The sequence below is a fragment of the Caulobacter sp. S45 genome (assembly GCF_009765965.1).
In the GTDB taxonomy this organism is placed as follows: Bacteria; Pseudomonadota; Alphaproteobacteria; order Caulobacterales; family Caulobacteraceae; genus CAHJWH01.
In genome coordinates this window covers 2,281,356-2,339,026 of sequence record NZ_LMUL01000014.1, presented here as the reverse complement: position 1 = coordinate 2,339,026, position 57,671 = coordinate 2,281,356, and the positions used below count along the sequence as shown (strand labels likewise).

Here is a 57,671-nt window from a genome sequence, read left to right as displayed (position 1 = left end):
GGGTGCCGTGGCTGATTCGTCCATCGAAGGGATAGCAGACCAGGAAACACCGCTTGCCCCGCCGGAAGGTCTCCACCAGCATTTCGTCCGTCGACGGAATATATGAACGCACCGACTGGATTTGCAGCCACTCCTGCACATCGTCGGGCAGGACGTTCCACCGCTCACGCTCGGCGATCATGCGGCGCACGCGGGCGGCCAGATAGGTGGAGAGCGCGAACTTGGACCCGCCCCAGCTCGGCGTCTTGGCCTCGGTTCCCGGTGGAGCGGGCGTGACCAGGGCGTCCAGACCAGTGATGCCCTCGAACCGCCAGACCTGGCCGGCGAACAGGAAGGTGTCGCCGGTCGCGAGCTGCTCGAGATAGCTCTCCTCCATCTCGCCGATCTTGCGCCCGCCGACCTTCTGCTTCGCGCGCACGGAGGCAAGGCGGACGTTGAGCATCGGGATGTCGATGATGGCGCCGACGTTCATGCGGTGGCGCTGGGCGGTCTCGCCGTTGCGTACGGTGTAGAGCCCTTCTGGGTTGCGCACGATGCGGTGGAAGCGGTCGTAGGTTCGCAGCGCATAGCCGCCGGTGGCGACGAAATCGACCACCTGCTCGAACCCCTCCCAGGTCAGCTCGGCGAAGGGCGACGAGCTACGCACCTCGTCGTAGAGGGCGACCAGGTCGAACGGCTCCGCACAGGCCAGGCCCATGATGTGCTGGGCCAGGATGTCGCGCGCGCCGATGCGCTCGGGATCGCCGTCCAGGTCGTTCGCGGCCACCGCCTCGCGCGCCGCCTGACACTCCAGGATCTCGAAGCGGTGGGCCGGGACCAGCAGGGCGCGCGACGCCTCGTCCAGCCGGTGGTTGGCGCGGCCGATGCGCTGAATCAGGCGCGCCGAACCCTTGGGCGCAGCCAGCTGGATCACCAGGTCGACCCCGCCCCAGTCGATGCCGAGATCCAGCGTCGAGGTGCAGACCACCGCGCGCAACTCGTCGCGCGCCATCGCCGCCTCGACCTTGCGCCTCTGCTCCACCGCCAGCGAGCCGTGGTGCAGCGCGATGGGCAGACTTTCCTCATTGATTTCCCACAGCATCTGGAAGCTCAGCTCGGCCTGGAAGCGGGTGTTGACGAAGACCAGTGCGGTCCGGGCTGACTTGATCGCTTCGTAGACGTCGGGGATGGCGTGCTTGGCGGTCCAGCCGCTCCAGGGCGAGGCGTTGCGGCTGACCAGCATATCCACCACGGGCGGCGCGCCGGGCGCGCCGAGCACGAGGTCGGCCATATACATGTTCCCTTCCCCCTCGAAGGGGGAAGGGCAGGGATCGGGGTGAGTCCTGTCGGGTGCGGGACTTGCCTCTTGAGGCGCCGCCTCATTGGGCGTCTCCCGAAAAGGCTGCGGCCGCACCCCCTCCCCTGCCCCTCCCCCTTCGAAGGGGAGGGAAAAGGTGTTCTGCGGGACCAGCCACCGCCTCAGCATGTCCGGATCGTTCACCGTAGCCGACAACCCCACCCGCCGCATGCCCGGCGCGAACATCTGCAAGCGCGCCAGGGCGAGGTTCAGCAGGTCCCCGCGCTTGGAGCCGTGCAAGGCGTGGATCTCGTCCAGGATCACCACCTTCAGCTCGGCGAAATAGGCCCGCCCGCCTGGCCAGGCGCAGAACAGGGCCAGCTGTTCCGGCGTGGTGATCAGGATGTCGGGCGGATGCAGTTTCTGGCGCTCGCGCTTGGCCAGACTGGTGTCGCCAGTACGGGCCTCGACTGTGACCGGCAAGCCCATCTCGGCGATGGGCGCGCCGAGGTTTCGGTGCACGTCCACCGCCAGCGCCTTCAGCGGCGAGATGTAGAGGGTGTGGACGCTGCGCGGCTCGGCGGACGGAGGCCGCTCGGACAGTTCGATCAGGCTGGGCAGGAAGCCGGCCAGGGTCTTGCCGCCGCCGGTCGGAGCGATCAGCAGGGCGTGGCGGCCGGCCCGCCCGCGTTCGATCATGGCCAGCTGGTGCGGGCGCGCTTCCCAGTCGCGCCCGGCGAACCAGTCGCGGAAGCGTTGCGGCAGCAGGTCTTCGGCCCGGGGCTCCGGCGACGGCGCGGCGATGGCGTCCATCTGTCGCCATATAGCATGTTCGCGTTCCGTTTCATCGCCCGGGCGGGTAGATGTGTCGAGATGGCCCTCCTCCACCGCCAGCGATTCGTCGCCTCCTCGCCGGCAAGGCACGGCCAAGCATGATCGCCGTGCGCACGCTTCCAGCCGCCCTGGTGGTGCATCCCGGCGCACGGGCCGGGGTGGCCGACAGCCAGGGCGTGCGCCTGCTGCAGTCCGGCGTGGCGCGGACCCTATTTCAGCGCGAGCCGGTGATGGTCGCCCACGCCGGCCTGACCGCGCGCCGGCTCGGCCTGCCCGCTCCGCCGCGTTCGGCGGCCCTGCACGACGTATTGGAGCTGTACGCCTTCGTGCGGCCGGCGACCTTCTGCGCGCCCTCGGCGGTAGGCTTGGCCCGGGCGCTGGGCAAGGCCGAACCCAAGGGGCTGGAGGCGCAGGCCCAGGCGCTGGGCGAGATCGCGGACGCCCTACTGACCGAGCTGGCCGAGACCCCGCGTCCCACCCGTGAGGACGCCCTGGCCACGGCCTTGACCCTGCAGCGCGCCGGCTGGGCCTGGGGCGCCGCCGTGGTCGAGGCGCTGGAACGCGTCCCGGCCAAGGTCAATCCACGCGGCAGCGGCCTGGACGTCTGGAGCCGCCTGTCAGAATGGGAGGATCAGGCGCCCGAGGGCCAGCCCGGCTCCGCCGCCGTCACCCCCGAGGCCGCCCGCGAGCGGTTGGGCGCCCTGCTGGTCCGCGCCGGCCTGGACGAGGCCCGTCCCGCCCAGGCCACCTACGCCGCCGAGGTCGCCTTCGCCTTCTCGCCGCGCGAACGGGAGGGCGCACCGCGCCTGATGCTGGCCGAAGCCGGCACCGGCACCGGCAAGACGCTGGGCTATCTCGCCCCCGCCTCGCTGTGGGCCGAAACCAATGGCGGGGCGGTGTGGGTCTCCACCTATACCCGCGCCCTGCAGCGCCAGATCGAGCGGGAGAGCCACGCCGTCTATCCCGACCCGGCCGTGCGCGCCCGCAAGGCCGTGGTGCGCAAGGGACGGGAGAACTACCTCTGCCTGCTGAACTTCCAGGAGCTGGCCCAGGGCGCGCTGATGGGCGGAGGCGACGTGATCGGCGCCGGACTGGTCGCCCGCTGGGCCCGCGCCACCCGCGACGGCGACATGACCGGCGGCGACTTCCCGGCCTGGCTGCCGACCCTGTTCGCCGTCGGCCCGACCGCGCGCGCGGGGCCGGCCAATCTGGTCGACCGGAGGGGCGAGTGCGTCCACGCCGGCTGCGCCCATTACCGCACCTGCTTCGTGGAGAAGGCGATCCGGGGTTCGCGCAGGGCCGATCTGGTGGTGGCCAACCACGCCCTGGTCATGACCCACGCCGCCTTCGACTCCGCGCGAGCGGGGAGGAAGGGCGACGGCGGCCCGCGCCGCGACGTCGAGACCGCCAGCCTGAAGCGGATCGTGTTCGACGAGGGCCACCACCTGTTCGACGCCGCCGACAGCGCCTTTTCCGCCTGCCTGTCCGGCCAGGAGGCGGCGGAGGTGCGGCGCTGGATTCGCGGTCCCGAGGGCCGTCGCCGGGGCCGTGGGCTGGAACAGCGGCTGGCCGAGCTGGTGGCCGAGCGCGAGCCCGCGCGCCTGGCCCTAATCGAGGCGATCCGCGCCGCCTCCGCCCTGCCGGGCGACGGCTGGTCCGGCCGCATCGCGCCCGCCCCCGACTATGACGGGGAGGCGCCCGAACCCCAGCCGAACGGCCCCATCGAGACCTTCCTGGCCGCGATCCTGGCCCAGCTGCGCGCCCGCGCCGCCGCCTCGGATCAGGGCATGGAGTGCCCCGCCCGCCCGGCCATCGACCGGGTGCGCGAGGCCGCCCCCGCCGCCGCCCGCGCGCTCGCCGCCATCGAGACGCCGCTGCTGGCCCTGGTGCGCGCGCTGGAGGACCTGCTGGACGACGAGGCCGCCGACCTGCCCACCGCCGACCGCGCGCGCCTGGAAGGGGCTTTGCGCGGATTGGAACGGCGGGCGCGGATGCAGCTACCTGCCTGGCGCGCCATGCTGGCCCGGCTGGAGGACGAGGCGGACGAAGTCGACTTCGTCGACTGGTTCGAGGCCGTGTTCGCTCAGGACCGCTTGGCCGACGCCGCCTTCCGCCGCCACTGGATCGACCCGACCGAACCGCTGGAGGCCGCCGTCCTACGCCCCGCCCACGGGGTGCTGGTGACCAGCGCGACCCTGGCCGATTCCGCCCACGAGAGCCCCTTCGCGCTCGCCGAACTACGCACCGGCGCCGCGCGGCTGGAGGAGAGCCCAAAGCTACTGCGGGTCGCCTCCCCATTCGACTATGTCGCCAACAGCCGGGTGCTGGTCGTGACCGACGTGAAGCGCGACGACGTGCGCCAGGTCTCATCGGCCATGCGCGAGCTGTTCCTGGCGTCCGGCGGGGGCGCGGTCGGGCTGTTCACCGCCATCCGCCGGCTGCGCGCCGTGCACGAGCGCATCGCCGGCCCGCTGGCCGACAAGGGGATCGCGCTCTACGGCCAGCACGTGGATCCGCTGGAAGCCGGCGCCCTGGTCGACATCTTCCGTGCCGAGGAGGACGCCTGCTTGCTCGGCACCGACGCGATCCGCGACGGGGTGGACGTGCCGGGCCGCTCGCTGCGTCTGCTGGTGTTCGATCGGGTGCCGTGGCCTCGCCCCGACCTGCTGCACAAGGCCAGGCGCGAGCGGTTCGGCAAGGGGACCTACGACGACTCCCTGGTCCGCGCCCGCATCGCCCAGGCCTTCGGACGTCTGATCCGCCGCGCCGACGACAAGGGGGTGTTCGTCATGCTCGACGCCGCCGCTCCTACCCGCCTGTTCTCCAGCCTGCCCGAGGGCGTTGAGTTGCAACGTGTTGGCCTGGTCGAGGCCATCGAGCAGGTTGGCGCGTTCGTGGGAACGGGGGCTTGAACCCTCGACTTGTTCTGCTGGCGCAAGGCGCAGGGAACAGGCAAGAAGTCCTGTAACTTCCTGGAACGCCGGATGCGACGCCTGATCCTGCTGCGCCACGCCAAGACCGAGCGGCAAGCCGCCAGCGGAGCGGATTTCGACCGCGCCCTGACCGAGCGCGGTCGCACCGACGCGGCCCGCACCGCCGAGAGCCTGGCCGCCGCCGGATTGATCGCCGACCTCGCGCTGGTCTCCACCGCCGTGCGCGCGCGCCAGACCTTCGAGGCGGCCAAGGCCTTCCTGCCCGACGTGCGGCTGGAGCTGGTCCCCACCCTCTACAACGCCGCCCCGGAGACGCTGCTGCGCGCAGCCCAGAAGGCGAATGGCGATACGGTGCTGGTCATCGCCCACAATCCCGGCGTCCACGCCCTGGCGATGGAGCTAGTCGAAGGAGCGCTGTGCGAACCGACCATGCGGGCGGAGATACAGGCCGGCTTCCCAACCGCGACAGCGGCGGTGTTCGAGTTCGGGGACGGCCGCACCGGCTGTCTTGGCGTGTTCAACGCTCATTCCGGCGGGGCGACGTGACCCACGTCTACAAGATCCTACCCGCGACCGAGTGGTCGGCGGCCGGGGCGCAGGGAAGCTTCACCGGCTCCGCGATCGACCTCGAGGATGGCTACATCCATCTGTCGAGCGCGACCCAGGCGGCCGAAACCGCGCGGCTGCACTTCGCCGGCCGGGACGGCCTGGTGCTGGTGCAGCTGCGGGCGGAGGATTTCGGCGAGGCGCTGAAATGGGAAGCCTCCCGCGGCGGCGCCCTGTTCCCTCACCTGTACGCCGCCCTCGATCCCGCTCGGGCGCTTGCGGTCCATCCGCTGCCCCTCAACACCGACGGTTGGCCCGATCCGGGGCCGCTGACGCCATGAGCCTGTTGCACGATCTCGGCGCACGCGCCTTTCGCCTGTTGGAGCCTGAGCAGGCGCACCGGCTGACCCTGAAGGCGCTCCAGGCCGGGCTCGGCCCGCGCGAAGGGGGACTGCGCGACCCGGCGCTCAGCGTCCGCCTCGCCGGCATGGACCTGCCGAACTGCATCGGCCTGGCGGCCGGTTTCGACAAGGACGCCGAGACGTTCAACCCGATGCTGGCCGCGGGCTTCGGTTTCGTGGAGTGCGGCACCGTCACGCCCCTGCCCCAGATCGGCAATCCGCAACCCCGGCTCTTCCGCCTGCAAGCCGACCGGGCGGTGATCAACCGCATGGGTTTCAACAATGGCGGCCTGGAAAGCTTCGCCCAGCGCCTGGGTGCGCCCCGGAGCGGGATCGTCGGCGCAAACCTCGGCGCCAACAAGGATTCCGAGGATCGGGTGGGAGACTATGTGGCCGGCCTGACCCGACTCTGGGGGCTGTGCGACTATTTCACCGTCAACGTCTCCTCGCCCAACACGCCGGGTTTGCGGACGCTGCAGTCCCGCGACGCCCTGGAAGACCTGGCCGGACGGCTTAGGGAAGCGCGGGACGGGCTGAAGGCGGCGCGCGACTATCCGGTGTTCCTCAAGGTCGCGCCCGACCTCAGCGAACGGGAGGTGATCGACATCGTCTCCGTGGCCGCCCGCTTCGGGTTGAACGGGATCATCGTCTCCAACACCACTGTCAGCCGCCCCGACACCCTGCGCTCGTCGGCGCGTGCGGAGACCGGCGGTCTGTCCGGCGCCCCCCTCATGGCCCTGTCGACCCTGACGCTGCAGCGGTTCCACGAGGCCAACACCACCGACCTCGCCCTGATCGGCGCGGGTGGGATCGGTTCGGCCGCCGACGTCTACGCCAAGGTGCGGGCCGGGGCGTGCGCGGTGCAGCTCTACACCGCCCTGGTGTACAGAGGTCCGGGCCTGGTCCGCCGGCTCAAGCGCGAGTTGGCGCAGCGTCTGCGGGCGGATGGGTTCGCCTCGATCTTCGAGGCCCGCGGGGCGGCTTGAACCTCTGATCTAACCCCGCGCGAAGGTCCGCACATAGGCCTTGGCCGCCTCGACGTCGGCGGGCAGGCGGTCGAATCGCTCAACCTTGTCGAACAGGCCGCGAGAGCGGACGTGCAGGGCCGGCTCCGCGCCGGTGGCGGCGCGCACCGCCTCGGGGAACTTGGCCGGATGGGCGGTGGACAGCGCGACCAGCGGCGAAGACGAGGCTGAGGCGTAACGGGCGGCGGCGACGCCGACGGCGGTGTGCGGGTCGATCACCTCGCCGGTCTCGTTGAGGGTGGACAGAATGGTGCGGGCGGTCTCGTCCTCGCTCACCATCCGGCCCTCGAACAGGTCGCGCATATAGGCCAGGGCTTGGGGCGCCAGGTCGATGAGGCCCTGGCCGGCGAAGGCCTCGAACGCGCGCGCGGTCTCCACCGCATCGCGGCGCGAAGCCTCGAAATACAGCCGCTCGAAGTTGGAGGCGACCTGGATGTCCATGGCCGGGCTCTGGGTCACAGCGACCGGCCCGGTCTGGTAGCGGCCGTCGCCGAGCGCGCGCGCCACGATATCGTTGCTGTTGGTGGCCACGGTGATCCGCTCCACGTCGAGCCCCATGCGGCGCGCGGCGTAGCCGGCGAAGGCGTCGCCGAAATTGCCGGTCGGTACGGCGAAGCGCACCGGCCGATGCGGCGCGCCGAGCGCCACGGCGCTGACGAAGTAGTAGACCGCCTGGGCCGCGATCCGCGCCCAGTTGATGGAGTTCACGCCGGACAGGTCCACCTCGGTGCGGAAGGCCTCGTCGCGGAACATGGCCTTGACCAGGGCCTGGCAGTCGTCGAACGAGCCCTTCACCGCCACGGTGCGCACATTGGCGTCGGCGGCTGTGGTCATGAAGCGGCGCTGCACCTCGCTGATCCGGCCCTCGGGGAACAGGGCGACGATGCGGGCGTGGCGAGCGCCGCGAAACGCCTCCACCGCCGCCCCGCCGGTATCGCCGGAGGTGGCGCAGACTATGGTCAGGGTCCGCCCGCTCCCCGCCAGCACGGCGTCGTACAGCCGCGCCAGCAGCTGCATGGCCACGTCCTTGAACGCTAGCGTCGGGCCGTGGAACAGCTCCAGCAGGAACAGGCCCGAATCGAGCTGCTTCAACGGCGTTACGGCGGGATGGGCGAAGGTGGCGTAGGCGTCCTGGCAGATCGCGCCCAGCCGTTCGCGCGAGAAGGTGTTTCCGGTGAAGCGGGACAGGACCTCGGTCGCCACCTCCCAATAGGGACGGCCGGCGAAGGCGGCGATCTGGTCCGAGGTGAAGCTTGGCCATTCCTCGGGCACGTAGAGGCCGCCATCGGGGGCCAGGCCGGCTAGCAGGACCTGGCTGAAATCGGCCGGCGCGCCGCCGCCGCGCGTGGAGACATATCGCATGGTGCGGAAACCTGTCCGGTCAGCCCCGGCGCGAACGCAGGACGCTGGCGACGTACATGCCGACCAGGCCAGCCGCCAGACCGAACCAGGTCAAGGCGTAGCCGAGGTGATTGTTGGGGATGTCGGTGGGAATGGCGGCGGGCCGGGGTCCGGGCGGCGGCGCGGCGGGTTGCTCCAGCATCAGGAACACCGGCGCGGGGGCCACGGCTTTCAGGGCGGCCGCCATGGCTGGAATGTCGCGCGCGCGCCAGTCGTTGCGGGCGGGCGCGTTCGGCTGGGTCATCCAGGTGGCGGGGTCGGCTCTTCTCAGCACGCCGACGACCGGCGAGGCGATCGGTCCTTGAGGCGCCGTCGCGTCGCCAACCTTTTCCGTGGGGGTGAAGCCGCGATCCACCAGCAACGAACGGTAGCGGCCCGAATCGATCGGACAGGCGGTGATCAGGCGATAACCCATCACCCCGTCCAGGACCGCGTACAGGCGAAGCGTCGGAGTCTGCTGCACTGTGGGGCAGGTGGTCTGGACGCGCACATAGTCCACCTCGCCGCGATCGCCCAGGCGATGCAGCACCACGCCCAGGGGCTCGGGCGGGGCGGCCTGGAGGGCTGCGATGCGGGCGAGCAGGCCTTCCTTCCACGCCAAGCGCTGCACCTGCCACACGCCGAGGCCGAGTAGGATAACAAGGCCGGTCAACACGGCGATCAGCGAGACCGGACGCACGCCCTGAAACGGCGACATGGGGACAGGCGCCGCGCCCGCTAGGTGACGGCTAGCCATTGCGGGCTTCGGACGCGCGGTTGTGGAACTGCAGGGCGACCATCACGCCCTTGAGCGGTCGCATCAGCCCCAGCGACAGCAGGCCGGCGAAGGGCATCCAGACCAGCAGGGTGAGCCAGATCGGCGGGTGCATGGTCAGGTCGGTGACGATCACCCCAAAGCAGGCGACGGTCCCCACGATCAGCACGATGAACACCACCGGCCCGTCGCCACTATCAGCACGACGCAGATCGAGGCCGCAGGCGGGGCAGGCTGCGGTCAGCTTCAGGAAGCCCGCGAAGATCGACCCGCGCCCGCACTCGGGGCAGCGGCAGGCGAGACCCGCCAGAAAGGGGTTCACGCCCGCCATAAGGGTCAGGTCGCCGGATGGCCCTGGAACACCACGTAGATGAAGGCGAACAGGAACAGCCACACCACGTCGACGAAGTGCCAGTACCAGGCGGCGGCTTCGAAGCCAAAATGCTGGTTGGGCTTGAAGGCCCCGCCCAGCAGGCGGAACAGGCAGATGGTCAGGAAGATCGTGCCCACCAGCACGTGGAAGCCGTGGAAGCCCGTGGCCATGAAGAAGCTGGAGCCGTACAGGCCCGCGGCCGATGAGGCGCTGTTGAAGAAGAACTTCTCCATGATGATCTCACGGTACTCGTAGGCCTGGACGCAGGTGAACATCGCGCCCAGCACGATGGTCAGGATCAGGCCATTGCGCGCGTTCTTACGGTCGCCATGCATCAGGGCGTGGTGCGACCAGGTGATCGCGGTGCCCGAGGTCAGCAGGATCAGGGTGTTGATCAGCGGGAAGTGCCAGGGGTCCAGCGTCTCGACGCCCTTGGGGGGCCAGCTGGCCCAGGCGGCGCGGACCTCGTCGATGGGCGAAGCGGTGCGGACGTGATGGAACAACGCCATCTCGAAGAAGATCCAGAACCACGCCACGAAGAACATGATCTCCGAGGCGATGAACAGGATCATGCCGTAGCGCAGGCCGATCGACACCACCGGGGTGTGATCGCCCTCGTTGGCTTCCTTGACCACATCGGTCCACCAACCGGCCATGGTGTAGAGCAGCCCGGCGATGCCGATGGCGAACACCCAGGGAGTGCCCTTCGGCACACCCAGGACGCCCTTCAGCAGGATGACCAGGCCGATGGCGGTCGCGACGCCGGCGACGGAGCCCAGCAGGGGCCACGGGCTCGGCTTGACCAGATGGTAGTCGTGATGAACGGCTTGGTCGGCCATGGTCGCTGAACAACCCCTTGCGCGGCGTAAGGCGCCGCGGCTGTTGAGGCGCGACGCTCGATCAGGAACGCTATAGCCCTGCCCTCGCCGGGAAGCCAAGGGGTTTGGCGCATTCCGCCACCTGGAATGTCAGCCTGCTTTCGCCGGCTTCACATCGGGGGCGGGAAAGAAGGTGTAGCTCAGCGTCACCTCCTGGAAGGTGCGCGTGTTGACGTCGGTCGCGAACTTGGGCTCGACGTAATAGATCACCGGGAAGCGCTCGGTCTGGCCCGGCTGGATGGTCTGGTCGCTGAAGCAGAAGCACTGGGTCTTCAGGAAGTAGGGACCGGCCGATTCGGGCAGCACGTTGTAGGCGGCTCGGCCGGTCAGCGGCTTGTCGCCGGTGTTCTTGACGGTGAAGAAGGCCATGCCCGCCGCGCCCAGCTTGATGGTCTGGGCCGCCTGGTCGGCGGTGAATTTCCACGGCAGCCCGCGCACGTTGGCGTCGAAGCGCACGGTGATCTTGCGGTCGATCACCAGCTTGGGCGCGCGCTCGACCCGCCGCGCGGTGCCGTCGAAGCCGGTGGCCTGGCAGAAGGCCCGGTAGAAGGGCACCGCCGCATAGGCCATCCCCACCATGCCCACCACCGCAACCCCGCAGATCCCGGCGATCAGGCCATGGCCCTTGCGCCGAGGCGAACGCGGGGGCTCAGCCGGGGACATGCGAGGCGGCCGCGAGCTTGATGATGCTGACGATGAACACCACCACCACGAAGGCGACCAGGGCCAGCGCTATGCCCAGGCTGCGCATCCGCCGGGCGCGCGCTGCGGCGGCGCCTTCGCGGAACGGGTCCTGGCGGGGGCCGGTGGGTGGGGGGACGTCGAGGGTCGGATCGTGCATCTACAGGCCGTGCGAGATCAGCGGGCTGAGGCCGTGCTCGACCAGCAGGGCGGCGAACAGGGCGAACAGATAGAGGATCGAAACGGCGAACAGGTCGCGGGCCGCCTTGGCGCCGGGCTTGATGGCGTACAGGCCGTCAGGGCCTTCCGCCCCCGCCTCGCCGGCCTGGCTGAGCAGGACGCGGGTAGCGAGCAGCAGGAACAGCGCCCCGCCGCCGATGGAGACGGCGGCGTAGAGCGGACCGCCCAACCCGGTGAACACCGGGGCTACGCCCAGCGGGGCCAGCAGCAGCGAATAGGCGAAGATCTGGCGGCGGGTGGACTTGGCGCCCTTGACCACCGGCATCATCGGCACGCCCGCCTTGGCGTAATCGGTGGTGGTGTAGAGCGACAGCGCCCAGAAGTGCGGCGGCGTCCAGACGAAGATGATGGCGAACAGCAGCAGCGCGTTCAGGGGAACATGCCCTGTCGCCGCCGCCCAACCCACCACCGGCGGCAAGGCGCCGGCCGCGCCGCCGATGACTATGTTCTGCGGCGTCGAGCGCTTCAGCCACATGGTGTAGACTACCGCGTAGAAGACAATGGTGAAGGCCAGCAGGCTTGCGGCCAGCCAGTTCACCGCTAGGCCCATCAGCATCACCGAGAACAGGCTCAGCACCACGCCGAAACCGGCCGCGTCCGCGCGCGAGATGCGCCCCTGCGGCACCGGCCGGCCCCGCGTACGGCGCATCAGGGCGTCGATGTCGGAGTCGTAGGCCATGTTCAGCGCACCGGACGCGCCGGCGCCCACCGCGATGCAGACCACCGCGATGATGGCCATCACCGGGTTCATCGGCGTGTCGGCGCACACCAGTCCGGTCAGGGCGGTAAACACCACCAGCGACATCACCCGGGGCTTCAGCAGGGCGAGGTAGTCCGCCGAGCGCGCCGGCTGGGCGGTCGCGGCGGACGAGGTCGCCATGGCTTGGGTCATCAAGATCCTCGGCGCAAAAACGAAGAAGGCGCGGAGCCGGTCCCGGAAACGGGAGGCCGCCGCGCCTTCAAACGCTCAATCGGTGTCCGGTTCAAGCCCTAGTCGGGAGAGAACCGGACGGTTCGGGGTTCAGTGACCCTCCGCCTCGATGTGCGGCAGGTCGTTGAACTGGTGGTACGGCGGGGGCGAGGACAGGGTCCACTCCAGCGTCGTGGCGCCTTCGCCCCAGGGATTGGCCTCGGCCTTGCGGCGACGAACCGCAGCCTCGACCAGCATCACCAGGAACACCACCACGCCAAGCGCCGCGATCATGTAGCCGTCGGTGGAGATGCGGTTCCAGAAGGCGAACGCGTCGGGATAGTCGACGTAGCGGCGCGGCATGCCCTGCATCCCCAGGAAGTGCATGGGGAAGAAGATCACGTTCACGCCCACGAACATCAGCCAGAAGTGGGCCGCGCCGAGGATCTCGTTGTACTTCACGCCCCACATCTTCTCGAACCAGTAGTAGAAGCCGGCGAAGATGGCGAACACCGCGCCCAGACTCAGCACGTAGTGGAAGTGGGCCACGACGTAATAGGTGTCCTGGAAGCTGTAGTCGACGCCGGCGTTGGACAGCACCACCCCGGTGACGCCGCCGACGGTGAACAGGAAGATGAAGCCGATGGCGAACAGCATGGGCGTCTTGAAGTCGATCGACCCGCCCCACATCGTGGCGATCCACGAGAAGATCTTGATGCCCGTGGGCACCGCGATGATCATGGTGGCGGCCGAGAAGTAGGCCTGCAGGTTCACGTTCAGGCCGGTGGTGAACATGTGGTGAGCCCACACCACGAAGCCGACGAAGCCGATCGCCACCATGGCGTAGGCCATGGCCAGATAGCCGAACACCGGCTTCTTGGAGAAGGTCGCCACGATGTGGCTGATCATGCCGAAGCCCGGCAGGATCAGGATGTACACCTCCGGGTGGCCGAAGAACCAGAACAGGTGCTGGAACATCACCGGGTCGCCGCCGCCCGCCGGGTTGAAGAAGCTGGTGCCGAAGTTGCGGTCGGTCAGCAGCATGGTGATGGCGCCGGCCAGGACCGGCAGCGACAGCAGCAGCAGGAACACCGTCACCAGCACCGACCAGACGAACAACGGCATGCGGTGCAGGGTCATGCCCGGCGCACGCATGTTGAAGATGGTGGTGATGAAGTTGATGGCGCCCAGGATCGAGCTGGCGCCGGCCAAGTGCAGCGACAGGATGGCCAGGTCGAAGGCCGGTCCGGTGTGGCCGATGGTCGACAGGGGCGGATACATGGTCCAGCCGCCGCCGAAGCCCTTGCCCGGCCCGCCGTCCACCATCAGCGAGGTGCACAGCACCGCGAAGGAGGCGACCAGCAGCCAGAACGAGATGTTGTTCATGCGCGGGAAGGCCATGTCCGGCGCCCCGATCATGATCGGCACGAAGAAGTTGCCGAAGCCGCCGATCATCGCCGGCATGACCATGAAGAAGATCATGATCAGGGCGTGGGCGGTGACCACCACGTTGTAGCCGTGCTTGGAGGCCTCGATGATGCCGATCTTGGCCAGCCAGGAGTGCGGCTGGAAGATCTGGATGCCGGGCTCCGCCAGCTCCCAGCGGATCAGGCCCGAAAGCGCGCCGCCCACCAAGCCCGCCATGATGGCGAACAGGATGTAGAGGATGCCGATGTCCTTGTGGTTGGTGGAGAAGAACCACCGAACGAAGAAGGGCGGCTTATGATCGTGATGCTCATGCGCGTCGTGCGCGTGGGCGTCGGCCGAGGTCGCCATGGGGTCTAAGCCTCTGCTCTGATTATAAGAAAGGTCGTCAATTCAATCCCCTCGGCCTCAGGCGGCCTTGGCGGCGAGCGCCGCATGGCCAATCTTGGCGGTAGTGGTCTTGGCGGTGTTCGTGACAGCGGTCTGGGCGGGCTTGGCCGCCGGCGCGGCGGGCGCCGGGTTGGCCGGGGCGCCGCCTGCGGGCGCGGTGGCGGCCGGAGCCGCGGGAGCCGCGGCCTTGGCGCCAGGCAGCTTACCGCCCTTGGCCACCACCCAGGTGTTGAACTGGTCGGGGGTCACCACGTCGATCTCGATCGGCATGAAGGCGTGGTCCACGCCGCACAGCTCCGAGCACTGGCCGTAATAGATGCCGGGCTTGTCGGCCTTGAACCAGGTCTCGTTGACCCGACCGGGGACCGCGTCGGTCTTCAGGCCGAAGGCGGGCATGGCGAAGTCGTGGATCACGTCGGCGCCGGTGACCAGCACCCGCACCGTCTTGCCCACCGGCACCACCAGCGGATTGTCCACGCCCAGGCGATAGGGCTTGCCAGCCGCCTTAGCCTTCTCCTCGGGCAGGATCAGCGAATCGAAGGCCAGGGCGCCATGGTCCGGGTAGGTGTAGTTCCAGTACCACTGGTTGCCGGTCGCCTTCACCGTCAGGTCGGGCTTGGGCATGTCGTGGTAGGCGTAGAGCAGCCGGAACGAGAAGATGGCGATGAACATCAGGATCAGCACCGGGGCCACGGTCCAGATCACCTCGATCTGGGTGTTGTGGGTGAACCGGGCCGGAACCGGGTTGGCGCGCTTGTTGAAGCGGATGGCGATGTAGAGGATCAGGCCGGCCACCAGCAGGCAGATCACGGTGATGATCGGCATCAGGATGTCGTTGTGGAAGAACACCACCGAGCGCTTGATCGCGTCGCCGGAGGGCTGGAAGCCCCAGCCGCCGGGAGTGGGCTGACCCATCAGCTCCTCGGCGCGCGCCGCGGTCGACATTAGGGCTGCGGCCCCGAACATGAGGGCGCACGTGGCGGCGCCCAGGGCGCTCTTCCGCCCGCTCGTCCGTCCCGCCGCTGACTTATCTATCACAGCCCATATGCTCCGCTAATGCGCCCGGCGCAGCCCCGTGCTGGACGCGGAAATGGGAGCTTGGCGCCGGTTGTCGAGACGCAGCCCATAGCCCCTCCAGTCTGGGTTGCCAAGGGATTGGCGGGAGATTGCGTCCCATGGATCAGACCCCAGACGAATTCGGGGCGCCCGCCGGCCCGAGCTGCAGACGCAGGCGCGCCTCCAGCGCCGCCTCGTCCTTCAGTTCGCACTCCCAAACCACCTCCGCACGCCAGCCGATCGTAGCCAGAGCCGTCTCCGCTGCAGCGTCTCGCGCTCGGTTGCGGGCGACCTTGGCGATCCAGTAGTCGGCATTGGTCTTGGGGGTGCGCGCGCCGCGCCGGCAGTCGTGCCCGTGCCAGAAACAGCCGTGCACGAACACCGCCGTCTTGCGTCCGATGAAGGCCACGTCCGGCGAGCCCGGCAGGTCGCGCCGGTGCAGGCGGTAGCGCAGGCCCATCCGGGTGAGCAGGCGCCGTAGCTTCAGCTCGGCGGAGGTGTCCTTGCCCGGCACCGCCCGCATGACTGCGGAACGCTGCTCGGGGGTGAAGACATCGGCGCCCAAGGCTCTTGACCTAATTCGCGCCTACAGCCCTTCGAACAGGGCGGTGGAGAGATAGCGCTCGGCGAAGCTGGGGATGATCGCCACCACCTGCTTGCCGGCGAATTCGTCGCGCGAGGCCACCTCGAACGCCGCCAGCAGGGCTGCGCCCGACGAGATGCCCACGGGCACGCCCTCGGTCCGCGCCGCCCGACGCGCCCAGTCGAAGGCGTCGGCGCTGGAGACGGTGATCACCTCGTCGATGATGGTGCGGTCCAGCACCGCCGGCACGAAGCCCGCGCCGATGCCCTGGATCTTGTGCAGCCCCGGCTGGCCACCGGACAGGACGGCGGAGGTGTCGGGCTCCACCGCGATCATCTTCACCGCCGGGTTCTTGGCCTTGAGCACCTGGCCGACGCCGGTGATGGTGCCGCCGGTGCCGACGCCGGAGACCACCGCCGCCACCTGGCCCTGGGTGTCGTTCCAGATCTCTTCCGCCGTGGAGACCCGATGCACCAGCGGGTTGGCGTGGTTCTCGAACTGTTGCGGCATCACCGCGCCGGGGATTTCATCCATCAGCTCCTGCACCCGCGCCATCGCCCCGCGCATACCCTTCTCGGCCGGGGTCAGCTCGACCCGCGCGCCCAGCAGGGCCAGCATCTTGCGCCGCTCCACCGACATGCTTTCCGGCATGACCAAAATCAGGTGATAGCCCTTGGCCGCCGCCACAAAGGCCAGGGCGATGCCGGTGTTGCCGGAGGTGGGCTCGATGATGGTCGAGCCGGAGTTCAGCAGGCCCTTGGCCTCCAGCGCCTCGATCATGGCGGCGCCGATCCGGTCCTTGACGCTGCTGATCGGATTGAAGAATTCGAGCTTAGCCAGCACCTCGCCCTTCGGACGAATCTCGGCCATCAGCCGCGGCAGGCGGATCAGCGGCGTATCGCCGATGGTGTCGATGATGCTGTCGTAGATGCGCCCGCGTCCGGCCCGCTTGAAGCGGGCGGCGTCGTATTCGGCGGCTGGGGTGGCGTCCATTCCGGTTCTCTCAGGGCTCGCGGGCTTGCGCACAGGATAGGCGTCCGCGACGTCGGTGTCAGCGCCGGAGCGTGCATTGCGCCATTCGGCTATGCCAAGAGATCGGACCGATTCGCCGCTTCAACGGTTTATGCACGGTCCCTGCGTCGTCGGCGCGGCGCCGATTGAACGAAAGGGTGGAATGACTTTTCCGATCTACCGATCCCTGGCCGTGGCGATGGCGCTCGCCACCGTCTGCGCCTGCGGGCGTCACGACGCCCATCGCCCGAAGCTTCCCGCCGCCCTGGTCGGACCGCTGGGCGCGACCGGCGCGCTCAACGCCGGCGGCGAAGCACCCCTTTGGTCCGCCCAGGTGCGCCCCGGCCAGCTCCACATCGAGACAGACGCCGGTGTCAGCCTGTCGGCCCCGATAAGCGCCTTCTCCGGCAAGGGAAAAATTGCGCAGTGGGGCGGCAAGACCGCTGCAGGCGCAGCCCTGACGCTGACGGCGGAGGTCAAGGCCTGCCGCGACGAGGCGACCGGCATGACCTATCCGCTGACCGCCAAGGTATCGGTGGGCGACCGCATCCTGGCCGGTTGCGCCGCCCGGCCGGGCAATGGCCTCGGTCCCAGGACCTAGGCGCGTTTGCGATCAGCCGGCCCAGACCGGCCGCGCACCTGACATCAGGGCGTTCAGGCCTTCGTGCGCCTCTGGCCCCACGGCATGGCGGGCGAAGCGACGGGCGGTCTCTTCGATCAGCGGGCGCTCGATCGGTTGACCGACGACGTGGGCGACCAGGCGCTTGGCCTCGTCCATGGCCACCGGCGCGCTGGCCATGATGTCGGTCGCGAGCCCATCTAGCACGCCCTCCAGCCCCCGCGCATCGGGGACCAGCCGGTCGATCAAGCCGATCCGCAGCGCTTCGACGGCGTCGATGGACGCGCCGGAAGCGAACAGCCGCCGCGCCGCCCGCGCACCCACAGCCTCCACCACGAAGGGGACAAGCGGGCCGGGGCTCAGGCCCATGCGCACGTCGGGAAAGGCGAACACCGCCCGCTCCGTCGCCGCCGCCATGTCGCAGGCGGCGACCAGGGCCGCGCCCAGGCTCGTCGCCGACCCGTCCACCAGGGCCACGGTCAAGGCCGGAATGGCGCGCAGGGCCTGAAGCATGTGGGCCACGTCCAGCGCATAGAGGCGGATGTCCTCCTCGACGGTGTCCAGGGTCGCGCGCATCTCGCCGGGGTCGGCGCCCATGGAGAAGGTATCGCCCGCACCGCGCAGGAAGACGATCCGCACGCCCTCCGCGCCTTGGAGGGTCGTGAAAGCCTCGGTAAGCGCCGCGATGTCCGTGCGACCAAGCGCATTACCCCGCTGCGGCCGGTTCAGCATCACCACCGCAACGCCATCTCGCGTGGCTTCGAGTTGGACACCGGGATCGGGCAGTTCGTCCTGGACGTCGACATAGGGGTGGGTGATCGGCTCGGACATGACGGACTTTTCCTTGGCGCTGGTCTGAAATGCGGGGCTCAAGCCACTGTTCCGCTCGGCTGGTTCAAGGCGCCTCGATCCTCGCCCGTCTTGATCGAGGAGGGGCCCGTGTTAAACCGCCGCCCGACAAATCCGAGGAGAGCCGACGCATGGCCGCCACGCGCACCGAGACCGACACCTTCGGCCCCATCGAGGTCGCGTCCGACCGCTACTGGGGCGCGCAGTCCCAGCGTTCGCTCGGCAACTTCAAGATCGGCTGGGAGAAGCAGCCCCTCCCGGTCATCCGGGCGCTGGGTGTGGTCAAGCGCGCCGCCGCCGAGGCCAATATGGAGCTGGGCAAGCTCGACCCCGCCATCGGCAAGGCGGTGATCGAGGCGGCCCAGGAGGTGATCGACGGCAAGCTGAACGACCACTTCCCCCTGGTGGTCTGGCAGACCGGCTCCGGCACCCAGTCCAACATGAACGCCAACGAGGTGATCTCGAACCGGGCGATCGAGGCGCTGGGCGGCGAGATGGGCTCCAAGACGCCGGTCCACCCCAACGACCACGTCAATATGAGCCAGTCGTCCAACGACACCTATCCGACCGCCATGCACATCGCGGCGGCCGAGGGCGTGGCCCAAGACCTGATCCCCGCCTTGAAGCACTTGCACCAGGCGCTGGTCGCCAAGCAGGAGCAGTTCAAGGACATCATCAAGATCGGCCGCACCCATACCCAGGACGCCACCCCGCTCACCCTGGGCCAGGAGTTCAGCGGCTACGCCACCCAGGTCGCCAATGCGGTCAAGCGGATCGAATCCACCCTGCCCGGCCTGTATGAACTGGCCCAGGGCGGCACCGCCGTCGGCACCGGGCTGAACGCCCCGGTCGGCTTCGCGGAAAAGGTGGCCGAGAAGGTCGCCGCCATCACCGGCCTGCCCTTCGTCACCGCACCGAACAAGTTCGAGGCCCTGGCCGCCCATGACGCCATGGTGTTCAGCCACGGCGCGATCAATTCCGCCGCCGCCGCCCTGTTCAAGATCGGCAACGACATCCGCTTCCTGGGCTCCGGCCCGCGCTCGGGCCTGGGCGAACTGTCACTGCCCGAGAACGAGCCCGGCTCCTCGATCATGCCCGGCAAGGTCAACCCGACCCAGGCCGAGGCCCTGACCATGGTCTGCACGCGGGTGTTCGGCAACGAGACCACCCTGACCATGGCCGGCGCTTCGGGCCATTTCGAGCTGAACGTGTTCAACCCGGTGATGGCCTACACCTTCCTGCAATCGGTGCGGCTGATGGCCGATGCGGCGGTCAGCTTCACCGACCACATGGTCGTCGGCATCGAGGCGCGCGAGGACAACATCAAGGCGGCCCTGGAGCGCAGCCTGATGCTGGTCACAGCGCTGGCCCCCAAGATCGGCTACGACGCCGCCGCCAAGATCGCCAAGACCGCCCACAAGAACGGCACCACTCTGCGCCAGGAGGCGGTTGGCGGCGGCTATGTCACCGACCAGGAGTTCGACGAGATCGTGCGCCCGGAGAAGATGATCTCTCCGGGCTGATCGGGGTCATGATATTGGATATGACCATGGCCGAAGGAGTACTCAGCACGTCCCCAGCCGCCCCTGCGCGGAGGCGGCTGACCTGCGTCCTGGCGGTCGTGGCGCCTCTGTGCCTGGCGCCGCTCGCCGCCTGCCACGACAACATCAGCGCGGCCACCGCCGACAACGCCCAGGTCTGCTACAGCTTCTCCACCACGACCCCGGTGAAGAAGGTGCTGGTGTCGCCCGGAGACGAGAACCTCGAGACCTGCGCCATGCACCTTGAGGGTTGGCGGCTGATGCACAAGCTGCCCGCCGTCACCGGTTCCTACCAGGGCCACTACGTGTTCGCCTCGGTCCAGGACATCACCTCCTCGACCGGGCCGAAGGACATCCGCTATCGCGTCTACACGCCGGGCCAGCACGCCGACCTGGACCAGAAGCTGCAGACCCTGATCGAGCGGACGCCACCCGCGCCGGATGGCCAGAACACGCTCGATAACCAGAACACCCAGGGCGATACGCAGAAATAGACCGGAGGGACCGCCGATGCTGAAGCTCTATCACTGCCCCCAGACCCGCTCCTCGCGCATCGTCTGGCTGCTGGAGGAGATCGGCGAGCCCTATACCCTGGAGCGGATCGACATCCGCGCCGAGGGCGGCGTGCCGGAGAGCTACCGCGCCATCCATCCGCTGAAGAAGGTCCCGGCGCTCGACCACGACGGCGAGATCGTCACCGAGTCGGCGGCCATCTGCCTCTACCTGTCCGACGCCTTCCCGGCCGCAAAGCTCGGCCCCAAGGTCGGCCAACGCGGGCGCGGCGCCTATCTGAGCTGGCTGGCCTACTATGCCGGCGTGATCGAACCGGGCTTGATGTCCAAGGCCGTGGGCGCCCAAGGGTTCAACCCGGTCAGCGTCGGCTGGGGCGATCCCGCCCTGATGGAGCAGCGCCTCGCCGAGACCTTGGAGAAGAACGCCTACATCTTGGGCGACACGTTCAGCACTGTGGACGTGTTGATCGGCAGCACCTTCCAGATCGCCGCCCGGCTCCTGCCCAAGAGCGACGCCATCGAGGCCTACAAGCAACGCCTGGAGGCGCGGCCCGCTTTCCAGCGGTCGCTCGAGAAGGCCGCGGCCTGATGGCCGAGCCGATCAACCTGAACAAGGCCCGCAAGGCGCGGGTGAAGGCCGAGGATCAGGCGCGTGCGGCGGAGAACCGCGTCAAGTTCGGCCGCACCGGCGCGCAGAAGGCGCTGGACGCCGCCCGCGCCGACCAGGCCAAGCAAAGGCTCGACCAGATGCGGCGCGAACGGGACTAGCTTAGCCGGCTAGGCTTCGCGGGAGACGCCCGCCTCGCCCAGCCATTCCAGGATCTTGGACTTGGGCATGGCCCCGACCTTCATCGAGGTCATCTGCCCGTCCTTGAACAGCATCAGGGTCGGGATGCCGCGCACGCCGTAGCGCGAGGGCGTGCCGGGGCTCTCGTCGATGTTCACCTTGGCGATGGTGACATTGCCGCCGAACTCCTCGGAAATCTGGTCGAGCGCCGGCGCGATCTGCTTGCAGGGCCCGCACCACTCCGCCCAGAAGTCCACCAGGACGGGACCGCCCGCCTTCAGGACATCCTGTTCGAAACTGTCGTCGGTGACCTTGACCGTGGCCATCTGAGTGCTCCTTCGGGACGGAATCGATGTCCGTCCACCTTAGGGGAGCCATGTAACCCGCCGGGGCCGCCAATCAAGGGGCGTCGCGATCACGCCTGCGCGTGCAGCCTGGCCAGGGCGGCGGTCATCAGTTCGTCCGGCACCGGCATGAGCTTGGGCCCATCCGTCCAGACCAGCGCCGCCTCCACCCGCCGCTCCGGGAACACCGCGCCCAGCACCGCGACATAGATGGCCATCTGGGTCAGATAGGCCGGGTCGGCGTCTTCGATGACGTCGGGCGAGGGGCGGTTGGTCTTGAAGTCGACCACCAGCACCCGGTCCGCCGACACCGTCATCCGGTCCACCCGGCCGGAGATGGTCATCCCCGCCGGCAAGGACGACGCCGTGCCGGCCACCGCCGCCTCCGCCCGCGAGCCCGGCCCGAACACCTCGGCGAAGCGGGCGTCGTTCAGCACCCTCAGCGCCGCCTCGGCCATCTCGGCCCGTTGCTCGGCGTCAAGCCCAGGCTCCTTCTCCAGCAGCCGCGCCGCGCCGTTCTCCCACAGATGCGGCGGCAGGTCGGGCAACACCTGCAGCAGGCGGTGGATCAGCTCGCCCCGCCGGAACCGCCCCAGGCCGAAGCGGGTGGACAGCGGGGAGGGCGCCGGGCCGTGATAGCTTTGCTCCGCCCCGGACGGCGCGGCCGGGCCGCCGGTTTCCCGCTCGCCGGGCGCGAACCGCCAGAGCCACATCGGCGGCGCCTGATGTTCGATCAGCGTCGAAGGCCGCGCCGGCGCCGGGACCGGGTCCGGCCCGAACCGGCGTATGATCTCGCCGTCCTCGCGCGACAGGTCCCGCACCCGCCCCGTCAGGTCCGGATGGTCGAAGGCGTCGCGCATCGGCGCCCACCAGCCCTTCACCGTCTCGAGCTTGGCCAGCGCGTTGATCCGCCCCGCAATCACCAGCCGGTCGCGCGCGCGGGTCAGGGCGACGTACAGCAGCCGCATGTCCTCGCGCGCCGCCCGCGCCTCGCGCAGGGCGCGCACCTGGCCTGACGCCTCGCAGTCGGCGCCCTTGGATGCGCACCACAGGAAACCGCCGTCACCAGTCTCCAGCAGGGGTGAGCCGCGCGGCTCACCCGCGCCCACCGTCTCGGGCAGGAAGACGATCGGCGCCTCCAGCCCCTTGGAGCTGTGGGCGGTGAGGATGCGCACCTCGCCCATCGCGCCGCCCTCGGCCGGGGCGTCCATCTCGCGCTTCACGGTCAAGTGCAGCCGGCCCACCGCGTCGGCGAAGCGCTCCAGGTCGCGCACGCCGTGCTGCTCCGCCGCCAGGGCCTGAGCCAGGATCTCGTCCAGGGCGTCGCCCGCTTCCGGCCCCAGCCGGGTGGCGAAGCGCTGGCGCATGGACATGCCGTTCGCGTCGAGCCGGCTCAGCAGCCGCCCGTAGAAGGCGAAGGGCGAGACGCGCGCCGCCGTTTCCATCGCCCAGGCCAGCAGGTCGTGGGCCGTCCCCCATTCCACCCGCTCGCCGGCCCGGTGCTGCAGCTCGAACCACAGCGCGCCGCTGCGGCCGTGGGCGAGGGCGAACAGGCTGTCCTCATCCAGGCCGCACAGGGGGCTGCGCAACACCGCCGCCAGGGTCAGATCGTCGAACGGGAACAGCACGAAGCGGGTGAGCGCCAGCAGGTCCTCGAACACCGGATGTTCCGACAGCACCAGCCGGTCGGCGCCCGCCACGGGAACCCCCTTGTGCTTCAGCGCGCGCAGCAGCTCCTGGAACAGGGCCTTGCGCTTGCGCACCAGGATCAGCACGTCGCCCCATACCGCTGGGCGCGCCTTGTCGCCGCTCCCGACCCGGTCGCCGCGCGCGACGATGGCCTTGATCTCGTCGGCGATCCGTTCGGCCAACCGGCGGTGAGCGCCGCGACGCGCACCCACGTCCAGCGGCTCGTCCCAGGCCCGACGCTCCTCGCTCGGCTCCTCACGCTCCAGCGGCCACAGGTCGATGGTCCCGGCGTCGGCGGAGCGATGGGCGATGTGGCGGATCAACTCGTCCGCCCCGTCCAGCCCTTCGGGCCGAGGCTGCAGCGCCGCGCGCAGGGTTGGCGGCTCGAACACCGCGTCGACGAAGGCCAACACCTCGGGCGTGGAGCGATAGGACACCTGCAGCGGTACTTGGGCGAAGGGATGCTCCACCCCTGACGCGGCGTCGGCGTAGCGCACCGCCTCCTCCGCCAGCCGCTCCGGGATCGCGCCCTGGAACGAGTAGATCGACTGCTTCTCGTCGCCGACCACGAACACGGTGCGCACCGCGCCCTCGCCACGCACGCCGGAGCCGGCGAAGAATTCGGCGGTCAGGGCTGAGAGGATCTCCCACTGCTCCGGCGCAGTGTCCTGGGCCTCGTCCACCAGCACGTGGTCGATGCCGCCGTCGAGCTTGTAGAGCACCCAGGCGGCGTCCTCGCGGTCGTTGAGCAAGGCCCGCGCCCGCGAGATCAGGTCGGCGAAGTCCAGCACCCCGCGCTCGGTCTTCAGCGCGTCGAAGGCGGCGATGTAGTGGGCCGCAAGCGTCAGGGCGTGGACCGTGCCTTCGGCCACCCGCGCGGCCTTGGCCATGGCGGCGATCGCCAGCAAGCGGTCGCGCTCGGCCAGCAGGCGCATATGAAGCAAGGGCTCGCGCTTCAGCACGGCCGAGGTCTCCAGCCATTTGGCCGGTTCGCCCTTGGCGGTGCAGAAGATCGAGACGGCGTCCTCGAACGGGGCCAAGCCTTCCGCCACAGCCGCCATCTTCAGCGCCCGCTCGCCGTCCTGTTTGCCGCCACCATCGGTCAGGACGACGGCGCCCGCGCGCCACAGCTCGGGATCGAACGCGGGCGGGCTCATCGCAGCCGCCTCCAGCGCAGCGGCAGGGACGGGCGCGTCCAGCCCAGCGGCGTGGGCCGCGACCCGCGGCAGGGCCGCGACGCCGCCGATCCCGCGCAGGTGCTCGCCGATGGCCTCGCGCCGGACCTGGAAATCCAGGAACATCTGCTCGAAGCTGGCGAAGTCCAGCGCCACCGCCATCTCGGCATAGGCTTGCGCCAGGCCCGGCGTCCCGGCCATGGCGGCGCGGGCGACCCGGTCTCTCGCGCGGGCGGCGATGTCGGCGGCGGCCGCGTCGTCCAGCACCTCGAAGCCCGGCGAGACGCCCGCCTCCAGCGGAAAGCGCCGCAGCAGCTTCTCGCAAAAGGCGTGCAGGGTCTCGATCTTCAGCCCGCCCGGCGCTTCCAGGGCGCGGGCGAACAGGGTGCGGGCGCGCGACAGGTCGCGGGGGTTCTCGCCGATCGCCGCGAGCCTGGCCCCCAACGCCACGTCGTCCAGCATCGACCAGCCGCCAAGCTGGTCGAACAGGCGACGCTGCATCTCGGCGGCGGCGGCCTTGGTATAGGTGACGCACAGGATCGCTTCGGCCCGCGCACCACGCAGCAGCAGCCGCGCCACCCGGTCCACCAGGGTCTTGGTCTTGCCCGACCCGGCGTTGGCGGTGACGAAGGCCGACGCATCGGGATCGGCGGCGCGGACCTGGGGATCGAGATGCAAGACGCTCATTCCCCCTCCTCCTCGTCGGATGCGGCCGACCATTCGCGCACGCGGGCGAGGTGGTCGTAGTCACTGACCTGCTCGGCCACGAAGCACGGCGCGATGCGGGAGACGTAGGGCGTATTCGGATCGCGATAGCGCTCCAGCAACGCCTCGAACCCCGCCAGCGCCGAAACCGCCGCGATCTCGCTGTCGACAGCCCCTACCCGCACCTCGACCCGACCCGGCGGACGGCGGCCATTGACCTGGAGATAGACCAGATCACCCGGCGCCATTTGGCCAAGGCCCTCGAACCCGCCGTTCATCAGGATCGCCGCGGTGAGGGTCAGCTGGGGCGCAAAGTCGGTGCGCACCTCCTTGTCGGTCGGGATGCGCCCGGTCTTGAAGTCCAGCACATGGGCGCCGGACGTCGTCACCTCGATGCGATCCGCCCGGCAGGTCAGGGTGGTGTCGCCCAATTCGATGACGCCCTGGCGCTCGACCAGCACCTCGCGGCAGGCGCCGCGGCGCTCCCGCTCCATCTCCGCCACCCACTCGCCGGCGCGGACGGACAGGACAGCCTCACGCGCGAGCAGGCTGTCGGGCGCGCCCTGGTCGCGCAGGGCCTGCATGTAGAAGTCGGCAAAGACAGCGCCGGCGTCCTCGGCGTTCGGCGGCGGCCAGCCGGCCCCGAAGCGCTCGAAGGCCGCGTGGATGGCGGTGCCGCGCGCCCGCGCCTCGATCCGTTCGTCGGGTCGTTCGAGCTGGCGCAGGCCCAGCACCTTGCGGGCGTAGACGGCGTAGGGGTCGCGGACCAGCTTCTCCACGTCGGTGACGGAGAACTGGGTCGGGCGCGCGGCGACGGGCGGCCTAGCGGCGGGGCGCAGGGCCGGCTTCAGGCTTGGCGGCGGTTCGGCCGGGGGCGCCGAGAGCGCGCGCGCCCAGACCACCGTCTCGTCGCGACGCGGCAGGTCCAGCCTCGCGCCCCGCGCCAGGGTGCGCAGCCGCCACAGCCAGCGCGACATCACCGCCGGCTGACCGCCCCGCCGTTCGCTGGTCAGTAGGATCACCTCGGGCGCGCAGGCGCTCTGGGCGAAGTCGTGCGCCGCCGATCCGATCCGCCGCTCCGGCGACGGCAAGCCGAGCTGGGCCCGCATCGGCCGCGACAGCAGGGGATCGGTCTCGGCCGGACGGGGCCACACCCCCTCCTCCAGTCCGGCCAGCACCAGCCGGTCGGCGCCGATCAGCCGCGCCTCGATCAGGCCGAGGATGCGCAGGCGCGGGTGGCTCGCCCCGCCGCTGCGCACCGCCGCGGAGGCCAACAGCGAGCGCACCACCTGGGCGAAGGCGGCGGGTGAGCACTCCGGCAGGGCGTCGCCCTCCTGCATCAGCCCGGCCAGCAGCTCGGCGGCGGCCTCGCCATCGGCAGCGCCCCAGAGGCCGCCCGGACGTCCCTCGGCGTCGGCGGCCAGCCGCTCCAACGCCTCCGCAAGCGCCCGTGCGGCGATGGCCGGAGACGCGAAGCCTTCGCGGAAAGGCGCGGCGGCGAGGTCGAGCGCCTCGCGAAACGCCTGCAACAAGGCTTGCGCCGCCTCGACGGAGCCCACGACGGCGACAGCGTCCTCGTTTGGCCGGGGCTTGAGACGGGCGGCGAGCTCGTCCCAGCTTCGTGGCCGGGCGCCGCGCAGGCCGCGCCGCTCCAAGCGCCGCCGGGCGCGCTCCAAGGTCTCAGTATCCAGGCCGAGACGCACCCGGGAATGCTTGACGATCGCCAGCAGGCTGGCGGGCTCCAGCGGTTCGGCCACGGCGCGCACGACCAGCCCGATCAACACGCCAGCGCCCAGCTCCGCCAAAGGCGCGCCGGCGGAGGAATCGACCGATACATCCCAACGCGCCAAGTGCGCCGAGACGCGGCGGGCGAGCGCCGGGTCCGGGGTGATCATGGCGGCGGTGCGGCCGGGCGTCTCCAGGGTCTCGCGCAGCATCAGGGCGGCGGCCTCGGCGGTCTCTTCCTCGGCGCGGGTGACGACCAGGCTCAAGCCCTTCAGGCCCTCGGCGATCGGATCGACGCCGTCGCGCTCGCCCTGGCGGCGCAGCTCGGCGATGGTCTTCAGCCAGTCGGCGGTGGCGTCGGCGGGGCGCAGCGCCTCGTTCACCACCCGGCGACGCGAGCGGGCGCGCGCCTGATCGGCCAGGGCTTCCGGCGCCGGCCAGGGCCTGACCGCTCCGCGCGCGACGCCCGCCTGGTCCAGCAGGCGCTTCAGCCCGCCCTGGGGATGGGCGTCGGACACCTGTTCCCAGGCGGTCTCGGCCAGGTCCAGGTCCAGGCCCGGCAAGACCACGCACCCCCGCGGCGCCTCGGCCGCCGCTTGCAACAGCTCGGCCATGGCCGGTGCGGCGTTGGTGATCCCGGCCACCACCAGCGGACGTTCCGGCGGACGGGCCCGCCACTGTCCGGCCAGGGCGCGCAGCAAGGCGATCCGACGCGCGTTGACGTCCAGCAGGCCCAGCTCCTCCAGCCGCGCGGGCCAGGCCTTGGTGGCGATGGCCAGGAAGTCGGCCGAGCGGCGCCAGTGCCGCGCCAGGTCGCCTTCCACCAGCGACTCGACGCGGGCGGGATCGACCACCTCTTCGATCTGCACGGAGTCGAGAAAGCTCGCCAGCGCATCGGCCAGTTCCAGCGCGCCGGCGGCGTCCAGCCGGCGTTCGAACAGGTGGGCGTTGGCCACTACCAGCCGCGCCAACTCGAACCGGCGGCGCAGCGGGGTGATGGCGGGCGGCAGGTCCAGCGCCAGCTCGCCCGGCTCGAACGGCGGCTCGCCCTCGTCGAGATCCCCCAGCGCCCGGATCTGGGGCAGCAGCACCGCCCGCTCCGACGCGGTGCGCACGAACGCCTCCGCCAGCGCCCGCGCCGCGCGACGTGTGGGGGTGAACACCACCGCTTCCGCCAACGCCTCAGGTCCGGCGCCCGAAAAGACGCCGTCAAGCGCATGGGCGAGGTCGTCCAGGAACGGCCGGTGGGCGGCGATGGTGAACCAGCGCGGGCCGGAACCGCCGAACAGGGTCTCGCGGGGCGTGCTCACGCGCCCGAACCCGCCAACCGGGCTTCGGCGGCCTCGCGCGCGGCCGGATCGCCCACATGCATCCACTCGCCATCGAGCACGACGCCATACAGCCGCCCCGCCTCGGCCAGTCGCCGCCAGATGCGCGAGGTGGAGAACACCGCCTCGGTCTCGCCATCCACCAGGACCGGCTTGAAGATCTGCACTCCGGCGAAGGCGTAGGGCGCGCTGGGAGCGTCGCCGCGGAAACTCAACCGCCCGTCCTGCGCCATGAAGAAGTCGCCCGGCCCGTCGAAGCCCAGCGCCTCATCTGTGGGGGTCATCAGCAGGCAGGCGTCCATCTCCTCGGGCGCGAAGGCGCGGGTAAGCGCCGTCAGCGCCGGCTCCCCGTTCTCGATCCACACCGCATCGATGTTGGCGGTGAAGACGGCCGCCTCGCCGAGCAGGGCGCGGGCCTTTTTCAAGCCCCCGCCGGTCTCCAGAAGTTGCGCCCGTTCATCGGAGATCACGATGGCCGGCGCGGACCTACGCTTGGCGAGATGCGCCTCCAGCCGGTCGGCGAAGGCGTGGACGTTCACCACCGCCCGCGAGACACCGGCCCCGACCAGCCGGTCCAGCATGTGGTCGATCAGCACCCGGCCGCCGACCTCCACCAGCGCCTTTGGCCGATCGTCGGTCAGCGGGCGCATCCGCGTGCCGAGGCCCGCCGCCAGCACCATCGCCGTGGTCGGAACGGCGCTCACGCCCGCGCCTCGACCGGCACGTGGCGGTCGAACCAGGCGCGCAGCCCGGCCATGTCCGGATGCTCCAGGTTGCGCGCCAGCAGCCGCCACATCCTGGGCAGGAAGGCGCGATAGCGCGGCTTGCCGTCCCGCTTGGACAGGCGTGCGAACAGGCCGGTGATGCGCGCATTGTTCAGCGCCGCCAGGCCCGCATAGTCCGACAGGAACACCTCGCGCGCCTCGGCGGTATGGCCTTGGAGGTAGCGGGCCAGCATGGCTCGCTCCAACTCGGGTTCGACCTCGCGACGGGCGTCCTGGAGCAATGACAGCAGGTCCCAGGCGGGATGGGCGCGCACGGCGTCCTGGAAGTCGAGCAGGCCGACGCGGGCGAGCCCCTCGCGTCCTTCCAGCCACACCAGGTTCTCCGCATGGAAGTCGCGATGCGCGAACACGGACGCGCCCGCCTCGCCCCGCGCCAGGATCGGCGCCCACAAGTTTTCCCATTCGGCGACGGCGTCGGCGGAAAAGGACCCCAGGCCCGAATATTGAGGCCACCACTCCAGGAACAGGTCAGCCCCGGTCTTCAGCGCCAGGGCGTCGTAGGACAGCAGCGGCCACCCCTCGCCGTTCGCGACGGACAGCTCGCTCGGCGCCGGCTCGGCGTGGAGACGGCTCAGCACGTCCACCGCCGCAGCGTAGAGCGGCTCTGGGTCGGCTCCGGCCTCGATCAGGCGGGCGAACAGGGCGTCGCCCAGATCTTCGATCACCGCCAGTCCTGCCTCGACGTCGAACGCCACCACATCGGGGGCCGATAGGCCGAGGCCGTGCAGATAGGTGGCGGCGCCCACGAACGCGTCCACCCGGCAGGCCGCCAGCCGGGACATGGCGTTGTATCCCGCACGCCGGCGCGTCTCGTCATCGGCTTGCGGCCCGGACGGCGCGCCTTCCGCCGTGGGTGGCGCATCCATAAGGATCAGGGCGCGTCCCGACGGCGCCTGGAGCCGCGCATAACGTCGGGTGGAGGCGTCGCCCGGCAACCACTGCAGCTGAGCCTCCCCCAAGCCCGCAGCCCAGAGAAAGCCGGCGATCCTCGACCCGCGCTCAACGTCCTGTCCATTCATTCCGTGATCGCTCCGGCCATAACCGCCTCGGTCCGCTCAGCCGTCCAGTGACCCATCCCCCGCGCCTGCCCCCAGCGCCCGTCCCCGGCGTGCCCATCCCCGGCGTGCTCGGCTCCCGGCGGCGGCTCGGCGGTGAGCCGCAGGTCCAGCCGGTTGGGTGGCAAGGCGCCTTCCAGCCGCTCGCTCCATTCGATCACCGCCGCGCCCACGTCCAGGGCCTCGTCCAGGCCCAGCTCGAACGCCTCTTCCGGCCGCTTGAGACGATAGAGGTCGAAGTGGGACAACGTTAGACCCTCCGCCTCGTAGGTCTGCACCAGGGTGAAGGTCGGGCTCGGCACCTCCGCGTCGGGGGCGCCCAGCAGCGCGCGCACCAAGCCGCGCGCCAACGTCGTCTTGCCCGCCCCCAGCGCCCCGTACAGGCAGAGCGCCTCGCCGGCGCGCAATTCGCCCGCGATCCTGGCGCCCAGCGCTTCCAGCGCCTCGGGCGTATCGAAGCGCGTCCAGGCGCGCGGATCGGGGCGGGGCTGCTGCATGGACGGCCGGTTTCCCATGCGCTATCCACCGCCGCAAGCGCGGCCTCCTTAAGGAGCTGTCGCATCCGCCGCGCCTATGGCTGCACCTTTGGGAGACGGGGATTGGAGCCTACGGCTGGGCGTATCGTCATAGTCGGCGCGGGACACGCAGGCGGGACCGCAGCCGCACTCCTGCGCCAGCATGGCTGGACCGGCCCGATCACGCTGGTGGGCGAGGAACCGATCGCGCCGTACCAGCGACCGCCCCTGTCCAAGGCATGGCTGAAGGGCGAGGCCGACGCCGCGTCTTTGGCTCTACGCCCCGACACCTTCTACGCCGAGGCCGACATCGACATGCGCCTGTCTGAACGCGCCGTGGCGATCGAGCGGGGCGAGGACGGCGGTACGGTGGTGCTGGAGAGCGGCGGCCGACTGCCTTTTGATCGACTGATCCTGGCGCTCGGGTCGCGCGCCCGTCGCGTGGCCCTGCCGGGGCTGGAGCTGGCCAACGTGCTCGAACTGCGCACCGCCGCCGACGCGGACAAGCTCAAGGCGGTCCTCCGGCCCGGCAAGCGGCTGGCGGTGATCGGCGGCGGCTATATCGGGCTGGAGGCCGCCGCTTCGGCCACTGCGCTCGGCTGCAGCGCCACGGTGATCGAACTGCAGCCGCGGCTGCTGGCGCGCGTGGCCCACGAAATCCTGTCGGACTTCATCCTCGATTATCATCAGGCGCGGGGCGTCGAATTCCGCCTCGGTTCGGGCGTCGCCGCCCTGGAGGGCGAAGAAGGCCGCGTCTCCGCCGTGCGCCTTTCCGATGGAAGCCTGATCGACTGCGACGCCGCTCTGGTCGGGGTCGGCGCGGTTCCCAACCAGGAGCTGGCCGAGGCCGCGGGCCTGACCTGCGACAATGGGATCGTGGTCGACCTGTGCGCGCGCACCTCCGACCCCGCCATCTACGCCATCGGCGACTGCACCCGACGTCCGCTGCCGCACTACGAGCAGATGTGGCGACTGGAAAGCGTGCCCAACGCCCTGGAACAGGCCAAGCAGGCCACAGCCGATCTGTGCGGGACCAAGCCGCCCAGCCCGGAAGTGCCCTGGTTCTGGTCCGACCAGTTCGACCTCAAGCTCCAGATCGCGGGCCTGCCGCTGGGCGCGACCCAGGTGGTGGTGCGCGGCCACCCGCCCACGGCGCGCTTCGCCATCTTCCACCTGGATGCGTCCGCCCGCGTGCTGGCGGTGGAGGCGATCAACGCCCCGCCCGAATTCATGGCCGGCCGCCAGCTGATCGCCTCACGCAAACCGGTCGCATTGGACCGGCTTGTCGATTCGACGATTTCCATGAAGGAGGTGGCGGTCTAAGCCGCCCCTTCGTCGACCACCACCTATCCCCGGATTGTCATGGCCAAGATCACCTACATCGAATTCGCCGGCGCCGAACACGCGATCGAGGTGAAGCCCGGCCTGACGGTGATGGAAGGCGCGGTGAAGAACAACGTGCCCGGCATCGACGCGGATTGCGGCGGCGCCTGCGCCTGCGCCACCTGCCACGTCTATGTGGACGCCGCCTGGGCCGACAAGGTCGGCAAGCCCTCGGCCATGGAGGAGTCGATGCTGGACTTCGCCGAGGCGGTTGAGCCGAACTCCCGCCTGTCCTGCCAGATCAAGGTCACTGACGCCCTGGATGGCCTGATCGTGCGGATGCCCGAGAACCAGCACTGAGGACAATCTTCCGCCGCGCCGCGAAAGGCGCTAAGGCGGCACGGCGCGCGGCCCGGTAGCTCAGCAGGATAGAGCAGCGGTTTCCTAAACCGGAGGTCGGAGGTTCGAGTCCTCTCCGGGCCGCCACGCGGGTTTCGAAACACAATCTCTTGAGGGCCAACCATCGGCATACGGCCGAACGTGCTCGAGTTGTTGCGCCCATTTACGGCTTCCCAGCCGCGCATTCCACGCGATCCAGGCGAATTGCGGGGCTTGAGGCCTCATCGTCTCTGACCATTGAAATCGGCTTCGCCGAACCCAGGCGCTAAGCTTCCGAGGGGTGGGTGGGCTAAAGCCTCGCCGAAGCAGATGGTGTTGAAGGCGACCGTCGTCATCCCATCGGCGAGCCGGCTCAGACCGCCGAGGGTCAAAAGCGCCATACCCGTGGTCACGATCAGCGATTTGACGCACTGTTACAAAATGGCGGCCTTGCTCGCTGCAACCTACCTTGACTGCTGAATTTAAAGGGTTTGAACCTGAAAATTCGACACCTCAGCCTTGGAAATTCTCACGCCGACCCGTCCATCTCCCGAATCCTCGCAGAAACCGTTCGCCTCCAAAAGCAGTTTTTTATCGGAATAAACTTTCCCACAATTGCCGATCACAATCAGCTCCACGTCGGCCACTCTGCCGTAGAATTCGCATCCACATTTCTCTGACCAGTTTCCGTCTATATTGGTCCAGAATGCTAAACGGCTGACATAATCCGCCTCACGAGCCAGAGTGACCGCGATCATATTCCGATCTTCGGGCCCTTTATATCTTGCAATAATACAAGACAGTCCATCAATGTTTTTAGAAACATCCAGAGTTGCGCTTATCTTTACGTCTTGAGCGGAGATATTGCGAGCTAGCGCCATGCCCAGACCCGCTTCGGAACATCGGAAAGAATCGTGCGTCAAACTGATCAAATTTTCCGAAACCATTTCCCATTTCGTTGCTATAATGCGTTTGTTTTTCAACTCGGTGATTTTCTCGGAAGCCCAATAGGACTGCACGGGCTGACCAAGAAGTTGAGAAGTTAACGGCATAGCTGTCCGGCCATGGCAAAGGTCAGCGACCTCAAGCAACCGCAGCTCGTTTACCCCTCCAAAGGGACCAATGCTATGATAATCCTTTTCCTTAAAGCTTCCCGAGTCCAGAATCCAGAGACCGGTCATCCCGTTGCTTCGGCCAGCGCGCTCTTTGAATTCCGAAACTCCGACAAAGAGGCTGTCAGGCGTGGCGGCAAGGCCTCGCGTATAGGCCAACTCATCGTCGCAGACCCACAGCGGAACGCCACTTTCCAGGTCGACGATCGCCTGACGACCGCTGTGGCAAGATATCGTAGTCGACTTGTCCCTAAGCCAGATGTTATGCAATCCCGTGCACTCGAAATGCGTCGTACCAACAAGTTTGTAATCGCCTTTCGACACCTTTAAGGCAAAAGATCCCTTGCCGAAATTGTTGGCTAATAGATAAATAAATTCATCGTCTTCAGTGACGGAATTAATATGGTTGCCGACGTCGATGCCGCTTCCGCAACGATCCCAGATAGCTCTGGAATATCGGTACTGCCGAACCGACCAATCTTTTGAATTCACAACGCTCAGACAATTTCGGCCGGTATTAGTTGCAAGAACAACTTCGTTCAGGCACAATATTTGATGAGGTTGCGAGAGAAAAGGCTGCGATAAACTATGTCCGCACGAAAGAACCCCCACCTCAGAATCCGCATAGTCCACGAACGTCTGCAAAGATGCATTGTCCAAATTTGAATGACTTAACGTTATCGAATCCGCACCGTCAAACCAGGATATGCCATAATACTCCCCCCTACCGTCATCAACAATATAGGTTTGCCTCGAATCGGTATTGTATCTAAGAAGATAGCGAGGAGTAGAAACAAGCAAATTCACAACCGCACACTCCCTCAATAGAATTTCAAATGCCCATATAGTTGAAAATCGCGATTGCCGAATTATCGGCTTAAACTACACGATCATTCATCAAATGAGAATGAATTAATAGTGCGCTCCGCAAGCAAGCCATTGATTGGATGCCGGTCGGGGTCGATCCCGATCAGCCCGCACAAAAACTACCTGATCCTCACGCTAAAGCCCCTCTCAATTAGAGCCGGACCGAAGGTACGGTTTAAGCCGGCGACAGGAAGGGGTCCATGCAATCCCGGTCTAAACTGGGAACATTCAATGCGCCCCCCCCCCTGGTCCACCCGTCAAGAACCGGACCTGCCCCAAGCCAAACCCCATCGCGCGACCGTCGGCGCTACCCATATCCGATGGTCGGCTCAGCTTACGCGTATTGATCGCGACCGTGACCAGCCCTTCCGGCAGGCCGTTGATAGTCACCATCAAGCTATGCTTGTTTCCACTGTCGCTGATCGTGATTCGGCTAGCTGGATCATCGTTGATTGTAATCCACCCCATAAACTCCGCACCCTCGTAGGGCGGCACGCTAAGATGGAGCTCGATGGCATGGGCGGCGCTCCCCGGCGCGTTCCAGAAGCGGAGGGTTGAACGGCCAGAGCTTGACCAACGGCCCCAGTCCTCCTTTGGCCACCACCCCTCAGCCGTCAGATCGGATTGGTCTTCCGAATTAAAGCTGATCTCACCGGCATCTACTCGGGCGACGCCAAGCGGGGGGGCCATGATTAGTTGCTCGAATAAGGCGATAAGCTCATTGGTGTTCTGCCTGAGGCTGCGCGGGAACTTCTCAATCGCTTGAAGTTGACGCGACAGAACCTTATCCCGATCACGAATTGTTTCGCCGATCCTAGCCGCAAGCTGAGAAGGCGACGTCGGATTGAACAGGAAATGTTCGCGATCTTCTATCGGTAGAAATTCACGCGCTACGGCTCCATCCGCGATTAGGATCGGCGTCCCCATGGATAGGGATTCGAACGCCGTAAACGGGAAACCGCCCTCAAAGGGCGAAGGATGAACCGTGACCGCAGCGCAGCGATATACGGCGGCATGGACCTCTGAAGGTAGTTGAGCCAGCGCGATCACATCCCATTGCAGGCCACTATCAGTGATTTCCTTACTAAAGGCATCCTGCGGAGCCGTCCACGAGATGGGTGCCGTTACAATGATTTTGGTGTTGGCATAGGTTCGACGCATCTCAAGCGCCGCCCGCAACACGATCCCCGTATTTTTATGCGGCCGTGCGCGGGTGGAAACCAATGCATAATCCACCTCCTCGAACGGAAACCCTTTCAATATATTACCAAGTAACCGCCTTTGCCATATGTCGCGATTCGGGCGATCCTCAATCGGAGTCAAGGCCTCGTCCGCTAGATAATCTCGGATACGATCCGCCGCTGCTTTTTTGGAGGTAAATGAGCAACCCGTCACATCTGCATAATCAAATCGGGCATGCGGCAGCACCACAACACGCTCTTCGCTGATGCCGAAAACTTTGCAGATGTGATTTTTTTTTACATGCTCCGAAAAGCAAATAAATCGCGAGACAACTGAAGCCATTTTTTTTGTGGCTTCATATTGGGGCTCAATATTGATTTCAGGAGGGAACATTGTGAAATATTCCGAAAATACCCAGTCAGCAAAGATAGTCGCGACTGGTTTATTCGCTGCAGTTAAAATTGCATAATGGGGCTGCAGGGTAAACCAAACATCAACGCCCTTCTCGAACGCACGTATCCAATCACCAACTTCCAGATCGATTTCGATCGAATGAAAATTACGCGACACCCTATCCGGTGCCCCAATAACGACCACATCTGCTTGCAACTCGGGAGGAAGGTGGTCGCGCCAAACTTCGAATGCCTCAACCGAATTTTGGGAAAGAACTAGATTAAATTGCAACGCACCTGGCGACGCCCCCTTAACCAAGAGAGTTAAGTATTGGAAAATACCCTCCCCGAATGGGGATCGATGCTCGCCAGAAATAAGCATTCCAACACGAATGGCTTTATGCTCCCGAGTGAAAACTGCCATTGAATTGCAATCCATCTCAAGCGACCTCAGTTAGGGAGTGCTCTAAAAGCATGGATAATTTTGATTTGAACACAACAGCATCATCATCATCAAAATTGCACGTCGCCGCCGCCCCCTGCTCTATTAGCTTCTTTTCCATACCCTTCAATGCAATAGCGGCACCTTCCACATCCCAAGGATCGAAAGTCTCTGCATTGATCCTGAAATGATCGACAATTTCCATCATCTGGGGATAGACGGATACGAGCGAACGGGTTCCGAGGCGCGCAGCTTCAATTACAGAAAATGTACCGTTGTCGTAGAGAACGTTATGCCAGAGGAAAGCTGCATCCGACAATAAACTCTTGTAGCGCTCGGTACTTAGAGTACCAGCCAAAATTAAGTTTTCGATCAAGGCCGGACTCTTCTTAATTTTATGATGGATTTTGTCCACCCATGGCAGCCCACATGGCTGAAGATAAAGTTCTGTCGTGGGACCGCACATGATACAGGCTAAGCGCCCATCAAATTCTTCATAATACCGCTCAAGCGCCTCCACAGCTCTCTCCTGATTCTTGTGCCGAGTAGTGTTTGTCACCCACAGGAAATACGGCCGCTTCGATTCCAAGAGCTGAAGCAATGGCGAAGATGGCGACTGATCCATTCCCGATTCAGTCACTTTATATGGAATGGATGATGTTGAAATCTTTCCAGAGAAAAAGCGTTTCAACTTCTCAGTCTTAGCTCGACTCCGATCCAGATCGCCTGAATCTACTGAGAATAAAGGCGCATTGGCCATTGGAAGTAGGTGGACTTTGGAACTGGGGACGCCAGCATAGCTGACGGCATCTCGCCCAGTTTGCACCGACGTTACCAACACGCCGCGGCTATTTTGCATGGTGATGGATTGCCAGCCGTTCATCAGCCAATGCGAATCCACCGGATTTGAACTATATATCTCCGGTACAACTCGCTGAATGAAATCAGGCGCATATACCAAATAAGGCTTAAGAGGCATGATCGGTCCATGCCCAAATATTCCCGTCAAAAGTATCCAAACATCAGCAATAACAATATCCATCGCGCCGTTAACCGCCTTTGGATAGGTCATCCCCCCACAATCCTCCAGATTGGGCTCGATAGAGCCGACGAAGGTTGAAAACCTAAACTCCGTTGGATTCCAGGGCACATGCTCAAAGGCGATGACATTTACCGCCTTATTCAATCCGATGATTGCATCAAGGTTATAGCCGAGCGGCACGCACAAACTCACCTCAACGAGTTCATCTCTTATGCTCAACTCAACTAATGTGTTGCACAACAGTATGGCGAAATTCACCATACCTCCAAGCCACCCATGAGGCATTATTACTGCGCAACGCATTTCATTCTCCGATAGCCGGCTATATATTCGATAAATTAGCGCCGGCCTTAAGCCGCAACACTCCTGCGTTTGGCTTTCTGCAGGATATTCATCATGGCGTCGCAGATAAAATCGACTTGGTCGTCGTCCAGCCCCGGATAACTGGGCAGGCTTATGCCCCGTTGAGCGATGTCTTGGGCGACAGGCAGGCTGAGGTCCGCGCGAAAGTGAGGCGGCATTTGGTGAGCACAATAGAATACCGGTCGAGTTTCGATGCCGCTCCCCTCCATCTCGGCCATCATCACCTCCCGATCGACACCATCGGGCACGAGCAGGCTCACGAGCCAGTCCGAGCTGACAACATGATCGGGGACATCCTGAAACCGCACCCCCGAGTTAACAAGATTAACACGGTAACGACAGCCAATTTCACGCTTTCGTGCCAGAATAGAATCGATACGTTCAAGCTGCGCGACCCCTATACTGGCGGCGAGATTAGTCATGCGGTAGTTGAAGCCAAGCTCGGAGTGCCAATAGCGCCGGCTAGGATCCTGGCCCTGCCCTTTCACGATGGTCAACCGCTCGGCCAGCGCGGCGTCATTGGTCGTGACCATCCCGCCTTCGCCTGTGGTAACGGTCTTGTTGCCAAAGAAACTGAAGGTGCCGACCGCGCCGAACGACCCGACGTGTCTTCCCCGGTAGGTCGAGCCGAGAGCCTCTGCACAATCCTCGATGATCTTGAGCCCATACCGCTCGGCAAGAGCGCAGAGAGAATCCATATCGCATATTGCACCGTAGAGGTGCACGGCCATGATGGCGCGCGTTCGATCCGTAATCAGACTTTCAACGTGACCGACATCCAGCAACCAATCGTGCGCGTTCGAATCGGCAAAGACGGGAACCGCGCCGGTCTGCACGATGGTGTTGACTGAGGCTATATACGTGAAGGACGGGACAATCACTTCATCGCCAGGAGCGAGACCTAGGCAGTGAAGAGCAAGATGAAGCGCCACCGTACCGTTGGATACGACCGTCGCGTGTTTTATGCCCGTATAGCTTTCAAAGTTTTTTGCAAATCTATCGACGTATTCACCTTTGGAGGATATCCAACTGCTGTCGAATGCATCGAGTAGATACTCGCGCTCGCGCCCGGAGAGGTCAGGCTGATAGACGTAAATCATGTGGCCGCTCTATAATTTTTTTGGACGGTCAGCTCGGCTGGTAAGGCAGGCTGGCCCTCATAACGAGCCGATTAGCTCGAATCGATTTGACATATGTGAAGTGATCCTGTCCAGCCCGGAGCGGCTAGACGCCCTCGGCCGTTGGCCTCGCGCGCCAACAGAACCGGATGGAGGCCGGCTTCGAACGCGATTGACATCGTCACCATGGCGGTCGAGCGCTGGGTCGCGATATGGGTTAAAAGGTAACGGGGAAATTTGATGAACAACGCATCCGAGCATCAGAGGCGTGAGCCGGTTGTAATTGTTGGATCTGGCGGGCACGCCAAAGTGGTGATCGAGGTCTTCCGAGCGGAGGGCCGTTATATTATAGTTGGTTGTACCGACGCGAACGCTGCCGCTGTCAACGTACTGGGCGTTCCCATTTTGGGCGACGACCGCCAGTTGCTCCGTTTACGCGAGTCGGGTGTGCGCAGCGCTTTCGTCGCACTGGGCTCTAACAGCTTGCGCCTAAGGATCGGACGAGGCTTGCTGGAACAAGGTTTTGATGTTCCAAGCGCGGTGCATCCATCGGCTACCGTTTCGCCGAGCGCCCGTCTCGGCCGTGGCGTAGTGGTCATGGCCGGCGCCGTCATCAACGCTTGCGCCAAGATCGGGGACTTCTGCGTCGTCAATACGCTCGCGGCGATCGACCACGACTGCGTTCTCGGCGCTGGCGTCCATGTCGCCCCCCGCACGGCCCTTGCGGGCGGCGTAGAACTTGGCGACGGAGTTTTCCTGGGCGTAGGCGCCTCGGTGATCCCGGGAATGAAGATCGGCGACTGTGCCATCGTTGGAGCGGGCGGCGTTGTGGTCCGCGACATTCCGGCCGGCGCTATGGTGATGGGCATCCCGGCTCGGCCCCGCAAAATCATGGATTGACCCGGCATGGGGGCACGAAGAACCGCCGCCCGTAGCTTTACGCCCGGCCGGTCTTCCTAGAGGGTCGCGCTAACCGCGCTCACGAGCCTGGGATAGGTGAGCGGCCCAATCCGCCGGCGTGACCTAGGTCCCCCACTTGAACTCAGCGGGATCTCAGGTGTCAGCGTCCGGCGCTTGCAGCTCACGAGCCGTCAACCAAGTCCATAGCGATATATTTCAGGCTCCAAACGCGCCGTCAGATCACATGAACCATTTGTCCAAAGTCGGAACTCCAAACCAAACGTCGTTTGAGGTAAGTCGAGATTGACATATATATGCTTATCCCCAAGCCGAGGCGGAAGGTCGACCCTAGACAGTACGATGTTTTCATTTACGGAGAATACCTCGGCCCATCCTGGACTCCCCTTCGTCTCATACGGCTGCATCGTAAACCGGACTACGAAACTGCCTTCCGGTAGAGGGGCGTAGGGGCCGAACACGAGCGCGCCCTGCCACCCCCGCGGCGCATGCGCCCAGGAGCCATCCGGCGCTCGCGAAACCGGACGCTGGCTTTGCGACAGTTTGGCCAAGCGTCTTGCGAAATGCTGGCGCATTAGGGACCGCGTAAAGGCATAAATTGCAGGGACGTCGACTTCACGTTCAACCTTGATCGCCTCACACCACCAGGAGAAAGCGGCTTCAGGCCTTTCTTCGGCTTCACGGATTCGGCGCTCCACCGTCCATCCTCCCTCGCCAGAAACCTGGTCGAGCGGCAAGAGACGAGCGTCCGGCGTTTCGCAAAGCCAATGCCCCACCATCTTGATTACGTCGAACCCGGCAAGTGAAGCAAGTTTGAAGGCGTCTTGGGGACTAAGTTCAATTGTGTGTTCCGGATGGTTCCATCTCAGTGCATTACTAATCTCTCGATTTGGACTATCGAAAAGAAGCCGCCCGCGAGGCTTTAGAACTCGGGCGCTTTCGACGAAGAAGCCAGCCAGTTCTTCCCACCAAAGATGCTCTATGGTTTGGCCTGCGAACACCAGATCTGCCGTACCAGTCGCCACAGCCTTCATGTCACCCGCGGTATTTGGGATCCATTCCACATTATCCTGCAACCCCTCGGGCTTTGGAATGTAGAATTCAAGGCCGATATGTCGCTCGGGGCGACCGAGATTTTGGTCGATCCACTCGAAATAGCCCAGTCCATTACACCCCACACTCACCATCGTACCCTCGGCACCCTTGGTCGCGCGCAACTCCCTCGTACGCAGCGCATGCAGGATATGAGTGAAGCCGGCCGCCGTGGCGGCTTCGATCTCGACGTCCCATTTCTCAGCATTTTCCATATCAACTCCAGATTTAAGGGCTCTGAGATGCTTGGCGTTAAGATTTTCGACGCTGCCGGCGAAACGAAAACGCAGGCCGATGTGGCCCTATAGGGGCGTTCTTTCAGTTAAGGCCCGGCCTCCGAGACCGACACCCACCTAACGCGGTGAAGTCGAGATCGAGACGTCGCTGTTTCTTTTAGAGGATCGTTCACTGCCCCCCCATGACCGATCCACTTTCATGCAAGCCCCCGTTCACGCACCATGCAGACCGTCGCAGAGAACCACGCCCTGGTACGCATCAAATTAGCGATTCATTTCTAAAGCTTCCCAACATTCGCCTCTCTGATTCTTGAAGTAACCCCTCAAGCTCATAAAGTACAATGGCCTCGCTCCAGAACCACCTCAAGAAATCACCGACGCCCTCCAGATCATTCAAGGGATATTGCGCTCGAATAAAGCGGTTGAATTTCCATATCATCTTAGCCATCGTTGGGATATCAGCCGCGTGCTTCGGAAGCTCGACGCTCTCGGCATATTCCTTGAAGCCTTCGGACCGCACATATCTGTCCAAGACGGCCGAGGAACGCCTTCCGGTATGCAGTATCCAATCGATTAGATCTGCCCTACGGTCGGCCCCCTGCAGCGTCCAGTCGAAATTCACGGGATGAATATCGATCGTTTCCTTCAATATAGCGTCAAATTCGGGCAAATCGAACCAATCCACGCCCTCTGGGATGACCGCTTGAAAGAAAGGGCTGCGTCTCGCTTCGAGCCATCGATCAATCAAAGTCAGAAAACGCTGCTTGATCAAACGACCGGCGTAATTTTGCGCGTATCGCTTTGCCCCCCGGCGCGCTAAATTTTCCCGGCTATCGTCGTCGCCGAGCAGGGCCTCCAGCGCGGCGCCTATCTCTACCGCCGAGACGGCGTAGACTGCAGCGTCTCCACAAGTCTCAGGAAGCGCTGCAGCGGCGTTAGATATTATCGGCAGATTGAACGCCATCGCTTCGATCGCCGGAACGCAAAATCCTTCGTGATGGCTTGCGGTTAGATAGACATCGCAATGTCTATAGTAGCTTGCCAACGCGTTTGGGGGAACCAAAGGGTGATAACTTATGCAATCGGCCACATTTAGGTCGAGAGCAATCCGGTGGAGTTCGTCCGAGTAAACCCTTAATCGCCCATCGTGCGATCCCACGACATGGAAGTGCGCTCGAACACCACTCGCTTCCATGTATCGAGCAAAACCCTCAATCATGTTGATATGACCCTTGTTGGGCACAACCCGACCAACGGTCAATATATTCATTGACGAATGCATCAAATATTCTACAGTTCCGGGTTCTTCTTCTTCGAGAAGAAGATTGTCAACCTGATGAAATGGGGCCACCACATGGCAAAGACGGCTTGATACACCACGAGCTGTTAATTCGCTCTGATTATAAAGCGAGTCGGAAATAAACAGCTCGAAACCGATTTCAGCGAACTCGGAAATCATCGAGCGCCCGTGCTTGGTCGCCCAGGTCAGACCTGCTGAATAACGCGCCATAAAACGACTCGGTGTGACGTTGTGATATTTAAGCGCCACTCCACAATTCAATTGACGCAGTATTGCAACCGCGTAGGGATCTGCAGTGCAAAAATGGTAGATTAATAAATCATCTTGTGAATTAAGCCTCCATGTGATTTGATCATATGGAAGGGCTGAAATCGCCGTTGAGGAATGTCCGGAAATTGTAAACATATGGACCTCAAACCCAGCGAGCTCCAGGGCCTTATACATTCCTGACGCATCATTACTCACCGCATCGCCGGTCGAGAGATCCGGAACCATAATTCCGATACGCATCACAGATCTCCCTCGTGCGCACTATATTCCGGAAAGATATTGGCGATTTGAGATCGGAATACCGACTTGCGCGCCTTAGACGTGAGAATATCAACGACCTCACCTTGGCGCGCAAGCACAACATCGCGCGCATTCATCGCCGCCTTGACTCCTTGGATAAAGTCCTCCTTACAGATCGCCTTACAAAGCAGAAGTTTCGAAGACAGAGGACCAAGCACCTCCTCTACCGTCGGCAAGTTCGTTGCGACGACCGGGGCTCCATACATCAACGCCTCAAGAATCTGCGGTGGAAAATTTCCCTCGATGATTGACGTCAAACAAAGAGCAACGCAATTTTCATACAACCACTTCAATACACCTTCGCTTGACCTAGGCAGAAAGATGATTTCGTTCGAGAAACCGTGAAGCTCCGCCGCCTCTCTCGCGGGTGCGTGTGTATCAAGATGGCACGTAAGCACCAACCGAAGGCTTGGATATAATTTGCGCAAATCTGCAAAAACATCCAATAAGAAATCTATCCTTTTATTGGGCCTATTGGCGGTAGGATAGAAAAGGAAGGGACAAATGCCCACCTTCTCGAACATCATTCGGGCCTCACTCCAGGTCAACGGCCCTGCTCTAAATTCCCCAAGAAATGGGATTGGCGCCACAATAACCTTCGACACATCTTCCACTGAAACAAATCCCGCATCGGGAATATAATTTTTTGTAAAGCTTGAATTTGTAAGTATAAATTCGGCCTTGCCCGCAAGCTCCACGCCTACGCGTTTATTTCTGGCGTCAACATCACGCGACTTGTCAAAAATCTCCGACGGAACAAGGTGCGGAAAATAGTCCGGAAGATAAAGCGTCAACCTTTTTGTTAGCAAAAGAAATTCTGGGAATAGATAATAATGGGGAACAAAAACTGACGTCACGATCGACAATTTGCTGATAGTCGAAACAAGATCCAATCTGAGCTTTACAGCATGAGGGGAGTCTCGCTGCTCGTCTTGATAGTCCAGTTCAAATATTGCGACATCCCCTCCTTTAATGCGGTCTATAAAGAAATCATATACCGCAGGAGTGGATGACTTCGCACAGCTTACCAGGCAACGCACGGCGTTGCCTTCGGATAAGGTCGAAACGATTGAGTCGACCACACGAGGAATTCCCTCGAACGCAAAGGCACGCCCGTTCCGATGACCGAATAAGCCGCCCGCATGGAGTGGGATCATGACAGTTGGACTTCCATCACTACAAACTTCAGTTGCACGGATGATGGAGCCATCCAGCTTGACACTGGCTTTTCTTTGATGAATATCTGCGATGAGCTTGCCGAATACCTCCCTGAAACGGCACTGGACCGCCTCTCGGTCGTATCTCTGGCGCGTCTCCTCCTGAGCGGAAATCAACTCTTCGGCGAATTGGCGGTCCCCGCCAAGCAGGCGCCGCAGTTTCCTCTTAGCTTCAGGAACGTCATTGGCCACATTCGGACTTCGAGGCCCTAAAAATCTCGCCAGCAGTGAACCCCTAACGCAAACGACGGGCCCCCCCAACTGCATCATCTCTATGGGTGGCAGGTAACAGACTTCGTCTGAAAAATTATAGTAAAAAGCTGCAGACCTACGAATTCGCTCCAGAAAATCCGACCTGTTTAAAGTCCCCACCAAGCGAGCGTCGTTGGGTACTGCGCGCTGAGGCCCATAAATACGGAAATACTGCTCACTGAAGCATGAAGAAAATTTATGATATTCATGAGAAAAATAAGGATTTTGAATATTGGGAATACTCGTCGCGATTTCACTACGGCAGTCCTCGAACCTCCACTTCTTTTCACAATCGAATATATCGTCAGGTATTTGATATGGAACGAAATCATAGACGAGGTCGAGAAACCATCGGTGCTCGTTTTCCACGGACTCCGGGCAGAAAGGCACAATGTAGAAATTTTCCCTCGACATTAGTGTCCGCCAGAGGCCGATATCGATGATTTTTTCTGAGAGAGAAAAGTGCTGCCCATATATTCGGTATATGATCGGGCCCTGGTATGCGCGCAACATCGTCGCGAGCCAATCAGCGCTTATGGTCACCACCACAGCGTCGAAGTATGTATTTAATATAGAAGAAATCTCGGGCGTAATTGGCTTGTAGAAAAAATCATAAGCCATTAACTGAGCAAATATATCAGCCGGAAGCGTTGTAGGCTGACCTTGATCGACAGTCAAATCAGCCGATTGATCGTATATAGGCGATATATAAGCAGGATTAAACACCTCGACTTGAAGCTCTCGGAACGAGCGCAATTCGGTGGGCTTCAAAACCTTATGCATGCCAAGCCAGAATATTCGCATGTTATTTCTCTTCGCGTTGGCTTTGATTTTTTAAATGAATCAGTATTAAATCGGCCACCCCGCCGTCTCCTAAGGCGGAAACGAATAAATTATGTTTTGCCTGCGGCAACGAATACAGGTCATTCAAAAATCCTTCGACTGCGCCGGTTTCGGAGACGCGCTCGGCAGCGCGGCGCAGTTCAGTCTCGCTCGGAGGCCGCTTGACCGTTGCGGCGTAGGCCCCTTGAACGAATTCCCGTATGATATCCTGGTCGAAGCGCTTTCGCGCTTCATGCTGGCGCATCAATCTTTCAATAAATTCGCTCAAGGTCATCATGCCGCTTATGAGCGCCGTCGCATACTCCTGGCGGGCCGGATCGTCGAGGCGCCGCGCCAGGATCGCCTCGGCCACAGCGTCGACGAGCGGGAGCGCTCTCTGAGCGAGCGCATCTCGCAGGAGCAGCGTGTTGTAAGTCCGGGTAAGAAGCAAATTCCGCAAGATCCGAATCGATCGCCGGGCTAACCGAACTCCGCGGTGAAGTTTGGTCAGTGGCGACCGGCCAGCGGGGCGACCCCGAACAGCTGCCTCGTTTGACGCCAGGTCGGTCTGCTTAGACGGCATTCGCACTCTCGTTCATCTCGGACGGGTACGCTATGAATTAGCGACCTATTCATGTCCAGCAGACGTTGGACCGCTGGGGCGATCCGACCCGTTCGGACGCGCCAAGCCGAGGACAGCCAGAAACGATGGCGCCTCTGCCTCCGTACAGGCCCCGAACCTGGATCGCGCCCCAACGATCACCCTCGCAACCGCTTCGCCAGGAATCGGCCGCGTAGATAAGGGGTGCGCGGGGTTAGAAAAACTCCGGGCGAAGCACTCCGCCAGCGAAACGGAGGCGGCGTTATATTCCACTACCCTTAGGCTGACCGCCTTCGTTCAAGGCCCTCTCTTCCCGGCCGACGGTGTAAGCGGATCGACGCGGCTGGACCCCCTGCGTCCGATCAACCGCGCAAGCTCAGTAAGGCCCCCGTATTGGCTCTGCACGCGTCGAACCGTGGCAGGCCGGGGGGGGAGGGGGGGGCGGCATGTGCGGCGCGCGTCAACTGGATCGTAAAATCACGCTTCTTGGCTGTTCGCAGACGGAACTCATCGGGCATCCGATAAGCCCGACGTCCGCGCCTAGCGAGCAGGACCACCTGTCGCGAGGCTTTGCATTACCGCCTCACGTCGCTCCTCGAGAACTTCGGCCAAAGTGTCGGCGAGTGGAATACAGGGCGTCCAGCCGAGACCCCGAAGCTTCGAGGCATTCCCCACCACCCGCGGTATAGCCGCGGGCCTAAGCCGCCGGGAATCCACCTGGACCTCGATCTTGACCTTGGCCAGCGAAAGCATTTGCGCCAGAAGGTCTCCGATACGCACCGAAACGCCGGACGCCACGTTGAACACGCTCCCCGCAGGAAGATCCTTACGACGCTTCAGCACCATCTCGTAGGCATTTACAACATCGGAGACGTCCAGAAAGTCTCGTTCGTCGTCGAGGCTGCCAACCGAAATGACCGCTGGTTGCAGGCCCGCCTCTATGCGTGCGATCTGGCCGGCGAAGCTGGGGACCACGAAGGCCTCGTTCTGGCCCCTGCCTGTATGGTTGAAGGCGCGCATGACAGTCGCTGACAGGCCCGCAGCCGAAGCCTGCCGCACGAGAATGTCCGCCGAGGCCTTGCTGGCGGCATAGGGATTTACAGGCTGGAGCAGCGCCGCCTCGTCAACCGCATGGCCCAGATTCAGACTGGAACCGTACACCTCCGCACTACTCACAAAGAGAAGATGGGCGTCGGGCGCATGCTCCTGAAGCGCCAACACCACGTTCAAGGTCCCGCCTAGGTTGACCCTCCAGGCGGCGCGAGGATCCTTTACCGAAGCGGTCACCGCCGCAACCGCCGCGAGATGGACGACTACATCGGGCTTTTGCCGGGCTATGCAATCCGACACCTGTTCAGCGTCAGTCATGTCGACGCCGTCCGCCCCAGCCCCAGGCCCCCCAGGAGTGTTTAATGACCAGTTGGAATGCCTTGCCTCCAGCACGGCGATCAAACGCCGGCCAACAAAGCCGCTCCCGCCTGTAACGAGAACGCGCGTCAAGATGCGGGACGGTCGGCGGCAGGCACTGGGCGCATCAAACCCGCCTTGAACGCAACCGCTCAAGGTCGGCGTCCACCATTTCCGTGATCATCGATTCCAGCGTAGTGTCGGCCTGCCAGCCGAGCTTGGAATGCGCCTTGGCTGGATCCCCGAGCAGCACATCGACTTCAGCAGGACGGAAAAGATCCGGATCAATGAAGAGATGGTCGTCTAGATTCAACCCGACATGCCGGAATGCGATTTCGCACATGTCACGAACCGTGGTGGTGCGACCGGTGGCGACGACATAATCCTCACCTTGATCCTGTTGAAGCATCAGCCACATGGCACGGACATAATCCCGGGCATGGCCCCAGTCACGCTTGGCGTCGATATTGCCGAGCGGCAATTTCTGAGCAAGACCAAGCTTGATGCGCGCGGCGGCGTCCGTAACCTTGCGCGTCACGAACTCGATTCCCCGCAGAGGACTTTCGTGATTGAACAGGATGCCAGAGCTAGCGTGCAGTCCGAAGCTTTCCCGATAGTTGACCGTAATCCAATGGCCGTACAATTTGGCGACGGCATATGGCGAACGAGGATAGAAGGGCGTCTTCTCGCTTTGGTGCGCTTCCTGAATGAGCCCGTACATCTCCGATGAGGACGCTTGATAAAAGCGCGCTTGCGGCCGCATGACACGCACCGCCTCAAGAATGTTTGTCACGCCAAGGGCCGTCACCTGGGCCGTTAGTAGGGGCTGGTGCCAGGACGTCCCGACAAAGGACTGAGCCCCGAGATTATAAACCTCGTCCGGCTCGATGTCTTTCATCAAGCGCAGCATGCTAGAGAGATCGGTCAAATCGCCGTCGACGATCCTTACGCGATCAACGATGCCGAGCCAACGGAGACGCCCATCTTGGAATCCCCCGGTGCTGGTTCGACGCGCCATACCGAAAACTTCGTAACCCTTTTCCAGCAACAGCTGGGACAGGTATGCGCCGTCTTGACCTGTTACACCGGTAATCAACGCCCTAGGCAAACGGAACCCCCTTCAAATAGTTGTCACAGCAACCATCAGATCGCATCGATGCGCTTCTAGATGATCTCGATTTCAGGAAAAGGAAATATGAGTTTTCCGCCACGCGCGGTAAACTCTTGTTCTCGCCGAAGAATACCCTCCTTGAAGTGCCACGGCAAAACAAGAAAGTAATCCGGCTCCATCGCCTTAGCTTCAGCTTCGGAGATGATGGGAATTCGTGTCCCAGGCGTCACACGCCCATATTTCTCAGGATTGACCTCAGCGATAGCGGGAACCTCTGCGGTCGTCAATCCGCAAAACTGCAAAGTCACGTTCCCTTTGGTTGAGGCACCATAACCCAAAACCTTCTTTCCGTCAGCAGCGAGCGCCTTCAAAAGGCGCAACAGATCAGCCTTGTGCCGGAACACGCGATCCTCAAACTCTCGGAACGGCCTAACTGTGCCTAGCCCCATCCGCTCTTCCTGGCCCAATAGCCAGTCGATCACCGCACTGTTGGGCAGACGGCTCGAGCTCTTGGGGGCGGCGGTGACGGCAAAACTGCCCCCGTTCACCCCATTCATCTGCACGTCGATCAGCTTAAGGTCCGCAGCGTCGAGAATTCGCAATACAACGCCGAGCGAATAGTATTCCAAATGCTCGTGACAGATCGTATCGTAGGACACCGTCCTAAGCATTGCCGGCATATAGCTTTGCTCGAAATGCCACACGCCGTCAGGCGTTAAAACGGAGGCTACGTCGCGAGCAAACGCAATGGGGTCGTCGAGATCGTAAAACATCGCGATGGATGTAACGATCTTGGCCGACTTCTTGCTGACTTTATGAAAGTTCGAAGCAGAGAAGAAATCGGGCACAAGGGATATGTCGTCTGGATAGTAAGCCTTGAATTTAGCCCCCGTCGGATCGATACCAATCCGATTCAAACCCGGCTTCGAATAGGCCTTTAACGATGTTGCATCGTTCGACCCAATGTCGAGGACGGTGTCTCCCGGCTTCAAATCTACTAACTTTTCCAGAAACCCGACTTTCTGTGTCAGATGGCTCACCATCGAGGCGTTCAAGCCCGAACGGTAACCGTAGTTGTCACCGTACATCTCGCTCGGATCGAAGCTATGCCCAAGCTGGAGAAGCCCACTGTCTGGACACCAAACGAGTTCGAGCGGGCCCTCGGTCACAGACTCACCGGGCCGGGGAAATACGCCCGTCAGTTCCTGATGCCCGAGATGGAGCACCGGGATAAGATTGCGGCTTCCGCTCACACGACACCGCTCGAGACGCTGATAGCTACCGTGCATAAAGTCCCTCGGCCATTGCGATACGAAACGAACCGCAGGCGCCTTTCCTAGCCGCTTGGATTTCCACGTCAACGCTACGCCCCCAATGGGACCGTTCGCCCTGGTGGACGAGAGCGAGCGCATTTCGCTATTTAGCAGAAGCGGCGTGCATACGCCATTTTCACGACAATGGTATGCCGCCTTGCCTCGAGGCGCCTAGACATCCGCATCGCGGAACATTTCGGGCCTGAAGCCGCCGGCCCCGGCCAGACGATGCAGGCTCTCGTCTTGAATGTCGAACCCTGACGGATGAAGCGGGTCGTTCACCAAGGCGCTCCCCCACCGTTCCACGAAGCGCCTGTATTCCGCATCGCGCTGACGGCTGAACCCCGAACTCGTCCTCAGCGTCCGGATCGAGGTGGACTCCATGTGGATCAGAACCGACGCCGGCTCGAACAAGTTGATCCATCCTGATCGCCGGAGGCGCAGGCCCAGATCGACGTCCTGCAGATATGTCCCGAGCTGCTCGTCGAAACCGTTCAGGGCCTCGAAGGCCTCGCGCCGGACGAGCAGCACGGCGCCTGTAAGACAACTGACCTCGCGCGGCGCGACCGCGGTGAAGAGGTAATCCTCTTGAGGGAGCTGCGCTCCCCGCAGGACGTGGCCGGCTATACCTTGGAAGCCGAGATACATCCCCGCATGCTGCACCCGTTCGTCAGGATAGAGCAGAAGCGGGCCGACGGCGGCCACATCGGGCTCGCCCAACCTTGCTAGAAGGCGGCGCAGCCAATCCTCGCTGACGGGGGCGATGTCGTCGTTGAGGAACAACAACGGCCCCGCCGCGCCTGTAGCCCGGGCGCCCTCGTTACACAGGCGGGAGAAGTTGAACGGCGTGTCGCGTCGGAGGATCTTCACTCGAGGGTCCTGCGACAAATTCTCAAGCGTAGCTAGTGCATACGGGTTGGTTGTGCCGTTCGAAACGATCACCACCTCCGCCACCTCGTCCGCCGGCCGGGCGAGGAGTCCGCGAACCAGTTGGCGCGTGAGATGGCCCTTATCGCGTGTGCAAACGACGATCGAGGCCGCCTCGCACGGTAGCGCCGAGGGCGTGCGGCCAGACGCCAAGGCCACCTCGCGTCGCTTTTCGACGTCTCCTACGTCGATCGCCGCCTGGAGGATCGGCTGACCGACATGACGCCAGCGCCCCCGCGCCTGAAGCGTCGAGGTTCCCTTCAGCCAAGCGAGCACCAGTTCGTGAGCCCGGACACGCGAGCGGTCAACCTCGGGCGAGATTAGCCAGCTACGCAGGGCTACCCGATCGAACAGATAGTCCGTCGCCCTCAACAGAGATGGATTCGCGCCCGGCAACAGAACGGGAAAGACGCGACCGCTTTTACAGTGAAAGAGATCGAAACTCACTACCTCGGCAATCCCGAAACAGGTGATCTGAGCGAGTTCATGCGGAAAACGTTCGCAAGGAATATCGCCCGCACGCAGGAACACGACCCAACGATCCGCTGACGGCGGCGGCGCGGAGTCGGACAGAATCTCGATGTCACCGCGCAGGCGGGAGATCGCCGCACGGGTGATGGCCAACGCCTGCGCACGCTCCGATCCGCCTTGGATCACGAAGCTGAGCGCGACATCTGGAGAAGCGTCTTCGTGGCTGTCCCCGCTCGGGCGGGGAACGCCCACCCACGGCGCCCACCGCTTCCAGGCCCCGTCCGTAAGAGATCGATCCCCATCCAGATCGGGAGTTCCCGCCGTGCGCGACCCGCCTTCATGCTCCCAGGCGAGATCGGCCTCCGCCACCTCTTCCCGGCTGCTACGGTCCGTCAAGCCCAGCCGCAAGGCGCCTAGCGCGCCTCGCCGCCGCAGCGTTAACACCACAAAGTTAGTGACCGGGCCCACCCCGTGAATCCGCATGGCGAGGATGAGCCGCCAGGGCGCAAACGCCATCCTAAAAGCGCGACTCACGTCAGATTTCCCGAGCAATATCGGTGCGGAACATCAGGTGGGCGAGGTCGAGATCGGAAAACGAGAGTTCGTGATCGTAGCCGCGATCTCGTGCAATCGCCATGGCTTCGCGAAACAGACCCAGATGCAGGTCCGCCCAGACCTGCAAACGACGCGCATCCACCCCCACCTCGCGCGCCAGGGCAAAAGCTTTCGGCATCACGACGCCGTGCCATCGGGGGCGCCATTGCGACCAGCTATTATGCGCATTTCCGGCGATCGCCGGCTTACCGTGCCACCAAGCGTCACATGTCCCGAAGCTCCGCAGGATCAACTCCGTGCACGGGATCGCCTCTATCAGATCGGAAAATGGCGCGCCGTCGAAGGCATGGTCATAGGCGGCGGAGAGCACGTCGGCCCGCCACAGGATTCCATATATCGCCGTGAAGAGATTGTCGGTCTGTTCCGCGGCCTTCCGGACCGTGATCAGGCCATCCGACGCCACTTGGTCCGCGATCGGCCGCGCCTCGGCGATCAGGTCGGCGGGGCGGTCCGCTGAGCTTAAGGCCGCTCTGTGGTAAACTGAAAAATTCGTGAACGCCAAGGGGACGCCGACGACACGCCTCAAGCCGGCGAGCATAGCGCGAAATCCGTCCGGCCGTATGAAGTCATCGTCGCCGATCACCCATACATATTCGGCGCCTCGATGGCGGACCGCCTCCCTTATCCCACCGAGCATCCCGACGTTAACCGGACTTTCTATCACGGTCAGCCGCGGATCGGCGATCCTTCGAAGAGCACGCACAGTGGCGTCTGTCGAGCCGCCGTCGACGACTAGCAAGTCTACGCCTGCCCCTACAGGCCCTATGACCTCCTTGAGTAGCCAGCGAACATTAGCGAGTACGAAATCGTGACGGTTTAACGTCGAGATCAAAATACGCAGGAAAATCGGCCGAGTCTGGATGTCGGGGGGAATCGTAGCTCGCGCCTTGGCGTAAACCCGTTCGACACCGGCGATGCGTTCCCGTTCCGCCCGCCCCCGCTGGACGCAGACGTCGTCATTGGAAGCCCCTTGCAAAGGTTGACGCCCAGGCAATAGGGCGGGCCAACCGCGCCGGGCCGCCTCCAATACAAACTCGGATCGGGCGCCCTTTTCCGGAAACGACAGGATATCGGCCTCGGCCAGATCGGCGAAGGCGCGCTCATCCAAGCTCGTCGGCGATCCGATCGGCGCGCGCACCCAGACGACGGCGAGATCGATTTCGGCCCTCGGGACAGCGGCCATCCGGGCCAGCACGCCTCGCGCATAGTCCTCCCACCGCTGAAACGGCCGTGCAACAATCTCCTCGCGCAGCCGGCGTAGACGCTGAGGCATTTCGCACAGCTCGATCACCGCCGCCTGTAACGCAGCCCCATCGCGCACATCAACCGTGTAGCAGCCCCCGTTTTCGGCGATTTCCGCCATCGACCCAAAGTTTGCGCACAGGCATGGTGTGCCGAGCGCCAAGCTTTCGCTAATGGGCAGCCCATAGCCCTCGTCCTCAGATACGAAGGCTGTGAAGTCGGCGTTGCGGAAAGCGCTGTGGAGATCGGCTTCCGACGCATAGTCCAAGTATCGGACCCAGGGGTGTCGGGCGATAAAGGCGTTGAAGGCCTCAGCGACATAAGGATGAAGCGAGCCGAGCACGACCACCTCACGCTTGGCGACCTCTCGGCTGAGTTGGCGGGCAGCCTGCATTGCGCCGAGGAATTCAATCTGCCGCTTTCGCGGCTCGACGGTGCCGATCAACGCGATGGTCGACTTGGCGCCGGCGCGCTTGGGTGGGGACTTGGCGAGCGAAGCGAACCCGCCGTCGGGCAGAATTAGCGGCACGATGGGCGGTGTGGGGGAAACGCCTCGCTCCCGCCACAGGTCGGTCAATTGCACGCCACTATCGACCGAAATAGGGAGGACGAGATCGCATCTCGTCAATTCGGCGACGTAGGCTTCATGCAGAGCCCGGCCGCCAGCATAGGCGGCGTTCTTAATCGGAATTAGATCATAAAAAACGCAGGCGGTTCGCATTCCTCGTTCGCGGCACCGGGTTATGATTCGCGACAGGGTTTCGACCCCATGGTCTTCATGCCAGGCCACTTCTGGAATAAACAGCCAAGCCTCCTCGAGCCGGTCTACCTGCTCGTGAAACGGTCGCCCGACACGGCGAGTCTGGCGAGGCAATCGCACACCGGTCGGCCAATCGCCCGGTCCGAACAGGGCATCGAGCTCCCAGGCGTCGACGAAACGCAGGCCGCCCTCCAGTCCGTCCCAGCGAACGAGGTCGAAATCCGCCAAGCCGGCGAGAGCGCGAGCCGTCTCTAAGGTAACCCGATGAATGCCGGACCGCCGCTTTTGCGTGATGGTGGATCCGACCAACATCAGAACACGGGGAAGGGGGGAACCGGTTTGCGTCACGCACCTTGACCATAAGTTAAGGGAGAGCCCCGTCGCGTCGCCTCTTAACGGCCACAGCCAGGGGGTGGAAGATCCAAATTCAAGCACGGCACGAGCCGCCAAGGCGCTCAGCGGATCGGCTCAGCTTCACGTGACAGCCCATCCTCCCACCTTGGCCATGGGCGGCTCGCCCGCCACGGGTTTAGATTGAAGGAGCGGACGTCAAACCCAGCCGCCGCCCGTCGTAGCGGCGACGCAAGGGTTCCCACCAGTCCGCGCGGTCATGATACCATTTGACGGTTTTCTCGATGCCAGTGGAAAAACTCTCCTGAGCGCGCCAACCCAGCTCCGTCTCCATCCGCGTGGGGTCTATGGCGTAGCGGTGGTCGTGACCTGGCCTGTCCTCAACAAATCTGATCAGATCCCGATAGAGGCCGCCCGCACGAGGCCGTAAGGCCTCGAGTGCATCACATATCGCTTCGACCACTTGAAGATTTGTCCGCTCGTTTCGACCGCCGACGTTATAATTTCTGCCCACTTGGCCATGTCGCAGGATCAACATCAACGCCCTAACGTGATCCTCGACATGCAGCCAGTCGCGCACGTTAGCGCCGCGGCCGTATAGAGGTAACGGGAGACCGGACAGTCCGTTTATGATTGTAAGAGGGATCAATTTTTCCGGAAATTGATAAAACCCGTAATTATTGGAGCAATTGGATATTATCGCAGGGAAACCATAGGTTTCGACCCACGCCATAACAAGATGATCGGACGCCGCCTTCGATGCAGAATAAGGAGATCGGGGAGCATATGCCGTTTCTTCAGTAAAAAACCCGTCATTTCCAAGACTTCCATAAACTTCATCAGTCGATACATGCAGAAATCGAAATTTTTCCCTTTTTCCTTCACCAAGCCCCCTCCAATAAACGAGACTTTGCTTCAATAGCCCATGCGTTCCCACTATGTTTGTAGTTACAAATGGATCCGATTCAGCAATCGATCGATCCACATGCGATTCGGCCGCCAAATGAATTATAGCCGTCGGGGTAAAATCACCCAACGCCTGAGCCAACACACTCGAGTCGTTGACGTCAGCTTCCAGAAATAGATAACGATCGCTCGAAGTTACATCCATTAAATTGGACAATGAGCCTGAATAAGTCAAGGAGTCTAAATTCAACACAGCCGCTGGTGTCGCATTTATCAGATAGCGAACCACCGCCGACCCAATAAAGCCTGCGCCCCCGGTCACTAGAATGCGGTCGGATTCAAAGAACTCATGACTGAACACCGCTTGCATGGCTCAACCCCGCTCCTCTGCAACCCTTAGGAGATATTGGCCGTACCCGCTCTTGCCGAGTTCCGCCCCGAGGGCGGCGAGTTGGTCGACGGAGATGAATTTATGTTCAAACGCGATCACCTCAGGGCAGCTAATGCGCTCGCCTTGCCGGTTCTCCAATGCACGTACATAGCTGGCGGCGTCCAGCAGGCTATCTGGCGTGCCCGAGTCCAGCCACGCAGTGCCTCGCCCCATTCGCTTGACATGCAATCCACCATGCTCGAGGTAGATGCGATTCACATCGGTGATCTCAAGCTCGCCACGCGGCGATGGCTTAAGGCCGGCTGCAATTTCGACAATGCTGGCGTCGTAGAAGTACAGCCCCGTCACCGCCCAGTTCGATTTTGGATTTAACGGTTTCTCTTCAATCGAGGTCGCCCGCCCCGATTCATCGAACGTCACGATCCCGAAGCGCTCAGGGTCGGCGACCCTATACGAAAACACCGTCGCGCCACGCTCGCGTTGACGAGCGGACACCAGCAGGTCCGTAAGACCAGCTCCGTGAAATATGTTGTCTCCAAGAATTAGGGCCGAAGCCTCCCCCTCGACGAAGGACCTTCCTATGATGAAGGCTTGGGCAATTCCTTCAGGGCGAGGCTGGATTGCGTAGGTCAACGATATTCCCCAACGCCGCCCATCGCCCAGCAAACGCTGGAAAATTGGCATATCCACGGGCGTGGATATGATCAGGATTTCTCGAATTCCCGCCTGCATCAGAGTCGCTATCGGAAAATAAATCATCGGTCGGTCGTAGACAGGCAGCATTTGCTTTGACACGCCGAGAGTCATCGGATGTAGGCGAGTGCCGCTCCCTCCTGCGAGAACGATGCCCCTCACTGCATCAACCCTGAATTTGCATACATATTTCGTCCAAGCACTTGTCTAAACTGGCTCGCCATCCTGGCAGAGACACGCCAAATATTTCTTCCAACTTGGCGCAATTCAATCTGGAATTGGGCGGACGAGCGGCCAGGGTGGGATAGGCGGAAGTCGGAAGTGGATCAACCTCGGCCACCTGCAGTCCACGCTTGCCGCCGCTTTCGAAGATGGCTCGAGCGAACTCGGCCCAGGAAGCCGCCTGCGCACCTGCCATATGGAACACCCCCGATCGCCCTCGCCCCGCCGTGAAGGCAGTGGCGACCTGCAGTATCCCTGCAGCGATGTCGAAGCTGTAGCTGGGATTGCCGATCTGGTCGGCGACTACGCCGATCCGGTCGCGGCTTTGCGAGAGGGCCAGCATGGTCAACACGAAATTCCTGCCGTGCGGCCCATAGATCCACGAGGTGCGCAAAATCGCATAGTCCGCCCCCGATGCGGCAACGGCCTGTTCGCCCGCCAGCTTGGTGATGCCGTAAACCGTTCTTGGATCGACGCGGTCCGCCTCGGTATATTCGCCCAGTTTCAAGCCATTGAAAACGTAGTCGGTCGAGATGTGCAAAATCGGCACACCCAGCCTGACCGCCTCCGCCGCGAGGTAGCCGGGCGCGACCGCGTTCACCACGGTCGCACGCTGAACGTCCGTCTCGGCCCGGTCTACTGCCGTATATGCCGCCACGCTGACGATCATGTCTGGATGGGCCTCCGCCAGAGCGCGCGCACAGGCGCCGGGCTGTTCGAGGTCGAGATGTGGCCGCCCGACCGCGACTACCTCCACACCCTCTCCACGCGAGCGGGCGATCGCCTTTAGAGCCGACACGACCTGGCCATGGGTTCCCGTTACGACGAGCCGAATGTTCGCCTCCAATCGTCAATCGAGCTGTGTTCGTCGAAATTAAAGTGCGGTGGCGCATCTCGCATAAGGGGCGCGCGCCGATCCTTTTCGGATACCAATAACTCGGATGCATTAATTGGCCAGTTGATCGATATGTCAGGATCGTCAAATGCAATCGATCTGTCGTGATCATAGCTATAAAAGTCTGTTGTTTTATAGATAACCTCAACATCATCTGTCAGGGCGCAAAAACCATGAAGAAATCCAACGGGTATCCAGAACTGACTCCAGCCTTCGGCATTTAATTCTACAGCGACATGACGCCCATAGGTCGGGGACCCAAGGCGGACATCGACGGCCACATCGTATATTGCCCCCCGCACGACCCGCACCAGCTTCCCCTGGGCACGGGGCGAAGCTTGGTAATGAAGGCCGCGAAGCACACCTCGTGCGCGGGAGCGTGAATGATTTTCCTGCACAAAACGCGTCGAGCCAATCCGTTTATCGAAGATGTCCTGCCGGAAAACCTCCGAAAATACCCCCCTGCTGTCGGAGTGCAGCTTAGGTTTTACGAGAAACAATCCCTGTATCTCGCACCGCTCGACGTCCATGAATTGAGAAGTTCCCTTGAAGCGACACCGATCTACGACGCCGGTCTCATAAGCGATTTCGCCTCATTTGACCATCGCCGGCTTCTCCGAATCAACGCGCACATCAAAGTGCGAACGACCTCAAGCGCATCGGCCAGCGACGTGGGGTTTAACGGAGCCGGTGTGGACACCTTCCTGATGGAGCGGCCGGATCCGCGTCGACCCACGACAGCTGCCGCGGCGGAAGCATGCCTACACGCCTTCTCCGCGCCATGCCAAAAGCGC

At 63.7% G+C, this 57,671-nt stretch carries 49 protein-coding genes and 1 tRNA gene (1 of these 50 only partly in view); 14 read left to right on the top strand and 36 right to left on the bottom strand.

Annotated features, from left to right (window positions below; translation table 11 throughout):
* Nucleotides 1–2,089, bottom strand: the 5' portion of a protein-coding gene (locus tag GSQ87_RS17900) for a ligase-associated DNA damage response DEXH box helicase (protein ID WP_158916770.1). It extends 578 nt beyond the left edge of the window; 2,089 of the gene's 2,667 nt are visible here — the first part of the coding sequence; the start codon lies at nucleotides 2,087–2,089; the stop codon falls past the left edge of the window.
* 119 nt (nucleotides 2,090–2,208) lie between these two features.
* Between GSQ87_RS17900 and GSQ87_RS17895 the strand changes: the two genes are divergently transcribed.
* The 4 genes from GSQ87_RS17895 to GSQ87_RS17880 all read left to right on the top strand — a co-directional run bounded on the left by GSQ87_RS17895 (nucleotide 2,209) and on the right by GSQ87_RS17880 (nucleotide 6,976).
* Nucleotides 2,209–5,022 (top strand): ATP-dependent DNA helicase, encoded by a 2,814-nt coding sequence (locus tag GSQ87_RS17895; RefSeq protein ID WP_158916768.1) that lies wholly within the window; start codon nucleotides 2,209–2,211, stop codon nucleotides 5,020–5,022.
* A 72-nt stretch (nucleotides 5,023–5,094) separates the two neighbouring features.
* A complete protein-coding gene (locus GSQ87_RS17890; RefSeq protein ID WP_158916766.1) occupies nucleotides 5,095–5,589 on the top strand; it encodes a histidine phosphatase family protein in 495 nt (164 codons plus the stop codon).
* Nucleotides 5,586–5,930, top strand: coding sequence for a DUF952 domain-containing protein (locus tag GSQ87_RS17885; protein ID WP_158916764.1), 345 nt, complete (start codon nucleotides 5,586–5,588; stop codon nucleotides 5,928–5,930). The genes GSQ87_RS17890 and GSQ87_RS17885 overlap by 4 nt, the downstream gene beginning before the upstream one ends.
* Nucleotides 5,927–6,976, top strand: coding sequence for a quinone-dependent dihydroorotate dehydrogenase (locus GSQ87_RS17880; protein WP_158916762.1), 1,050 nt, complete (start codon nucleotides 5,927–5,929; stop codon nucleotides 6,974–6,976). The genes GSQ87_RS17885 and GSQ87_RS17880 overlap by 4 nt, the downstream gene beginning before the upstream one ends.
* A gap of 9 nt (nucleotides 6,977–6,985) precedes the next feature.
* Here the strand turns inward: GSQ87_RS17880 and thrC are convergent, their stop codons facing one another.
* From thrC to cysK, 11 genes are all read right to left on the bottom strand, one after another.
* Nucleotides 6,986–8,377, bottom strand: a complete 1,392-nt coding sequence (gene thrC, locus GSQ87_RS17875; protein WP_158916760.1) for a threonine synthase — start codon at nucleotides 8,375–8,377, stop codon at nucleotides 6,986–6,988.
* A 19-nt stretch (nucleotides 8,378–8,396) separates the two neighbouring features.
* The gene (locus GSQ87_RS17870; protein ID WP_158916758.1) at nucleotides 8,397–9,113 is read right to left on the bottom strand and encodes an SURF1 family protein; all 717 of its coding nucleotides are present in this window, start codon (nucleotides 9,111–9,113) and stop codon (nucleotides 8,397–8,399) included.
* A gap of 31 nt (nucleotides 9,114–9,144) precedes the next feature.
* Entirely contained in the window at nucleotides 9,145–9,501 is a 357-nt protein-coding gene (locus tag GSQ87_RS17865) for a DUF983 domain-containing protein (protein ID WP_158916756.1), read from the bottom strand.
* 5 nt (nucleotides 9,502–9,506) lie between these two features.
* Nucleotides 9,507–10,382, bottom strand: a complete 876-nt coding sequence (locus GSQ87_RS17860; RefSeq protein WP_158916754.1) for a cytochrome c oxidase subunit 3 — start codon at nucleotides 10,380–10,382, stop codon at nucleotides 9,507–9,509.
* A gap of 129 nt (nucleotides 10,383–10,511) precedes the next feature.
* The gene (locus tag GSQ87_RS17855) at nucleotides 10,512–11,084 is read right to left on the bottom strand and encodes a cytochrome c oxidase assembly protein (protein ID WP_158916752.1); all 573 of its coding nucleotides are present in this window, start codon (nucleotides 11,082–11,084) and stop codon (nucleotides 10,512–10,514) included.
* Nucleotides 11,071–11,262 carry a hypothetical protein gene (locus GSQ87_RS17850; RefSeq protein WP_158916750.1) on the bottom strand — a complete coding sequence of 64 codons (192 nt, stop codon included), beginning with the start codon at nucleotides 11,260–11,262 and terminating at the stop codon, nucleotides 11,071–11,073. Before GSQ87_RS17850 ends, GSQ87_RS17855 begins: the two co-directional genes overlap by 14 nt.
* Nucleotides 11,263–12,234, bottom strand: a complete 972-nt coding sequence (locus GSQ87_RS17845) for a heme o synthase (protein WP_158916749.1) — start codon at nucleotides 12,232–12,234, stop codon at nucleotides 11,263–11,265.
* 129 nt (nucleotides 12,235–12,363) lie between these two features.
* Nucleotides 12,364–14,028, bottom strand: a complete 1,665-nt coding sequence (gene ctaD / locus GSQ87_RS17840) for a cytochrome c oxidase subunit I (protein ID WP_158916747.1) — start codon at nucleotides 14,026–14,028, stop codon at nucleotides 12,364–12,366.
* Between the two features lie 57 nt (nucleotides 14,029–14,085).
* The gene (coxB, locus tag GSQ87_RS17835) at nucleotides 14,086–15,033 is read right to left on the bottom strand and encodes a cytochrome c oxidase subunit II (protein ID WP_158916745.1); all 948 of its coding nucleotides are present in this window, start codon (nucleotides 15,031–15,033) and stop codon (nucleotides 14,086–14,088) included.
* Nucleotides 15,034–15,247: 214 nt separating this feature from the next.
* The gene (locus GSQ87_RS17830) at nucleotides 15,248–15,688 is read right to left on the bottom strand and encodes a very short patch repair endonuclease (RefSeq protein ID WP_256375894.1); all 441 of its coding nucleotides are present in this window, start codon (nucleotides 15,686–15,688) and stop codon (nucleotides 15,248–15,250) included.
* A 21-nt stretch (nucleotides 15,689–15,709) separates the two neighbouring features.
* Nucleotides 15,710–16,699, bottom strand: coding sequence for a cysteine synthase A (cysK, locus tag GSQ87_RS17825; RefSeq protein ID WP_158916743.1), 990 nt, complete (start codon nucleotides 16,697–16,699; stop codon nucleotides 15,710–15,712).
* A 181-nt stretch (nucleotides 16,700–16,880) separates the two neighbouring features.
* On the opposite strand from cysK, the gene GSQ87_RS17820 reads away from it, so the two are divergent.
* Nucleotides 16,881–17,318, top strand: a complete 438-nt coding sequence (locus GSQ87_RS17820) for a hypothetical protein (protein ID WP_158916741.1) — start codon at nucleotides 16,881–16,883, stop codon at nucleotides 17,316–17,318.
* Between the two features lie 12 nt (nucleotides 17,319–17,330).
* Here the strand turns inward: GSQ87_RS17820 and GSQ87_RS17815 are convergent, their stop codons facing one another.
* Nucleotides 17,331–18,209, bottom strand: coding sequence for an enoyl-CoA hydratase-related protein (locus GSQ87_RS17815; RefSeq protein WP_158916739.1), 879 nt, complete (start codon nucleotides 18,207–18,209; stop codon nucleotides 17,331–17,333).
* Between the two features lie 107 nt (nucleotides 18,210–18,316).
* Here GSQ87_RS17815 and fumC point away from each other — a divergent pair, with 107 nt between their 5' ends.
* The 4 genes from fumC to GSQ87_RS17795 are packed head-to-tail and all read left to right on the top strand — an operon-like array spanning nucleotide 18,317 to nucleotide 21,006.
* Entirely contained in the window at nucleotides 18,317–19,708 is a 1,392-nt protein-coding gene (gene fumC / locus GSQ87_RS17810) for a class II fumarate hydratase (RefSeq protein WP_158916737.1), read from the top strand.
* A 26-nt stretch (nucleotides 19,709–19,734) separates the two neighbouring features.
* A complete protein-coding gene (locus tag GSQ87_RS17805) occupies nucleotides 19,735–20,220 on the top strand; it encodes a hypothetical protein (protein WP_158916735.1) in 486 nt (161 codons plus the stop codon).
* A 16-nt stretch (nucleotides 20,221–20,236) separates the two neighbouring features.
* Nucleotides 20,237–20,827 carry a glutathione S-transferase family protein gene (locus GSQ87_RS17800; RefSeq protein ID WP_158916733.1) on the top strand — a complete coding sequence of 197 codons (591 nt, stop codon included), beginning with the start codon at nucleotides 20,237–20,239 and terminating at the stop codon, nucleotides 20,825–20,827.
* Nucleotides 20,827–21,006, top strand: a complete 180-nt coding sequence (locus GSQ87_RS17795; RefSeq protein ID WP_158916731.1) for a DUF4169 family protein — start codon at nucleotides 20,827–20,829, stop codon at nucleotides 21,004–21,006. The genes GSQ87_RS17800 and GSQ87_RS17795 overlap by 1 nt, the downstream gene beginning before the upstream one ends.
* A 9-nt stretch (nucleotides 21,007–21,015) precedes the next feature.
* Here GSQ87_RS17795 and trxA read toward each other — a convergent pair whose 3' ends face one another.
* The 6 genes from trxA to tsaE all read right to left on the bottom strand — a co-directional run bounded on the left by trxA (nucleotide 21,016) and on the right by tsaE (nucleotide 30,328).
* A complete protein-coding gene (gene trxA / locus GSQ87_RS17790; RefSeq protein ID WP_158916729.1) occupies nucleotides 21,016–21,351 on the bottom strand; it encodes a thioredoxin TrxA in 336 nt (111 codons plus the stop codon).
* 89 nt (nucleotides 21,352–21,440) lie between these two features.
* Nucleotides 21,441–24,920, bottom strand: coding sequence for a double-strand break repair helicase AddA (addA, locus tag GSQ87_RS17785; protein WP_158916727.1), 3,480 nt, complete (start codon nucleotides 24,918–24,920; stop codon nucleotides 21,441–21,443).
* Nucleotides 24,917–27,973, bottom strand: coding sequence for a double-strand break repair protein AddB (gene addB, locus GSQ87_RS17780; protein WP_254063071.1), 3,057 nt, complete (start codon nucleotides 27,971–27,973; stop codon nucleotides 24,917–24,919). The genes addA and addB overlap by 4 nt, the downstream gene beginning before the upstream one ends.
* Nucleotides 27,970–28,671, bottom strand: coding sequence for an N-acetylmuramate alpha-1-phosphate uridylyltransferase MurU (gene murU, locus GSQ87_RS17775; protein WP_158917861.1), 702 nt, complete (start codon nucleotides 28,669–28,671; stop codon nucleotides 27,970–27,972). The genes addB and murU overlap by 4 nt, the downstream gene beginning before the upstream one ends.
* A 20-nt stretch (nucleotides 28,672–28,691) precedes the next feature.
* The gene (amgK, locus tag GSQ87_RS17770) at nucleotides 28,692–29,795 is read right to left on the bottom strand and encodes an N-acetylmuramate/N-acetylglucosamine kinase AmgK (protein WP_158916725.1); all 1,104 of its coding nucleotides are present in this window, start codon (nucleotides 29,793–29,795) and stop codon (nucleotides 28,692–28,694) included.
* Nucleotides 29,792–30,328, bottom strand: coding sequence for a tRNA (adenosine(37)-N6)-threonylcarbamoyltransferase complex ATPase subunit type 1 TsaE (gene tsaE / locus GSQ87_RS17765; RefSeq protein WP_158916723.1), 537 nt, complete (start codon nucleotides 30,326–30,328; stop codon nucleotides 29,792–29,794). Before tsaE ends, amgK begins: the two co-directional genes overlap by 4 nt.
* Nucleotides 30,329–30,430: 102 nt before the next feature.
* On the opposite strand from tsaE, the gene GSQ87_RS17760 reads away from it, so the two are divergent.
* From GSQ87_RS17760 to GSQ87_RS17750, 3 genes are all read left to right on the top strand, one after another.
* A complete protein-coding gene (locus tag GSQ87_RS17760) occupies nucleotides 30,431–31,669 on the top strand; it encodes an NAD(P)/FAD-dependent oxidoreductase (RefSeq protein WP_158916715.1) in 1,239 nt (412 codons plus the stop codon).
* Between the two features lie 39 nt (nucleotides 31,670–31,708).
* Nucleotides 31,709–32,029 (top strand): 2Fe-2S iron-sulfur cluster-binding protein, encoded by a 321-nt coding sequence (locus tag GSQ87_RS17755; RefSeq protein WP_158916713.1) that lies wholly within the window; start codon nucleotides 31,709–31,711, stop codon nucleotides 32,027–32,029.
* A gap of 49 nt (nucleotides 32,030–32,078) precedes the next feature.
* A tRNA-Arg gene (locus tag GSQ87_RS17750) sits at nucleotides 32,079–32,155 on the top strand.
* A gap of 374 nt (nucleotides 32,156–32,529) precedes the next feature.
* Here GSQ87_RS17750 and GSQ87_RS17745 read toward each other — a convergent pair.
* The 4 genes from GSQ87_RS17745 to GSQ87_RS17730 form a co-directional block, all read right to left on the bottom strand.
* Entirely contained in the window at nucleotides 32,530–33,966 is a 1,437-nt protein-coding gene (locus tag GSQ87_RS17745) for a hypothetical protein (RefSeq protein WP_158916711.1), read from the bottom strand.
* Between the two features lie 288 nt (nucleotides 33,967–34,254).
* Entirely contained in the window at nucleotides 34,255–36,024 is a 1,770-nt protein-coding gene (locus tag GSQ87_RS17740; RefSeq protein ID WP_158916709.1) for a glycosyltransferase, read from the bottom strand.
* Between the two features lie 16 nt (nucleotides 36,025–36,040).
* Nucleotides 36,041–37,342, bottom strand: a complete 1,302-nt coding sequence (locus GSQ87_RS17735) for a glycosyltransferase (RefSeq protein WP_158916707.1) — start codon at nucleotides 37,340–37,342, stop codon at nucleotides 36,041–36,043.
* 92 nt (nucleotides 37,343–37,434) lie between these two features.
* A complete protein-coding gene (locus GSQ87_RS17730) occupies nucleotides 37,435–38,547 on the bottom strand; it encodes a DegT/DnrJ/EryC1/StrS aminotransferase family protein (RefSeq protein WP_158916705.1) in 1,113 nt (370 codons plus the stop codon).
* Nucleotides 38,548–38,805: 258 nt separating this feature from the next.
* Between GSQ87_RS17730 and GSQ87_RS17725 the strand changes: the two genes are divergently transcribed.
* Complete coding sequence (locus GSQ87_RS17725) at nucleotides 38,806–39,465, top strand: acetyltransferase (RefSeq protein WP_158916703.1); 660 nt, start codon at nucleotides 38,806–38,808, stop codon at nucleotides 39,463–39,465.
* Nucleotides 39,466–39,656: 191 nt separating this feature from the next.
* On the opposite strand, the gene GSQ87_RS17720 is transcribed toward GSQ87_RS17725, so the two are convergent.
* From GSQ87_RS17720 to rfbC, 13 genes are all read right to left on the bottom strand, one after another.
* Nucleotides 39,657–40,790, bottom strand: coding sequence for a methyltransferase domain-containing protein (locus GSQ87_RS17720; protein ID WP_158916701.1), 1,134 nt, complete (start codon nucleotides 40,788–40,790; stop codon nucleotides 39,657–39,659).
* 280 nt (nucleotides 40,791–41,070) lie between these two features.
* Nucleotides 41,071–42,621 carry a glycosyltransferase gene (locus GSQ87_RS17715; RefSeq protein ID WP_158916699.1) on the bottom strand — a complete coding sequence of 517 codons (1,551 nt, stop codon included), beginning with the start codon at nucleotides 42,619–42,621 and terminating at the stop codon, nucleotides 41,071–41,073.
* Nucleotides 42,621–44,954, bottom strand: a complete 2,334-nt coding sequence (locus GSQ87_RS17710; RefSeq protein WP_158916697.1) for a glycosyltransferase — start codon at nucleotides 44,952–44,954, stop codon at nucleotides 42,621–42,623. The genes GSQ87_RS17715 and GSQ87_RS17710 overlap by 1 nt, the downstream gene beginning before the upstream one ends.
* A 1-nt stretch (nucleotide 44,955) precedes the next feature.
* Complete coding sequence (locus GSQ87_RS17705; RefSeq protein WP_158916695.1) at nucleotides 44,956–45,432, bottom strand: hypothetical protein; 477 nt, start codon at nucleotides 45,430–45,432, stop codon at nucleotides 44,956–44,958.
* Between the two features lie 681 nt (nucleotides 45,433–46,113).
* Nucleotides 46,114–47,073 carry a GDP-mannose 4,6-dehydratase gene (locus tag GSQ87_RS17700; RefSeq protein ID WP_256375893.1) on the bottom strand — a complete coding sequence of 320 codons (960 nt, stop codon included), beginning with the start codon at nucleotides 47,071–47,073 and terminating at the stop codon, nucleotides 46,114–46,116.
* Between the two features lie 34 nt (nucleotides 47,074–47,107).
* Nucleotides 47,108–48,088 (bottom strand): GDP-mannose 4,6-dehydratase, encoded by a 981-nt coding sequence (gene gmd / locus GSQ87_RS17695; RefSeq protein ID WP_158916691.1) that lies wholly within the window; start codon nucleotides 48,086–48,088, stop codon nucleotides 47,108–47,110.
* Nucleotides 48,089–48,144: 56 nt separating this feature from the next.
* Complete coding sequence (locus GSQ87_RS17690; RefSeq protein WP_254063070.1) at nucleotides 48,145–49,344, bottom strand: class I SAM-dependent methyltransferase; 1,200 nt, start codon at nucleotides 49,342–49,344, stop codon at nucleotides 48,145–48,147.
* A 231-nt stretch (nucleotides 49,345–49,575) separates the two neighbouring features.
* Nucleotides 49,576–51,054, bottom strand: coding sequence for a glycosyltransferase (locus GSQ87_RS17685; protein WP_216839380.1), 1,479 nt, complete (start codon nucleotides 51,052–51,054; stop codon nucleotides 49,576–49,578).
* 283 nt (nucleotides 51,055–51,337) lie between these two features.
* Nucleotides 51,338–53,731: a glycosyltransferase gene (locus tag GSQ87_RS17680; protein ID WP_158916684.1), complete on the bottom strand. Its 2,394-nt coding sequence runs from the start codon at nucleotides 53,729–53,731 to the stop codon at nucleotides 51,338–51,340.
* A 217-nt stretch (nucleotides 53,732–53,948) separates the two neighbouring features.
* On the bottom strand, nucleotides 53,949–55,046 hold the full coding sequence (gene rfbB, locus GSQ87_RS17675; protein WP_158916682.1) for a dTDP-glucose 4,6-dehydratase: 1,098 nt from the start codon (nucleotides 55,044–55,046) through the stop codon (nucleotides 53,949–53,951).
* Nucleotides 55,047–55,049: 3 nt separating this feature from the next.
* A complete protein-coding gene (gene rfbA, locus GSQ87_RS17670) occupies nucleotides 55,050–55,922 on the bottom strand; it encodes a glucose-1-phosphate thymidylyltransferase RfbA (RefSeq protein ID WP_158916680.1) in 873 nt (290 codons plus the stop codon).
* 4 nt (nucleotides 55,923–55,926) lie between these two features.
* Nucleotides 55,927–56,781: a dTDP-4-dehydrorhamnose reductase gene (gene rfbD, locus GSQ87_RS17665; RefSeq protein WP_254063166.1), complete on the bottom strand. Its 855-nt coding sequence runs from the start codon at nucleotides 56,779–56,781 to the stop codon at nucleotides 55,927–55,929.
* Nucleotides 56,782–56,801: 20 nt separating this feature from the next.
* Nucleotides 56,802–57,377, bottom strand: a complete 576-nt coding sequence (gene rfbC / locus GSQ87_RS17660; RefSeq protein ID WP_254063165.1) for a dTDP-4-dehydrorhamnose 3,5-epimerase — start codon at nucleotides 57,375–57,377, stop codon at nucleotides 56,802–56,804.
* Between rfbC and GSQ87_RS22860 the strand changes: the two genes are divergently transcribed.
* A partial coding sequence (locus tag GSQ87_RS22860) for a hypothetical protein (protein WP_254063176.1) occupies nucleotides 57,261–57,671 on the top strand: 411 nt, incomplete at its 3' end. The genes rfbC and GSQ87_RS22860 overlap by 117 nt on opposite strands.

Bases quoted from the DNA above. Each gene is read 5' to 3' on its own strand.
- GSQ87_RS17895 (WP_158916768.1), top strand. From the start codon at position 2,209: ATGATCGCCGTGCGCACGCTTCCAGCCGCCCTGGTGGTGCATCCCGGC.
- GSQ87_RS17890 (WP_158916766.1), top strand. From the start codon at position 5,095: ATGCGACGCCTGATCCTGCTGCGCCACGCCAAGACCGAGCGGCAAGCC.
- GSQ87_RS17880 (WP_158916762.1), top strand. From the start codon at position 5,927: ATGAGCCTGTTGCACGATCTCGGCGCACGCGCCTTTCGCCTGTTGGAG.
- thrC (WP_158916760.1), bottom strand. From the start codon at position 8,377: ATGCGATATGTCTCCACGCGCGGCGGCGGCGCGCCGGCCGATTTCAGC.
- GSQ87_RS17870 (WP_158916758.1), bottom strand. From the start codon at position 9,113: ATGTCGCCGTTTCAGGGCGTGCGTCCGGTCTCGCTGATCGCCGTGTTG.
- GSQ87_RS17865 (WP_158916756.1), bottom strand. From the start codon at position 9,501: ATGGCGGGCGTGAACCCCTTTCTGGCGGGTCTCGCCTGCCGCTGCCCC.
- GSQ87_RS17860 (WP_158916754.1), bottom strand. From the start codon at position 10,382: ATGGCCGACCAAGCCGTTCATCACGACTACCATCTGGTCAAGCCGAGC.
- GSQ87_RS17855 (WP_158916752.1), bottom strand. From the start codon at position 11,084: ATGTCCCCGGCTGAGCCCCCGCGTTCGCCTCGGCGCAAGGGCCATGGC.
- GSQ87_RS17850 (WP_158916750.1), bottom strand. From the start codon at position 11,262: ATGCACGATCCGACCCTCGACGTCCCCCCACCCACCGGCCCCCGCCAG.
- GSQ87_RS17845 (WP_158916749.1), bottom strand. From the start codon at position 12,234: ATGACCCAAGCCATGGCGACCTCGTCCGCCGCGACCGCCCAGCCGGCG.
- ctaD (WP_158916747.1), bottom strand. From the start codon at position 14,028: ATGGCGACCTCGGCCGACGCCCACGCGCACGACGCGCATGAGCATCAC.
- coxB (WP_158916745.1), bottom strand. From the start codon at position 15,033: ATGTTCGGGGCCGCAGCCCTAATGTCGACCGCGGCGCGCGCCGAGGAG.
- cysK (WP_158916743.1), bottom strand. From the start codon at position 16,699: ATGGACGCCACCCCAGCCGCCGAATACGACGCCGCCCGCTTCAAGCGG.
- GSQ87_RS17820 (WP_158916741.1), top strand. From the start codon at position 16,881: ATGACTTTTCCGATCTACCGATCCCTGGCCGTGGCGATGGCGCTCGCC.
- fumC (WP_158916737.1), top strand. From the start codon at position 18,317: ATGGCCGCCACGCGCACCGAGACCGACACCTTCGGCCCCATCGAGGTC.
- GSQ87_RS17805 (WP_158916735.1), top strand. From the start codon at position 19,735: ATGGCCGAAGGAGTACTCAGCACGTCCCCAGCCGCCCCTGCGCGGAGG.
- GSQ87_RS17800 (WP_158916733.1), top strand. From the start codon at position 20,237: ATGCTGAAGCTCTATCACTGCCCCCAGACCCGCTCCTCGCGCATCGTC.
- GSQ87_RS17795 (WP_158916731.1), top strand. From the start codon at position 20,827: ATGGCCGAGCCGATCAACCTGAACAAGGCCCGCAAGGCGCGGGTGAAG.
- trxA (WP_158916729.1), bottom strand. From the start codon at position 21,351: ATGGCCACGGTCAAGGTCACCGACGACAGTTTCGAACAGGATGTCCTG.
- addA (WP_158916727.1), bottom strand. From the start codon at position 24,920: ATGAGCGTCTTGCATCTCGATCCCCAGGTCCGCGCCGCCGATCCCGAT.
- murU (WP_158917861.1), bottom strand. From the start codon at position 28,671: ATGGTGCTGGCGGCGGGCCTCGGCACGCGGATGCGCCCGCTGACCGAC.
- amgK (WP_158916725.1), bottom strand. From the start codon at position 29,795: ATGAATGGACAGGACGTTGAGCGCGGGTCGAGGATCGCCGGCTTTCTC.
- tsaE (WP_158916723.1), bottom strand. From the start codon at position 30,328: ATGCAGCAGCCCCGCCCCGATCCGCGCGCCTGGACGCGCTTCGATACG.
- GSQ87_RS17755 (WP_158916713.1), top strand. From the start codon at position 31,709: ATGGCCAAGATCACCTACATCGAATTCGCCGGCGCCGAACACGCGATC.
- GSQ87_RS17740 (WP_158916709.1), bottom strand. From the start codon at position 36,024: ATGGCAGTTTTCACTCGGGAGCATAAAGCCATTCGTGTTGGAATGCTT.
- GSQ87_RS17730 (WP_158916705.1), bottom strand. From the start codon at position 38,547: ATGATTTACGTCTATCAGCCTGACCTCTCCGGGCGCGAGCGCGAGTAT.
- GSQ87_RS17725 (WP_158916703.1), top strand. From the start codon at position 38,806: ATGAACAACGCATCCGAGCATCAGAGGCGTGAGCCGGTTGTAATTGTT.
- GSQ87_RS17720 (WP_158916701.1), bottom strand. From the start codon at position 40,790: ATGGAAAATGCTGAGAAATGGGACGTCGAGATCGAAGCCGCCACGGCG.
- GSQ87_RS17715 (WP_158916699.1), bottom strand. From the start codon at position 42,621: ATGCGTATCGGAATTATGGTTCCGGATCTCTCGACCGGCGATGCGGTG.
- GSQ87_RS17710 (WP_158916697.1), bottom strand. From the start codon at position 44,954: ATGCGAATATTCTGGCTTGGCATGCATAAGGTTTTGAAGCCCACCGAA.
- GSQ87_RS17680 (WP_158916684.1), bottom strand. From the start codon at position 53,731: ATGTTGGTCGGATCCACCATCACGCAAAAGCGGCGGTCCGGCATTCAT.
- rfbB (WP_158916682.1), bottom strand. From the start codon at position 55,046: ATGCAAGCGGTGTTCAGTCATGAGTTCTTTGAATCCGACCGCATTCTA.